Source organism: Actinomyces johnsonii (assembly GCF_006546835.1).
In the GTDB taxonomy this organism is placed as follows: Bacteria; Actinomycetota; Actinomycetes; order Actinomycetales; family Actinomycetaceae; genus Actinomyces; species Actinomyces johnsonii.
In genome coordinates this window covers 1-57671 of sequence record NZ_VICB01000023.1, presented here as the reverse complement: position 1 = coordinate 57671, position 57671 = coordinate 1, and the positions used below count along the sequence as shown (strand labels likewise).

The window sequence follows — 57671 nt, the reverse complement described above, 5'->3', positions numbered from 1 at the left end:
GAAGGTGACGATGCCGCCACGGACCTCGCGGGAGATGGTCGAACCGCGCTCGGAGATGTGGAAATAACGGTCCAGCCAGGACGCGCTGCCGGGAGAGGACGAAGACGACGATAAGGACTTCGTGGGATGACGTGTGCTCACGGCGGCATTCTTCCAGATCGTCAAGCGCTGAGCGAAACCAAACAGTTGCGTCACCGCAACGCGATGCGTTATTGAGGCCATCGGTAGAACTATTTACACCATCACAACAGCGGCGTCCCTAAAGTCTGGCCTCGTGCAGACAGCTGGCTCAATCGAACCGACGGGCCGTCCAACGACGTCGAACGCATCGCCGAGGACCGCGCCCGCCAGGTCGTCGGGCACCTCGTCGGCAGCGCCATCGACGACGCATTCCCGGCCCCGACGGCGCATCATCGGGCTAGACATCGCCAGGGCCCTGGCGCTGATCGGCATGGTGGTGGCCCATCTCATGGAGCCCGAGGGGTGGCCAGCCGAGATCGTTCGCGGGTTCCCCTCCGCCCTGTTCGCCGTGCTGGCCGGTATGTCGCTGTCCATCATGGGCTCGCGCGGGGTCCGTGAGGGAGGGCCGGCGCTGGCGGCATCACGTCACGGGCTCCTCGTGCGCGGCGTCATCCTCATTGTTCTGGGTGAGGCGATCACGCCTTTCGCCGGCACCATCAACGTGGTGCTCACGGCCTTCGGCATCTGCTACATCGCCCTGGCCTGCGCACCGCGCTGGCGCACCCGCACCCTCATGGTCGTCCTCGCGTGGACGATCATCCTCTCCGCCGTCTGCCACGTCCTCGACGCCACCGTCGGAGTGCCCTCACAGGCGCTGACGGGGGCGTACCCGGCCTTCGCCTGGGCCAGCTACATGATCATCGGGCTGCTTGCTCACCGTCTCGTTACGGGCAGCACCCGCGCCCAGGTCCTCACCGCGGTCATCGGCCTGCCCCTCGCCGTCGCCGGGGCCGTAGCGCGCAACACCATCGACGTCGTCGCCGCGGTCTCCTCCGACGAGCTGAGCACCATCATCCCCATGATGCTCATCGACCCGGTTACCCACTCCGGAGCGCTGATCGACATCGTTGCGACGGCGGGCGGGGCGCTGTCCGTCGTTTCCCTGTGCCTCCTGGTCTTCAGGGGGACTCGCACCGGCTGGGCGAGCCGACTGGCCTTCCCGCTCCAGGCCATGGGCTCGATGTCTCTGACCGTCTACGTGTGTCACGTCCTGAGCGCCGGGCGCTTCCTCTCCGACGACGCCCCGCTGCGCATGCCGGTCCTGGGAGCCGCCACGATCCTGTTCACCCTGGCACTGGCCACGATCATCCGTCTGAGGTTCGACCACGGTCCCCTGGAGTGGGCGCTGCGCCGGCTCATCCGAACCGCAACCGACCAGGGACGTCCCGGCCGGACCATTCCCGAACTCACCTGAACCACGACCGCCCCGCGCTCACCGGCATCTGCACGAGCGCCTTCATCTCCGCAACACCGCACCACTACCCAGGCCAGAGGAGAACACCATGTCACCCACCGCCACGCTCCCGGATTCCCCGTCGCTCCCCTACCGCCCCCGCCTTCCTCGTTCACTCGTGCGCGCCCACAGCCTTCTCGCCGTCACCGCCCTTGCGCTCCTTCCGGCTGGCGCAGCGCACGCGCTCATGAGCCCCGACGTGGCCGGAGACGACGCCGTCAGTACCGCCGTCGTCTCCGAGAAGATCGGTGAGGAGGGCGATCCCAGCGGCAACTGCACCGGCACCGCGATCGCCCCGCGATGGGTGGTGACCGCCCGGCACTGCGTCGAGGGCTCCCCCAACGTCTCCGGGTCCTCCGTGCGCATCGGCCAGGGCGACAAGCAGCGCGTCGTTGACGTCGACCGGTGGGAGAAGGCCCCCGCCGGCGACATCACGCTCATGCACACCACGGAGGACATGAAGCTCTCCAGCTACCCTAAGATCGCCGACACGGTGCCCTCCTCCGGCGAGGTGACGGTCTACGGCTGGTCCTCCGACGGCTCAGGCGGTACCAAGACACTGCCCAAGGCGACCGGCAGCATCACGGGCATCGCGGATTTCACCCTCTTCGACGGCAAGCAGTCCCTGAGCGTCGACCTCAGTAACGGCGCCAAGACCCAACCGGGGGACTCCGGCGGTCCTGTATTCGTCGGGGACAAGGTGGCGGCGGTTCTCACTGCGAGCATTGATGAGAACGATCCCGAGGCCACATCCTCCAGTCACTTCACATGCACTCCCCTGGCCGAGCAGTACGACTGGATCACGAAGACGATCTCCGCCGACGACGGCGACTCGGGCTCGCAGACCAAGGCCAAGGACTCGCACGACCTCAACCCGTTGTGGCTGGTTGGTGGAGGGGTCGTGCTACTGGCCGCCCTGGGCGTGTCCTTCGTCGTCATCAAGCGAGGCGGGAAGAACCAGGGGACGGATGAGGCCTCGACGCCCCTTGCGACCGGTGACGACGCTCCTCGAGACTCCGAGGCCCGGACCGGCGAGCCCGACTCCGACGGCTCCCCCGCCGGGGAGTCCTGACCCAGTCCCCTGCGGCGGCGGTGGGAGAGCAGAGACGGGGATGCTCTCCCGCCACCGTCGCAGGCTATATCGGCTCCGCGCAGGGAGCTGGTCTCTCAGCGCGTCGGCGCTGTCCGCTTCTCCCCCGGCCGGCCCGGGGAGAAGCAACACGGATAGCCGTCAGACCCTCGTGGAAAAATGGTCGCCGAGGCCATGAGGCGACATGGGGCGAGTAGGGGGTGCCGGGTATGACACCGGGTATGACGGAGACGGGTCATGACCGGGCCGATGCGGCCGGTGCCCGCGGGCCGGGGTGGGAGAGCCTCTCGCAGACCACCCGGACCTGGTTCCTCAACGCCTTTCCCGCCGGGCCCACCACCGTGCAGAAGCGGGCCTGGACGGCGATCGGTCGGGGAGAGAACGCACTGGTCATCGCCCCGACCGGCTCGGGCAAGACGCTGGCGGCGTTCCTGTCGGCCATCGATCACCTGGGCCGGCTCGACGAGGCGGAGACTGCGACCGGAGCGCCTGGCGAGGACGAGAATCCGGCCGACGGCGTGCGGGTCCTCTACATCTCACCGCTCAAGGCGCTGGGGGTCGACATCGAGCGCAACCTGCGCCGGCCGCTGGCGGGGATCAGCGCCGTCGGCCCCACCCGCCCCATCTCGGTGGGAGTGCGCTCGGGGGACACGCCCGCGCGGGAGCGTCGTCGGTTGCGCACGCATCCGCCGGAAATCCTCATCACAACGCCGGAGTCGCTGTACCTCATGCTCACTAGCGCCGCGCGCGAGACGCTGCGAACAGTGGAGAGCGTCATCGTCGATGAGATCCACTCCTTCGCGGGCTCCAAGCGCGGCACGCACCTGGCGCTCTCCCTGGAACGCCTCGACGACCTCCTGGGGCGCCCGGCGCAGCGCGTGGGCCTGTCCGCAACGGTCTCGCCCCACGGGGAGGTAGCGCGGTTCCTCGGCGGAACGCGCCCGGTGACGATCGTCGACGACGACGGCCGGGCGACACCGGAGGTGACGGTGAGCGTCCCGGTGGAGAACATGGCTCGCATCCCGGTGATCGCGGATCGGCACACCCGGATGGAGCGGGCGATGGGATCCCCCTCGCTCGGCACCGCGAGGCGGTTCTCGGGGCTCGGACGGGCTGGGACGGGGGATGCGTGGCGCTCGGATAGGGCGCTGCGCCGAGCCATGGTGGAGGGGCAGACGGAGCAGGCCGAACGAGCGGGGCGGGCCGGGGCGAACCATGGAACGGGGGCAGCGGGACCGGCCCGGGTGTCGGGCTCCATCTGGCCCCACCTGGAGAATGCGATCCTCGACCAGGTCCTCGCCCACCGCACGACCCTGGTGTTCGTCAACTCCCGTGGAGCCTGCGAGCGGCTGACCGCCCGTCTCAACGAGACCTATGCCGCGCGCAGCGGGACCGGTCTCGGGGCGCAGCCCGAGTCACAGCTCCTACCGCGGTCAGAGTCCCGGGAGCCGGTTCACCGCGAGTCCTGGGAGATGGGCACCGCCGCGCACACCGAGCCGATGCCGGAGGGCACGCCCGTCATCGCCCGGGCGCACCACGGGTCGGTCTCCAAGGAGCAGCGCTTGGAGGTGGAGCGCCGGCTGGCCTCGGGTGAGCTGCGGTGCGTGGTGGCCACGGCTTCACTCGAGCTCGGGATCGATATCGGTTCCGTCGACCTGGTGCTCCAGGTGGCGCCACCTCCGTCGGTCGCGGCGGGACTGCAGCGGGTGGGGCGGGCCGACCACCGGGTGGGCGGGCGGCCCCGCGGCGTCATCTACCCGGTAGAACGGACCCATCTGGTGGACGCCGTCGTCGCCTCCGAGGGGATGCGGGCCGGGGCGATCGAGCGCACGGCTCTGGTGCCCAATGCGCTGGACGTCCTGGCCCAGCAGACGGTTGCCGCGGTGAGCACGGAGGACATGACGGCGGACGCCTGGTTCGCCACCGTCACGCGGGCGGCGCCCTACGCCTCGCTGCCGCGTCGGGCCTTCGAGTCGGTTCTCACGCTGCTGTCCGGGGGTTTCTCCTCGGCCGACCTGGCCGACTTCTCGCCCCGGCTCGTGTGGGACCGCGCCACCGGCCGGCTCAGTGCCCGGCCGAACGCGCAGCGGTTGGCCGTGACGTCGTCGGGCACGATTCCGGACCGGGGCATGTTCCCGGTGGTCCTGCCCGAGGGTGCCGAGGAGGCCGGGCGGCGCAGGGTCGGCGAGCTCGATGAGGAGATGGTGCACGAGTCCAGTCCGGGTGACGTCATCACGCTGGGGACGTCGAGCTGGCGGATCCGGCAGATCACGGGTGACCGGGTCGTCGTCGACCCCGTCGAGGGACGCAGCGCCCGCCTGCCGTTCTGGAGGGGTGAGGGCCTGGGGCGGCCGATGGCCACCGGGCTTGCCAAGGGGGTTTTCCTGCGGGAGGCGCAGGCCGGTCTGCCGGAACAGGAGGGCACCGGGCCGGACACCGGGGCGCCGCGGGCCGAGCGGGCGCTACGGCGTCGGCTCGCAGATGCAGGGCTGGATGCCTACGCGCGTGACAACCTCGTGGGGCTCCTGCGCGAGCAGCGCTCCGCCACCGGAGTGCTCCCGACCGATGAAACTCTGGTCCTGGAACGCAACCGGGACGAGTCCGGCAGCTGGCGGCTCATCCTCCACAGCATGCTGGGGCGGCGAGTCCACGAGCCCTGGGCGATGGCGATCCGGGAGCGGGTGCACCGGGTACTGGGCATCAAACCGCAGGTGATGGCGGCCGACGACGGCATCGTCCTGCACATCCCGCCGCTCGAGGGGCGTCTCCCGGGGGCCGAGCTCGCCGTCTTCGACCCCGCTGAGATTTCTGCCCTGGTGCGCGGCCGGATCGATGAGACGGCGCTGTTCGCCGCCCGGTTCCGCGAATGCGCCGCGCGCGCCCTACTCATGCCCATCACACGTCCGGGGCACCGCACGCCACTGTGGCTGCAACGGGTCAAGGCGGGCCAGCTGCTCGAGGCCGCCCGCCAGTTCCAGGACTTCCCCATCAGCGTGGAAGCGGCGCGCGAATGCCTTCAGGAGTACTACGACCTGCCCGCGCTCACCGGTCTCATGGAACGCCTGGGCTCCGGTCGAGTGCGCATCGTCGAGGCCGTCACCGCCGAGCCCTCCCCCTTCGCCCATCCGCTCCTGTTCGGCTACGCCAGCACGCTGCTGTACCAGGAGGACCTGCCGCACGCCGAGCATCGGGCCCGGCTGCTGGCCCTGGATCCCAAGGCTCTCAACGCGCTACTGGGGGACGGGGGTATCGCCGAGCTGCTCGACGACGAGGTCATGGCCGAGGTCGAGGCCGAGCTCCAGCACCTGGCGCCCGACCGGCGGGTGCGCGCCGATACCGAGGGGATCGCCGACCTTCTGCGCGAGCTCGGGCCGCTGACCCTTACGGAGCTGGTCGAAAGGTGCACCGGCGTCGGCGATGGTGGGGTCAGTAATGCCGGCGGGACCGGCCGCGAGGGCTCCGGGGGCGTTGAGGACCTGTCCACAGCCGTCCGGGCGGCGGTGGACAAGCTCGCCGATGCCGGCCGGGCCCTGAGAGTGACTATCGGCGGGCGCGAGCACTGGGCTCGGATCGAGGACGCCAGCGACCTGCTCCTGGCGCTGGGGACGGAGCTGCCCGACTGGGCTGCGGAACTGATGGAGTCCACTGCGGCCGACGGCACGGCCGTGCGGACGGCGGCGGCCCGTTCTCCCTTGGGAAACCTCGTGCTGCGCTACGCCCGGGTGCATGCTCTCATCGCGCCCGAGCAGGTGGCGCAGCGTTTCGGGGTGGGTGCGTCGCCGGCCGGGGCCGCCCTGAGCGAGCTCGTCGAGGACGGTTCCCTCGTGGACCTCGGCGAGGCGGGTTGGGTGGAGGCCGGTGTCCTGTCCCGGGTGCGCAACCGTTCCCTGGCCCGGGCGCGAGCCGCCATTGCGCCGGTGGCACCCAGGGTCCTCCAGCGTCTGGTGCTGGAGCGGGCCGGGATGGGCGAAGCGGGCAGCGGCGTCGACACCCTGGCGGAGGCCCTGGCCGGGTTGGAGGGAGTGTGGCTGCCGGCCGGCCTGTGGGAGTCGGTGGTGCTGCCCGCCCGGGTGGCCGACTACCGTCCCGCCATGCTCGATGAGCTCATCGCCTCCGGGGAGGTCGTCTGGCAGGCGCGTCCCCATGAGGAATCGGCCTCGAGCCAGAAGGAATCGGGGCAGACGGGCGGGGGCGAGTGGGGCTCGACCGCCTCAGCCGGGGTCGACGACGTCGTCGCGCTCGGGGAGATCGCCTTCTTCCCCACGGACTCGGCTCTTGCCCCGGTGGTCGGGGAGGCACTGACGCGGGCCGAGTTTCAGATCCCGCGGAACAGCGGCGCGGAGGAGAACGGGGAAAGCGCCACCGGGGAAGACACCAAAGACGACGCCAAGGAACTCTGGCGACTGGTGTGCGAGGGGGCCGCCACGGGTCGCTCCTTCGAGCCGGTGCGCCGGTCGCTGGAGCCCGTGGCCGGGCCGCGCAGCGCTCCGGCGCGTCGGGTGCGCAGCCGTCGCAGCAGGCGCCTCATGGTCGGGATGCCGCGAGCCGGAGGGCGAACCGCGTCCGGGCGGTTGTCCTCCGTGCTGTCCTCGGCCTCGTGGCTGCGACTCTCGCAGGCCCCGGTCTCCGCAGAGGAGCGGGCGATCGCCGAGGTGGAGTCGCTGCTGGACCGGTACGGGGTCGTTTCCCGCGACGTCGCCCTGTCTTTCGGAGACAGCGGGGGGCTCGTGCCGCTGATGCCCGTACTGCGACGCATGGAGGACACCGGAGCCATCCTGCGCGGCGAATTCGTCGAGGGCCTGGGCCCCGCCCAGTTCGCCGAGCGGGAGACCGTTGACCGGCTGCGGTTCTTGAGCCAGAACCCGGTTGGTGCGAGTAGCGCCTGCGTCGTGCTCGATCTCAAGGACCCGGCCTGCCTGGTTGGCCGAGGGTTGGCGTGGCCCGAGCCCGTATTGCCCACCGGCATTGGCGAGGCCGGGCCGCAGCGCAAGGAGGCGGGCGGCGCACCACTGCGACGCCGCGGCGCGAGCGTCGTCCTCATGGAGGGGACACCGGTGCTCTACGCCCCGGAGAACCTCAAGGCGCTCATCTCCTACACGCCCGAGCCGGAGATACTGACATGCGCCTTACGCGCCCTGGTAGTCGCGCGGCAGCGTGCGCTGGCGCGCGAGGGGGCGTCGCTGGGGCGGCACCGTACGGTGGTGGAGTCGCTCAACGGCGTCAGCGCACTGGACCGCACCGTGAGTGACCTGCTGCGCCAGGCCGGTTTCGTCTCCGACCCCAAGGGCATGCGGCTCGCCGTCGGCCCGTATGGGGCCTCCTCCTCGCGCTGAACGGGCCGGCCCTTCACCGATGACAGAAGCCGGCACCGCATCGCTCTGCCCGTGTACACAATGAGGACATGGCCGATCCGCACCCCATCACCGGAGCGCTCTTCGATTCCCCGGTCCCTCCCGGGACCGGGTGGCCCGACGATCCCGCCACTACCGCCACACCCGTGGCCCGATCGGCCGCCGACGTGGCGCGCCTGGCCGGCGCATCATCGGATCTGCCTGCGCTCGATGCCCAGATCACGGTGTGTCGAGCCTGTGACCGTCTCGTGGCCTGGCGCGAGGAGGTGGCCAGGACCGGCCGTCGCGCATCCTTCACCCACGAGCCGTACTGGGGGCGACCGGTGGCGAGTGTCGGAACGACGAATGCCCGCATCTACGTCGTCGGGTTGGCCCCCGCGGCCAACGGGGCGAACCGCACCGGCCGCATGTTCACGGGGGACCGTTCCGGGGACTGGCTGTGGGCGGCCTTCTACCGGGCAGGCCTGGCAGCGTCACCCACCTCGACGGCGGCCGGTGACGGGCAGCGGCTCATCGGGGCGCGCATGGGCGCAGCCGTGCGTTGCGCCCCGCCCGCCAACAAGCCGACAACCGTTGAGCGCACCACCTGCGCCCCATGGCTCGCCCGCGAGATCGCCCTCATGCCCGAGGTCAAGGTTCTGCTGGCGCTGGGCGGGATCGGATGGAGCGCGGCGCTACGGGTCACTCGCGAGGCGGGGTGGACCCTCCCCCGCCCTCAACCGCGCTTCGGCCACGGGGTGACGGCGGAACTGACCAGGCCCGATGGCAGGCCGGTGACACTGCTCGGCAGCTATCACCCCAGTCAGCAGAACACGTTCACCGGGCGGCTCACCGAGGCGATGCTGGATAAGGTGCTGGCGACTGCCAAGCGCCTCGCTGCGACATGATCACCGACCGCGGCTGAGGGTGTGTCAGGAGCGGTCGGGCAGGATGGCCTCGAGCTCGGCGAGGGTACGCGGCGCGAGATGGTCGTCGCTGTCGGCGTCTATGCCCTCGGTCTCTTCGGCGGAGGCGCCATCCTGGGGCGTGTCGATCCCGAGCGCGAGGGACAGGCCAGCCACGGCAGCGCGGGCCGAGGCGGCGCGTTCACTGGGCGAGTCACCGGTTTCGACGCTGGCGGGGGTCGACGACGTCGGCTCCGCGGCTGCTGTGAGGACCTCGGCGGTGTCGGAGGCCGATGGGGCCGACGCCGCAGCGGCAGCCCTCTGCCCGAGGTCTGCGAGGTCGAGCTCCAGCAGGCGGCTGCGGCTATCCTCGTCGGCCTCGGCCACGGGGGCGGCGGCATCCGCGGCCGAGTCGGTGGCGGTCTCAACACCATTGCTCGCGACGTCGTCGGGCAGAGTGTCAACGTCCTGGTTCGAGGGATCAGGATCGGAGTTCAAACCAGGCGCGTCTGCCGCGCTCTGGGCTGTAGCGTCGTCGGTCCCGCCGTTGGCGCCGTCTTCATCGTTGTCGACGTCGTTGCCCGACTGCTGGGCCGCGAGTTCGGCGATGCTCTGCCCTTCGCGCAGGTCGAGCCCATTGGTGCTCAAAGGCACCATGAGGTGGTCGTCGACTCGTGAGGGGTTGATGGGCCACTCCGGGCCATGGTCGGGCAGGTCGGTCTCGGAGTGGGCACCGCAGCCGTGGTCCAGGGAGACGACGCTGCCGTCGTCGGTGGCCCACTCGTTGGCACAGACGCCGAAGATGGCGCGCAGGGCACCGGCCATGGGCACGAAGAAGCCGCAGGTGGAGCAGGTGGCGTGGGCTTTGCGCACACCCTCGGCGTCGGGGCCGTGGTCTCCGCCGTACCAGCGCTCGGCAGCGCTGGAGACGCCCTGGGCGCTCAGGACGCGGGGGCGGCCCAGGTCGAGCTGGTCCAGGGCGACGGCGTCGGCGTCCTCGCCGGTGGCCTCCCACCCGGGTTCGAGGCGCTCGTCGGTCTCCTTGCGGGGCAGGCGGTCGGAGCGGGTGATGTCACCGGGTTCGAGGCGCTCGGCCCACGGGACCCATGCGGGAGCGAGGAGGGCCTCCTCTCCGGGGAGGAGCTCCATCTCGCAGACAGTGGCGGTGCGGCTGCGCGGGACGCGGCTGAGGGTGACGGCCCAGCGCCAGCCGCGGTAGCCGCTCAGGGTGCAGTCGAACAGGTGGGTGACCAGGCGTTCGGCGTTGGGGGCTGCGGCGAGGTACTCGCCAATGGTGATGGGGTCGGTGATCTCCTCCAGGGCGCGGTGGGCGAGCTCGACGGCGGCCGGGGAGGTGAGGGTCTTGTCCTTGGCGGCCTGGGCCTGCTCGCCGGGGGTGGGCAAGGAGCCGGCGCGCGGCACGGGGGTCGGTTCCGGGTGAGTCGGGGCCGATGCTGGGCGCTCCAAGGTCGCCGTGGCGGTACGCGCCCCGGTGGCGACGCCCGAACCGGGCTCGGTCTCGATCGGGGGCGCGTCTGAGGCGTCGGTGTGAGAGTCGATCGTGTCGGTCACCCGGCCAGTGTAGGGGAGGCGTCTGAGACTGCCCTGACCCGGGTGGGTCGGCCGCGGCACACCTCTCTCCAGAAGCTCTCAGCCGATGCGACACGGCAGGGCAATTGGGCCGAACGCTCGAATGGCGCGGATCGTCCCAAGTCACGATCAGGGCGCACCGTGAAGCCGACGGGCAGGGAACCGGTCGGCGGGGTTCTGTTCCGGGGGTTTTCCACAGGGCCGTGTCAAAGTCTGGCGGTCGGGGCGTGTGTGCAGGTAATGTCAATACACCGCTCGGACGGGCACTGCCGCCCGTCCCGGTGGTGTGAGGAGTTGTTTCGGTGGCGAGGAGGCTATCGGTGATGAGTACGTCCCTACGATCCCCAAGGCCTGCGCACTCGAGGCGATCCACAACCGAGTACGGGCGGTCCGGTTCTCATCTGGGGCTCCGCCGGGCGGCCGCCGGTTTGGCGGTGGTATGCGTCCTGGCCCTGGGGGCGGCGGGCTGCGCGCTGAAGGACGCCCGGGCGGAGGCCAGTGCCAGCGCCAGTGCCAGCGCGTCTGCGGCCGTCGCCCGGGCCGAGAAAGGGATCGCCGACGCCAACGCCTCAGCGACCGCCTCCCGAGAGGCCGCCCTGACCCCCGAACTCAAGGCCCAGCGCGACACCGCCCTAGCCGAACCCGCACCCGTCAAACCTCTGCATATGGATGAGGAGTCCGCGCGAGGCGCCACGGGCAGCGTCCAGTACTTCCTTGAGCTCTACCGCTACGCCTTCATGACCGGCAACACCACCGAACTCGCAGCCATGAGCGAAAACGGATGCGTTTTCTGCAATTCAGTCATCGATCAGGCGACCGAGCTCCACAAGGAGGGAGGATGGGCCAATCGGTGGGAGCAGGACATCACGAATATCCGTTACTACGAAAAACTCGAAGGGTACAACTACAACCTTATTCATGTCCACATTAGCTACGGCCAAATGACTTGGTTCTATCCAGATAGCGGACCTTCTGTCTCCGAACCCGATGAAGATCGGGAACTTAAGCTCGGAGTTCGATACATCAATGGCCGCTGGATGATCGGCGAAGGAGAGGTGATTCCAAAATGAAACGCCTTCTTGCTGTGATGCTAATTACCTCTTTTGCATCATTTGCCGCCACCGCAGCCCGAAGCGACCATCGCTCACCTACTCCAACTATCGATGGAAAAAACTCTGGGAGCAGGTCGGAAGTTACTGGGGAATCGTCTCAAGAAATTCAGGTTCCCGATTCGAGTTCTGGTGATCCTGCGTCGCCGCCTCGTCCGAAGGTAACGGCCTCTGACCCGTCGATGTGGGAGGAGCAGCCCCATCAGGACTGCGTTAGCAACGGCGGTCAGATACCGGATATGGACTGCATGTACAACAGGATGTTCCAGCCCAGCGATCCCCAGAACGATGCGCCCGCCGGGAACGGTCCCCGCACGGTCACCGTCACCGTGCGCGAGGCCGCCACACTCATCGCACAGGGCTCGGGCATCACCCGCCAACCACCCGGCCCGAAAGTCATCATCTCCAAAGCCTTCATCGTCTACACCAACCCCACCCCCCGCTACCAGACCACCACCATCCTCGACACAGCAATCGACGTCGAATTCACCCCCATCTCCTACACCTGGAACTGGGGAGACGGAACCACCACAACCACCACCGACCCCGGAGCCCCCTACCCAAACCACACCGTCACCCACCACTACAAACACACCGACAAGAACATCACCACCACCCTGACCACCACCTGGACAACCAGATACCGCCCCACCGGCCACACCGACTGGCACACAGTCGAAGGCACCATCACCACCACCGAAACCTCCACCCCCTACGACCTCGTACGCATCATCACCTACCTCACTGACGACGCCGAAGAAGCCCAAGGACACTAACCCCCAACACCCCCACCTCCCCACACCGCGATGTCCTCTTCACCAACGACGCAAGACCCCGCCGTCGTCGGTGAAGAGAACATCATCAAGCGGGGCAGCACTCACTCCGCCTCGACCGAGACGATACGGTGGACGGCCACGGTCAGTTCGGTCTCGCGCACGACGTCGCGCAGGCGCACCCGCCCGGGTTCCACGGCCATGACCCGCACCTGCCGCTCCTGCACGGCGCCGTCGGGACCGGCCAGACTCAGCCGCAGCCGCGAGCGCGAGGACTGCGCCTGGCGCAGAATTGCCAGGGCGTGTACCGGGTCGGTGGCCACAGCCGTTTCTCCGGCGGCTTGCAGTGCCTCCTGCCCCACGCGGAGCCTGCCCACCAGGGTCGCCAGCTCGCGTCTGCCCGGCCGACGCCGCCTTACCGAGTGCTCGCTGCCGGGTCGTGACGGCTCAGGAGCCCGGCGCGCCTGCTGCGCGGTGGCCGGCCCGACCACCAGGTGACCGCTCGCGTCCTCGGTCACCGGCGCCAGCCCGTTAGCGCGCAGCTCGCGCAGCACCTGCCCGGCGCTCGCCGTGGCCACGAGAAACCCGGGGGCCACCTCAGCGAGGCCAAGATCCTTCAGGCGTGGCTCGGCCAGGAGCCCGGCGGCCGTCGCCTCGTCGCCAACTCTCAGCAGTGCGGCCACGGCCCGCACCCGCACTGTCCCGTGGTGGCGGGCCGCGTCCTGGATGAGCACGGTCAGCGAGTCCGGCAGGGGCGCGGGACTGTAGCGTCCGATGGCCTCGATGATCTCCTCGGCGCTGTAGCCGATGTCGAGCGCGCCGCGCACCGATTCGGGGGTGAACCTCACCGTGAGCGCCCCGCCGCGAGACTCAACCACGCTCGTACGCTCCAGCAGGGCCGCCAGTTCGGGGGCGGGCCGGCCCGGGACGATGGCGGTGAGGTCGGACTGAACGAGGATCATGTCGACGGCGGCCGGCAGGTCCGCGGCGAGCGCGGCCTCCAGCACTGCCAGGGTTTCGTCGTCCGACGGCGCCTCGGCGACCGCGCCTCCGTCGGTGCCCTCGGCGCTACCGGCGCTGCCACCACGGCCGGCTTCCGGCTGATCGAGGCTCGCCGCCGCCCGTCGGGCGAGGATTCTGCCGGCTTCGGTGAGCGCGCGGCCACCGGTGATCCCGAGGGTCTCGGCCTCGGCCAGGACCGCTGAGATCGCCCCGCCGGGGATGGCACGCCTGGGGCTTTCCCAGGTCAGGGCCGCCCGCACGAAGGCAGGGGTCGCGCTCGCCCCCTGCGGGAGGTCGCCCAGGAGCGCGAGTACACGGGCGCGCAGGCGCGCCGCCCACCCGGCCTCCAGGTCCGGGCCGAGGACGGCGCGCAGGGCCCCATCGTCGTCGCGGGTGCCCGTCAGCCAGGCGGTACGGGCGCTCCCCGCCCAGGCCAAGGCGAGCGGCGCCCAGCGCTGGGGGAGGCTGTCGGCGAGCCAGCCTGCGGCGAGGGTCGAGGGCACCCAGGTGGTGCCGTCGTCGTCGAGTCCCAGGAGTCCGGCGCCCGCGGTGATCTCGATGATGCGGGCGGCCGCGTCGGGTTCGAGGTCGAGGGCGTCTGCAGTGCGGGTCAGGGCGCGTACGCTCACTCCCCCGGTGCGGCGGATCGTCCCGCCCTCGCGGCCCCACTCCTCCAGAAGCGCGCCCACGAGCCGGACAGTCTCCTCAGCGTGGAAGGAGGACTCGGAGGCGACGACGTTGCCGCCCACCGTCTCCAGGTCGCCGGCCTCAGGGGCGGTCAGGGTCTCGCGCGTCAGGCGGCCGCCGCGCAGGGCGAGGGCGACCTGGCGCGGCAGGATGAAGCGGGTGCGTCCCTGGGCGTCGCTACTGCGTTCCAACCAGTGGCGCTCGATGAGTGGCGCCGCGCCCGGGACCTTGCCGCCCGAGCGCAGTGTGCCGGCTGGCGGCCCCCAGGTGAGGGCCTGGAGCATCTCCACAGAGGCCGTCGGGACGATCGGCTCGCCGGCACCGCGGGCGGCGTCCTCGCTCAGCTCCTCCAGGGTGGGCGGCAGCTGCTCGGCGCTCAGGGGCTCGGCGGCCCAGGGCCCCAGGCCGAAGGGGTGCGGCCCGAAGGCCGCCTCCAGCGCGGCCACGGGTCGGCCCTCAATGACGAGCGCCAGCCGGCTCAGGCGATCCAGCGCCTCAGTGACCTGCTCGGTCTCCAACGGCAGGCGGGCGGCGATCAGCCCGGCCAGGTCGGCGTTGTCCGGGTTGTCGGCGGGATCGCCGACAGGCCCGTCGTCGGCCGACTCACCACCGGTCCCGACGGCTCCACTGGCTCGTCCGTCCTCAGCTGCCTCGGTCGACCCAATTCCTTCGGCCTCCCCCGATTCGTCGAGCCGGCTGAGTGCCACCACCGCCTCGGCCACGGCCAGCGTCGACGCGTCCAGCCCGGCCAGCGCCTGCTCGACACTGCCCTGTGTCCCGGCCCGGGTCGCCAGAGCCAGGAAGGAGGAGGACGGCGGCGAGGCTAGGTCCGGGCGCGCCACCAGCAGGGCGGCGACTTCGCGGTCCGGCAGCGCCGTCAGGTGCACGGCGAGGTCCTGAGTGGAGGCGGAAGGGCTCATCCGCACCAAAATACGCCCCCACCCCGCTCACGGACAGCACAGAACAAGAGCGAGGAGGCGAGCACGAGCGAAGCCAGTGCCGGTTACTCGCTCACCGCCACCTCGGAGGGCTTTGAGGCCTCACTCGACCTAAGGGACGTGCCGATGGCAAATCCCATACCCCATCCCACGGACATCCACAGGTACCAGAGCTTCGGCATCATGACGGCCATCATCACGGCCATGACGATGCCCATCGAGGCCCCGAGTACCACCGGCAAGAACCAGCGGGAGGACATCACTCCGGGCTTCTTAAGGGTCTTCATCTTCTCGGCGCTTTCACTGGAACCCGGCGTCTCCAGCCCGTCGACGGGCACGCTGTTCTCGTTGTTCACGCCGTCACCCTAAACAGTCCGCCCGAGTGGATTCCTCCTCCTGCGGAAGGAGACCCGCCCCCGCCTCAGGCCATGAGGTCTCAGGCCACCTAGGGCCGCCGGTGTCCAAATCTGTCACAAAGGGGCCTGAGCACCCCTACCACCGACGACACGAACCGCAGAATTATGCGGTTTTCTTTCGCCGGTTGGAGTCCGTACCGGGCCTTTGTCACCGATTTGGACACGATCCGGCTGATTCCACTGTTCCTGGCGCCTCCCGAGGTTCGTCCGGGGCTCGCGTTCGTACCCTACGGCTCGCGCACCGCTGCGGGAGCTCAGAATCCGGCCCGTAAGGTGCGCTCTCGCGGACATGAAGCCGGCCGGGCCTCCCCTCCCGCTGGAAGAGGAACGTCTCGTCCGTCACGGCGCCCCGGCACCCCTCCTTGGGATACTCCCGCCCATGTCCGCTACGCCCAGCGATTCTGTGTCCCCGGCGTCGTCGGCACCCGACGGCCCGCTCATCGTCCAGTCCGACAAGTCCGTCCTCCTGGAGGTCGCCCGCCCCGGGGCCGGCGAGGCCCGCCGCGCCATCGCCGCCTTCGCCGAGCTGGAGCGCGCCCCCGAGCACATCCACACCTACCGGATCACTCCGCTGGCCCTGTGGAACGCGCGCGCCGCGGGCCTGGACGCCGAGACGGTCGTCCACACTCTCATCACCTACTCGCGCTTCCCGGTGCCGCACGCCCTGCTCACCGAGATTGCCGAGACGATGAGCCGTTACGGTCGACTCCAGCTCATCACCGACCCCGCCCATGGCCTGGTCCTGCACGCCACCGATGTGCCGGTCCTGGAGGAGGTCATGCGCTCCAAGCGCACCAAGGGCCTGCTGGGCGAGCGACTCGGGGAGGCCGACGTTATCGTCCATCCCTCCGAGCGAGGCCACCTCAAGCAGGTGCTCATCAAGCTGGGCTGGCCAGCCGAGGACCTGGCCGGCTACGTCGACGGCGAGGCCCACCCCATCACCCTGACAGACTCCCCCAGCACCTTCCAGCTGCGCCCCTACCAGTCCGAGGCGGTGGAGAGCTTCTGGGCAGGAGGCTCCGGCGTGGTCGTCCTGCCCTGCGGGGCCGGCAAGACCCTCGTGGGCGCCGCATCCATGGCCAGGAGCTCGACGACGACGCTCATCCTGGTTACCAACGCGGTCTCGGCGCGTCAGTGGAAGGAGGAACTCATCCGCTTCACCACCCTGACGGAGGACGAGATCGGCGAGTACTCCGGCTCGCGTAAGGAGGTCCGCCCCGTCACGATCGCCACCTACCAAGTCCTGACCACCCGCCGGAAGGGCATCTACCCGCACCTGGACCTGCTGGACTCCCACGACTGGGGGCTCATCGTCTACGACGAGGTCCATCTCCTACCCGCCCCGATCTTCCGGATGACCGCGGACCTGCAGGCGCGCCGACGTCTGGGCCTGACCGCGACCCTCGTGCGCGAGGACGGCCGCGAGGACGAGGTCTTCAGCCTCATCGGCCCCAAGCGCTACGACGCCCCCTGGAAGGACCTGGAGAACCAGGGCTGGATCGCCCCGGCGATCTGCACCGAGGTGCGCCTGACCCTCGACGCCGGCGAGCGCATGGCCTACGCGACCGCCGAGCCCGAGGAGCGCTACCGCCTGGCCGCCTGCTCACCGCGCAAGATGCCGATCATCGATGCCCTCCTGGCCCGCCACGAGGGCGAGTCGGCCCTCGTCATCGGCCAGTACGTGGATCAGCTCACCGAAATCGCCGAGCACCTGGACGCCCCGGTCATCACCGGCTCGACGACGGTGCGCGAGCGCCAGCGCCTCTACGACGCCTTCCGCTCTGGGGAGATCCGCACTCTCGTGGTCTCCAAGGTGGCGAACTTCTCCATCGACCTGCCCGGGGCGAGCGTGGCCGTCCAGGTCTCGGGCTCCTTCGGCTCACGCCAGGAGGAGGCCCAGAGGCTCGGCCGGATCGTGCGCCCCAAGGAGGACGGCCGCCAGGCCCACTTCTACACGGTCGTCGCCCGCGACACCGCCGACCAGGAGTACGCGGCCCACCGCCAGCGCTTCCTGGCCGAGCAGGGCTACGCCTACGCCATCATCGACGCCGAGGACCTCTGAGCCCGACGACGGGCTGGAAGGTCAGCGCGTTCAGCGCGCCAGGCGGCGGGCGCGCACGTTGCGCACGAGGACCCGCGCCAAGGTGCGCCCGAAGGCCTGGATCACGGGGTCGACGCCCTCTGCCGCCTCGCGGGCCGAGGCCCCGGCGCTGGCGGCTGCTTCGGGCAGGTCCGCGGCCGTCGCCCCGTGGGTTCCGGCGGCACCCGGTGCGGCGCTCCGGCCGGCGGCCACCTCCAGGGCGTTGCGGGCGGCCTTGAGCGAGGCCGCATCCATGGTGCCGGCCAGGTCGTTCAGGGCGTCGCGGGTGCGCCAGTAGGCCACGCGCGCCGGGTCCGACTCGGGGTGGTGCTGGAAGGCCAGGAGCCGGCCCGCCCGCCAGGTGTGGACCGGGGAGCGGTCGGAGGAGGCCAGAAGGGTGGCGGCCTCGGGCAGATGGGTGACGGCGTCGTGGTGGGAGACGATGACGGGGAAGCGGGTGCCACCGGCGGTGGAGATCCCGGCGCGGTGGGCGGCGCGGACGGCCTCGGCGGCCACCTGTCCGAAAACTGGGTCGCTCTCGCCGGCGGGCGTGATGGTCAGCTCGACGACGCCGACCTCGTCGTTACCCAGCGCCGGCACGGCCGTGGTGCCGCCCAGGGCCTCGGCGGCCACCTGGGCGCCCAGGCAGATGGCGATGGCGGGGACGTCGGCGGCGACGACGCCGCGCAGCAGCTCACGCAGGTCGGACAGCCAGGGATGGTCGGCCTCGTCGTGGGCACTCATGGAACCGCCCAGCACCACGAGGCCGTCACCGACCTCGTCCAGGCAGGGGATGGCCTCGCCCTGCCAGGGGCGCACCATGCGTAGAGCGGCCCCCTCAGCGAAGAGCCACTCCCCCAGGCGCCCCACGGGGGCGAGCTCCTCGGGCTCGATGACGGTGATCGTGAGCGTATCTGTCATGGGTGACATTCTGCCGGTGGTTCGAATGCTCGCAACCAGCGACAGGCGCAGACGTGCCGCCTGAGGCGAAACGACTTGCTCACACCCGCGCCCTGCGGGGAGCATGGCCCGGATGAAGCACCCACGATCCCCACACCTCCGTCCCTTACATCAGCTGTATCAGTTGGCCGCCTCCGGCGCCGCGACGGCGGCCGTCCTGGGACTGCTGGGAGCCTCCGCGAGCGCTGCGGCGGCGCCGACGACGACGGCCGCGGGCGTCACACCTCTGGCCCCCGGCGCTTCCGCTGGCGCAGTGTCGGCGGCCGCGCCCCGTGCCCTTCCCTCGGCGTCGACCACCCTGACCGAGCACGTCACCGATGAGCTCGGGATCCTGGACGCCGCCAAGGCCAAGCAGGCCGTGGACACGATGTCCTCCAAGCACGGCGTGGGCCTGTGGGTGCTGACCGTCTCCGACTCCAGCCGCAAGGCCTCGGCGATCGCCGAGCAGACCTTCAAGGACACGAAGCTGGGGCGCGACGACATGCTCCTGGTCATCAACATCCCCGCCGACGGATCGGCCTCGAGGAGCTACAAGCTGCAGGCGCACAGCAACTCCTCGAAGTTCTCCAAGTCCGACTACAAGCGGATCGATTCAGCTCTCAAGAAGCAGCTGAACGCCGGGGACTACGACGCCGCCGTGGCGGCGATTCCGGAGAACATCTCCGGCTCATCGGGCTCGAGCGGCTCGGGCTCCTCGGCGCTTCCGGTGCTGCTGGGCGGGGGCGCGGTCGCGGCGGGTGGGGCCGCCGCCTGGACGGTGTACAGGCGCAGGAAGAACAAGGACAAGGAGAACGACGACATGCTGTTCGGCAAGCGCAGGAAGCAGGCCGCCGCGGGCGACGCACCCGGGAACCAGGCCACAAGCCCCGCGACGATGACGACGGAGCAGCTGCGCACGCAGGCCGGCAGCGCCCTGGTCCAGGCCGATGACACGGTGCGCGCCGCCGCCGAGGAGCTGTCCTACGCCCAGGCGCAGTTCGGGCTATCCGCCACGGACGCCTTCACGGCCGCCCTGGACGGCGCCCGCAAGCACTTGTCGCGGTGCTTCGAGCTGCGCAAGATCCTCGACGACGACATCCCCGAGACCGAGCCGCAGCAGCGGCAGATGTACACCGAGATCCTCCAGCGCTGCTCGGAGGCGGTCGGTGAGATCCGCGCCCAGGAGGAGGCCTTCAACAAACGGCGCGGCATCGAGGCGAACCTGCCGACGTCGATCGCGGAGACCACCCAGAGGGCCGACGAAACCGAGCAGACCATCGTTATGGCCGAGACGATCCTGGTCACCCTCAGCGCAGCCTATCCCGCCTCCTCCCTGACCAGCGTGGCCCAGGCCCCCGAGCAGGCCCGACGGCTGCTGACGGCCGGGCGCACCGCCCTGGACCAGGCCCGCGACAGCGTCGAGGCCGCCCAAGGGGCGACGGCGGTGGAGCAGGTGCGCATCGCCCAGGGCTCGATCGCGCAGGCGGGCGAGCTGGCCGCCCAGGTCACCGGGGCCCGTGAGCGCCTCCAGAGCGCGGCGAGGGACCTGGAGACGGCTATCGCCTCGATCTCCTCGGATCTAGTGGACGCCAAGCGCCTGGAGGACTCGGTTCCCTCAGCGACCCTGGCCCCGCTCGTGGCCGACGCCGAGGCCGCGGTCGCCGAGGGCCGTCAGGCCAGCGGCAACTCGCCGAGCGGCGACCCCCTGGCCGCCCTGGACCACCTGGCCCGAGCTGAGGCCGCCATCGACGACGCTCTGGCCCCGGCCCGCGAGCGCGAGGAGAACGACTCGCGCGCCCGGGCCTCCCTGGGCTCGCGCCTGGCCCGTCTCAACTCCCAGGTGGAGTCGGTCACCTCCTACATCACCACCTACCGTGGGGCGGTGGGCCCCTCGGCGCGCACCGCACTGAGTGAGGCCGCCCGCCACGCCACGGCCGCCACGACGGTGCAGACCACCGACCCGGTGGCGGCCCTGGCGGAGGTCGCGGCGGCCGAGCCCCTCGTGGCCCAGGCCCAGGCCCTGGCGGAGGCCGACGTGCGCGGGTCGTCGTCGAGCTCATGGAGCCCGCGCTCGGGCGGCGGGCTCGACCTGGGCTCGCTCCTGCTGGGCGGGCTGCTGCTGGGCGGCGGCCACAGCTATGGCGGCTGGGGCTCCCACCACCACGACGATGACTGGGGCGGCGGCTTCTTCTCGGGAGGCGGAGACTTCCTCGACGGGGTCGGTGACTTCTTCGATGGGGGCGGCGACTTCTGAGCTCCGGTTCTCCGCCGTCGGGTCCCACTCATGAACCAGTCATGCCCTGAGCGATGAGATCCCCGCCCGCGTGACTCCGGTGGCCCGCACCTGAGATCATGACGCCTGATCCGCTGGCCAACCGGCCATCATCCGGCAACCGCCGTGCCCATACCTGCCCATACCGACGTCGCACCTCGACGGAAGGACGAAATCAACTATGGCTGAGAAGCAGTCGATCCTGGGGCGCATCGCCCAGCTGACCCGCGCCAACGTCAACGCACTCCTGGACCGCGCCGAGGACCCGGAGAAGATGCTCAACCAGCTGGTGCGGGACTACACGGCCTCCATCGCTGAGGCCCGCGACGCCGTCGCCCAGACGATCGGCAACCTCCGCCTGGCTGAGAAGGACCACGACGCCGACGTCGCCGAGGCCCGCGACTGGGGCAACAAGGCCCTGGCCGCTTCCCGCAAGGCCGACCAGCTGCGCGCCGGCGGCGACACGCCCGGTGCGGACAAGTGGGACTCGCTGGCCAAGATCGCGCTGACCAAGCAGATCACGGCGGAGAACGAGGCCAAGGCCGCCGAGCCGATGATCACCTCCCAGCGCCAGGTCGTCGAGCAGCTCAAGACCGGTCTGCAGCAGATGGAGGTCAAGCTCGGTGAGCTGCGCTCCAAGCGCGACCAGCTCATCGCCCGCCAGAAGACCGCCGAGGCCCAGGTCAAGGTGCAGGGCGCCATCCGCTCCATCAATGTCCTGGACCCCACCAGCGAGCTGTCCCGCTACGAGGACCAGGTGCGTCGGGTCGAGGCCCAGGCCGCCGGGCAGATGGAGCTGGCCGGTTCCTCCCTGGAGGCCCAGTTCGCCGAGCTCGAGTCCTCCGGTGCCGGCCTGGAGGCCGAGGCCCGCCTCGCCGCCCTCAAGTCCGGGCAGAACCCGGCGCTGCCGGGCGCCCAGCAGCAGGCCCCCGCCCAGATCACCGACGGGGACGACGCCGCCATCAACGCCGCCTTCGAGGCCCTCAAGACCCAGAGCCAGCCGGTCGGCGAGGAGAAGTCCTCCTACTGAGAGCCCTCTCGCGGGGCCGGGCACTGAACCGGCCGAACCGCGAGCACCCGCATTCTGCACCGCGGAGCCGCCCGGCACTCGTCACCGAGACGGGGCCGGGCGGCTCCGCGCCGCCTGGCATCAGCGAGCACCGGCGCATCCCCACCAGGGACCGGCCACCGCCTGCGATCACCCTCGGGGCACGCCCCGAGAGCTCCCCTAGCAGGCCGGAAAGGGCTGAAATCCGCGGCGCTTACCCGAGCGTCGCCTCCTGCTGGGAGACAACCGGACCGGTAACATGGGGCCCATGAGCGTACCGACTTATCTTCTCGTCGATGGCGAGAACATTGACGCCACCCTCGGCATGAGCGTGCTGGGTCGGCGTCCCGAACCTGAGGAGCGGCCCCGTTGGGACCGGGTCCTCGCGTATTGCGATGAGCTGTCCTCCGCCGACGCCGCCGAGGGCGAGGGCGATGAGGCCCGCGCGCTGTTCTTCCTCAACGCCACCAGCGGCCACATGCCCATGAGCTTCATCCAGGCCCTGCTGGCCATGGACTACCGTCCCGTTCCCCTGGCCGGGTCGGGCAGCAATGAGGAGAAGGTCGTCGACATCGGTATTCAGCGCACCCTGGAGGCGCTGGCCGAGCGGGTCGAGTCCGGCCAGGAGGCCCACATCCTGCTGGGCAGCCACGACGGCGACTACATCCCCCACATCGAGCGGCTCCTGCAGGCGGGCGCCAAGGTGGGGATTCTGTGCTTCCGCGAGTTCCTCAACGCCCAGCTGGCCGCGCTGGAGGGCGATGGTCTGACGGTCTACGACCTGGAGAGCGACGTCAAGGCCTTCACCATCCCCCTGCCGCGCGTGTGCATCATCCCGCTGGAGGACTTCGACCCACTCGCCTTCCTCTGATCCTTCGGCGGGGCGACGGCATCGGCCGTCGCCCCGCCCCATCTCACAACCCGACTCGCCCGGAGCGTTTCACCGGCCACCTCTGTGCGACGGCAACCACACAGACCCCACTTTCTCGTGGAAATCCCAGGGGATGCGACCATCGGGACGCGCCATACGTCGCACAAAGCATTTGACCCGTCAACAGCAACCATTCGGAACCCATTCAGGAAACGACCAGAAAGTGAAGGGATGGTGAGCAGCATGGAGCGTTCCCAGCAGTCCCGCACCGAAGCTCACCTCCTTGTCGTCGACGATGAGCCCAACATCCGCGACTTACTCGCCTCCTCCCTGCGCTTCGCGGGCTTCGAGGTCTCGATCGCGGGAGACGGCAATGGCGCTCTCAAGACGGTGGAGAAGACGTCCCCCGACCTGGTGGTCCTCGACGTCATGCTGCCCGATATGGACGGCTTCACCGTGGCCCGGCGCCTGCGCGAGCGCGACGTGACCACTCCCATCCTCTTCCTGACCGCCCGCGACGACATGGCGGACAAGGTTCAGGGCCTGACCGTCGGCGGCGACGACTACGTCACCAAGCCCTTCGGCCTGGAGGAGGTCATCGCTCGCATCCGCGCCATCCTGCGCCGCACCCACGCCATCGAGAATGAGGACGATGGCGTCGTGCGCGTGGCCGATCTGGTTCTGGATGAGGACGCCCACGAGGTGTACCGCGCCGAGGTGGAGGTGGACCTGTCCCCCACCGAGTTCAAGCTCCTGCGCTACCTCATGCTCAACGCCGGGCGCGTCGTGTCCAAGGCCCAGATCCTCGACCACGTCTGGGAGTACGACTGGAACGGCGACGCCGCGATCGTGGAGTCCTACATCTCCTACCTGCGCCGTAAGGTGGACCAGATTCAGGGAGCTGACGGCCAGCCCGTCACCCCGCTCATCCAGACCCGTCGTGGAGTGGGCTATATGCTGCGCGAGCCCAAGGCCGAGTGATGACCGCGGCGCGTGGGGGGAGCACGCGCCCGGCCAAGTCGTCCGGCAAGCAGCACCGGCCGATCAAGCGGGGCCGGTGGCACCCGATCACCGCGATCCAGCGGCCCTGGCAGGCGATGCCGCTGCGCACCCGCTTGACCCTCATGACGACGGGCCTCCTGGCCATCGGGCTCATCGTCGTCTCCTTCGTGGTGACCTCCCTGCTCTACAGCCACATGATGGGGCAGATCGACAGCCAACTGCGCACCACCTCGGTGGCCATCGGGAGCCAGGGATTGGCCCAGATCCGCGAGGGCGGAACCAGCAGCACCACCTTCCCCTCGAACTACTACGTCAAGGCCGAGTACCTCGACGCCACCCGCAACGGGGAGTGGATCTCGGCCGACACCGCCACCAAGTACGGCCGCCCCGAGATCAAGGGCCTGGACTACCGGCGCGCCCTGGCCCACGCGGATAAGGGCGACTACCCGATCACGACGGTCAACTCGGATCAGCCCGGCCACCAGTGGCGGATGATCACTCTGCTCATCCAGGACAAGGAAACCCAGGAGTACACAGGTGCCGTGGCCCTGGCCCTCCCGCTGAGCGACATCATGGAGACCGTTGAGCGGACCCGCCTGGTGGTGGCCCTGGCCGACGTCTCGATCATCTCGGTGGGCGCCGTCTTCGCCACCTACCTGGTCCACCGCTCCTTCCGATCCCTGCGCCAGATCGAGGGCGTGGCCGGGCGGATCGCCCATGGCGACCTGTCGGCCCGCATCCTGGTCACCGAGCCGCGCACCACAGAGGTCGGCTCCCTGCAGCGGGCGATCAACGCGATGCTCTCCCAGAACGAGAACGCCTTCGCCGCCCAGGTCGTGGCCCAGGAGCGGATGACCCGATTCGTCTCCGACGCCTCCCACGAGCTACGCACACCCCTGGCCGCGATTCGCGGCTACGGCGAGCTCTACCGGATGGGCGGGGTGCCCGCCAACAAGACCGGCGAGGTCATGGGGCGCATCGAGACAGAGTCCAATCGGATGGGGCGACTGGTCGATGACCTCCTCCAGCTGGCCCGGATCGACGAGGGCCGAGAGATGTCCATGGAGCCGGTCAACCTCACCGAGCTGGCTGCCGGAGCCCTGAGTGACATGATGGTCCTGGCCCCCGAGCGCGACTGCGGCCTCATCCCCTTGGATCCCCGCGATGAGGCCGCCGGCAAGGAGGCGCCGTCGATCCAAGTCATCGGCGATCGCGATCGCCTCTCCCAAATCCTCACCAACCTGCTGGGCAACGTCGTGCGCCACACGCCTACGGGCACGCCGGTGGAGATCGCCATCGGCATGGCGCCCCCGCACGCGAATCCGACGGCGCAGCCGGTCGTCGTGGTCGAGGTGCGCGACCACGGCCACGGCGTTCCGCCGGAGGCGGCCGAGAAGGTCTTCCAGCGCTTCTACCGCTCCGACACCTCCCGCAACCGGGAGACCGGCGGCTCCGGTCTGGGCCTGGCGATCGTTCTGGGGATCGTGGCCGCTCACAAGGGCACGGTCCAGATGCTTCAGACCCCCGGCGGCGGCGCCACCGTTCACATCGAGCTGCCGCCAGCACCGGCCTGGTAGGCACGATCAGCCCCGGTCATCCCCGGACCCGCCGTCCGAGACGCCGTAAGAGTGGCGCGCGAGACACTGTGTCACGTCGACGTTGCGGTAAAGACAGTCCTACGATGGCACGCGTTCCATTTCCAACACGGAGACTGACCCATGGGTGTCATCGACGCACCGCAATGGCTCCTGCCGGCCTTCACCCGCTCGGTGAAGGCGCTCGGCGCCACTCAGCCCCCAGAGGCGATCCACTCCGCCGGCGAGCTCCTCATTGAGCGCTGGTCCACGCCGGACCGCCGCTTCCACAATCTGCGCCATCTCATCGACATGCTCGCGCGCGTCGACGAGTTGGCAGAGGAGTCCCACAACCCGAACATCATGCGGATCGCCTGCTGGTACCACGGGTGCGTCTTCTCCTCCGACGCCGAGGAGGTCAGCCGCGGTAACGGCGGCGAGGACGAGACCGCCTCGGCGGCCTTCGCCGAGGCGGACCTCCACCACTTGGGCGTCCCGATGGAGACCGTCAAGCGGGTGTGCTGCCTCATCGTCAACCTCAAGCGGCACATGCTCGACGAGCATGATATCGATGCCCAGGCGCTTATCGACGCCGACCTGGGGACCCTGGCCGTGGACCCGCAGACCTATGCAGAGTACGTGCGCCTGCTGCGCGAGGAGTACTCCCATATTCCCCTGGGGGCGTATCTGCGCGGGCGCCTGACGATCGTCTCCCGACTGCTGGACCGCGATCATCTCTTCCACTCCCCCCTGGGCGAGCGTTGGGAGCACGCGGCCCGGGAGAACCTGTCGGCCGAGCAACGACGGTTGAGGGAGAAACTCGCCAAGCTCTCCGACGTACCCGGCGCAGAGACCGGACAAGACGATCATCAGGTGGCCGACGCCCTCCCCGACCGGGCCATGCCCCGTCCCGACCCCACGACTCCGGTTGCCGGAGACACTGCGACCACTGCTCGCCCCGAACCGGCCCCTGAGCGGCTCGACGACGGCACCGGCAGCGATCCCCGCACTCCTCCGCTGGGGCTGCGCGTCCTGACTCCGGCCGGACAGCCAGCCCCCGGCCCGTCTCGGGACGGGGACACCCTGCGTATCGACACCAACAGCCTGAGGGCTTTGAAGTCCGCGCCGTCGTCAACGACCCCGGCGGTAGCCGCGTCGCCGGCATCGTCCGCGCCGTCATCTCCGTCGAGTGCTCCCTCCCCGCGTACCCCCGCCAGAGGGATTCCGGCCGTTTCCCCGGCCTCCGTGCACAGACCCGGCGAGACGCCCGCCGACCGCAGCGACGCGCTCGAGGACGGGGACGGCGAGGAGGCGATGGCGCACACGGCCTCAATGGAGTCCTGCGTCGCCGACCTGGATCTGCTCATGTGCTCACGCAACCGCTCCGACGAGACCGAGGACCGCCGTGCCCGGGTTCAGGCCGAGCGGGACAAGCTCGCCGAGAAGCTGCGGGCCAAGACTCAGGAGGCCAAGGAGCTGCGCGAGGCCCGTACCGGTGAGATCACCCCCATCGCCGAGGAGATCATCGACGACGGCGCCGGCAGCCTCTAAGCGTCTGCGCGGGTCCTGCGTGGCCACAGGCCGTCGCCTGCGGGCCCAGTCCACAGGGCCGGCTGCGCGCCCGACGTGAACCGGATCCGGCCTCTAACGTGAGAGGCACAGCGTGCACCACTGAGCACCGCAGCGCACGGCCTTCGAGCCGCCTCTCACGAAAGGACCCAGCCATGCCCACCTACTCCGTCGACACCGCCGCGGTGGCAGACACCGCCGCACGGACACGAAGCCGTATCGCCACGATTCAGACCGAGGTCGACGCCATGCAGGGCGATATCGGCCTGCTGCAGTCCTGCTGGACCGGGACGGCGTCGGACTCCATGGCCACCTGCGCATCCGACTGGCACCTCACCCAGCTCCAGGTGCAGTCCAACCTCGACCAGATCAGCCTCGCCCTGGATAACGCCGCCGTCTGCTACGACGACGCCGAGACCACGAACAAGGGCCGTTTCGCAGCACCCGCCCCGGCTCCGGCCGCGAGCACCGGGCCCGTGGCCGGCCAGTAGGCCCGCCCACGGCGGCCAGGAGACCGTATCGGCTACCGTGCCACGCCGACCGCGCACGTTACGGCATACAGGTGCCGGCAGTGCACGCGAAGCGGCGGGCCGCCCCTCACGCGAGTGGGAGACGGCCCGCCGCCGAGTCCCGGGTCCGGCCGCGTATCGCGGGCCGGGACTACCGGGCAGTGACTGGCTCGTGATGAGTGACGTCGATCAGTACATGCCGCCCATGTCGCCGGCGCCGCCCTCGGCCGGGGCGGCCGGGGGCTCGGGCTTGTCGGCCACGACGGCCTCGGTGGTCAGGAACAGACCGGCGATGGAGCCGGCGTTCTGCAGGGCCGAGCGGGTTACCTTGACCGGGTCGGCGATGCCGGCGGCCAGCAGGTTGACGTACTCTCCGGTGGCGGCGTTGAGGCCCTCACCGGTGGGCAGGTTGCGCACGCGGTCCACGACGACGCCGCCCTCGAAACCGGCGTTGATCGCGATCTGCTTGAGCGGGGCCTCCACGGCGACCTTGACGATCGCAGCACCAGTGGCCTCGTCGCCCGCGAGCTCGAGGGAGTCGAGAACCTCTGCGGCCTGGAGCAGGGCGACGCCACCACCGGCGACGATGCCCTCCTCGACGGCGGCCTTGGCATTGCGCACGGCGTCCTCGATGCGGTGCTTGCGCTCCTTGAGCTCCACCTCGGTGGCGGCGCCAGACTTGAGGACGGCCACGCCACCGGCCAGCTTGGCCAGGCGCTCGGAGAGCTTCTCGCGGTCGTAGTCGGAGTCGGAGTTCTCGATCTCCAGGCGGATCTGGGAGGTACGGGCGTCGATGGCGTCCTTGTCGCCAGCGCCCTCGACCAGGGTGGTCTCGTCCTTGGTGACGACGACCTTGCGGACCTGGCCCAGGTCCTCCAGGGTGGCGTTCTCGAGCTTGAGGCCGACGGTCTCGGAGATGACCGTGCCGCCGGTGAGGATCGCCATGTCCTGGAGCATCGCCTTGCGGCGGTCGCCGAAGCCGGGGGCCTTGACCGCCACGGACTTGAAGGTGCCGCGGATGCGGTTGACGACGAGGGTGGCCAGGGCCTCGGCCTCGACGTCCTCGGCGATGATGGCCAGCGGCTTGCCGGTCTGCATGACCTTCTCCAGCAGCGGGAGCAGGTCCTTGACGTTGGAGATCTTGGACTCGACCAGCAGGACGTAGGAGTCCTCCAGGACGGCCTCCTGGCGGTCGGGGTCGGTGACGAAGTAGGGGGAGATGAAGCCCTTGTCGAAGCGCATGCCCTCGGTGACCTCGAGTTCGAGGCCGAAGGTGTTGGACTCCTCGACGGTCACGACGCCCTCGTGGCCGACCTTCTCCAGGGCCTCGGCGATGAAGGCGCCGATCTGCTCGTCGGCGGCGGAGATGGAGGCGGTGGCCGCGATCTCCTCCTGGGTCTCGACCTCCTTGGCGTCGGCGAGCAGGCGCTCGACGACGGCCGCAACGGCCTTCTCGATGCCGCGGCGCACGGCGATCGGGTTGGCGCCGGCGGCGACGTTGCGCAGGCCCTCGCGCACCAGGGCCTGGGCCAGGACGGTCGCGGTGGTGGTGCCGTCGCCCGCGACGTCGTCGGTCTTCTTGGCGACCTCCTTGACGAGCTCGGCGCCGATCTTCTCGTAGGGCTCCTCGAGCTCGATCTCCTTGGCGATGGTCACACCGTCGTTGGTGATCGTGGGAGCGCCCCACTTCTTGTCGAGCACGACGTTGCGGCCCTTGGGGCCCAGGGTGACCTTGACGGTGTCGGCGAGGGTGTTGAGGCCGCGCTCCATGCCGCGGCGGGCCTCCTCGTCGAAGGCGATGATCTTGGACATTGAGTTTCCTCCACTGCGTGGTAGGGGCGGCCGGTTCGTGCCCGCGACGGACGGATCGGTCCCCGGACGTTCACGTCACGCCCGACGCCGGTCCTCACGTTCCAGCCTGTGTGGATTGAGATTGCATTCGTGGATGCGTTGTCACTCGAGGACTCCGAGTGCTAACCGCAATGCTGGCACTCTCAGCCCTTGAGTGCAAGGCGCTCAGATCTGATCCGCGTTGAATCCTCCGACGGCGAATCGGGGAATCGCGGCAACACCCGCGGGGTCCCTCAGCAGCTACGGACTCGATTCACGACCGCTCGTCCGCTGCCCCTGGGGCGGTGGCCAGCAAGATGAGCGCACAGGTCCAGGCCAGGGGAGCGGGCCCCGCCGGGGCGCCGTCGGACAGGACCTTCTCCGGCAGGGCGCCAGCGCCGGTGCGGTGCTCCTCCAACCACGACAGCAGCCGCACGCCCTCATCCTCCATCCCCAACGACAGGGCCGACCAGGCCAACAGGGCGGTCTCCGGCGTCCAGGAGACGCCGTCGTCGCGCCAGCCGGACCCCGGGGCCAGACCGCCGGAGGGGCGTCGCATGCGAGCCGCGGCCGTCCGCCTGGCCTCGCGCGCTCCCGCCAGGGCCTCGGTGAAGGGCGGCAGGACCAAAGCGATCGCGGCATCGATGTCATCGCGTCGCACGTGCCGCCCCCAGGAGGGGGCGAAGTTCAGTTCCATGGCGCGGCGCACCACCTCCGCCCGGTCTGCCAAGACCTGGGACGGGACGGCCAGATCGACCCCGGCCCCGGCCAGCGCCGTCGCGGCCTCGAGTCCCAGGAGCACCGGCGCAGCGGTCCCCAGGGTGAGCACCGTCTCGGCCACCTCCCAGTAGTCGGGCGTGGTGGCGGGCAGGTGCGAGGGCGTGTCCGTCATCGTCAGGAGCCGGGCCGCGGCGCGCGCCAGGCGCGTTCCCACCGAGGCGCCCAGCTCTGCGGCGGAAACACCATCGTCCAGGAGTCGGGCCGCAGCCCACAGGAACCATCCGGAGCCGTCGGCCTGGGGAGGGCGGTTATCAGGGGCCTGGCCACTGCTGGTGTAGCGGGCCTCGAAGCCGCCGTCGGCCCGCTGCCAGGAGGCCAGGTTACCCAGTACCCCCAGGGCCTCCTGGGGAAGGTTCACCGCACTGAGGGCGGCCGCGGCGAACGCGGCGTCCCGGGGCCAGACGTAGCGCCAGATACCGACCGGCGCAGCCACTACCGCGCCCGCGGGGAAGGCCTCCGCATCCTGCGGGCGCCCGTCGCCGTCGTGCGCAACGCCGCTCGCGGAACCGGAGCGGACGGTGGGATTCCAAGTGGGCCTCTGATCGGGCTCCGTCGTCCGCCGGACTGCCGGCCCCGTCATCAGCACCGGCCCGGTCAGGGCCAGCAGGTCGGTCAGGCAGACTTCCGCCAGGTCCTTCCACCTGCCTGCGGGAAGACGCGCCGTCTCGCGGCGCGCAAGGGCCTGGCGGGCCAGTGCGTCCCGCTCCGAGAGCGTCAGCCCCCATGGCGCAGGGTCCTCGGGCAGGCGGGTCCCCGGCACACAGGTCACCGTGTCGCCCGGAGCGAGGGGGTACACCGCCCCTCCCCCGCCCACAACCAGGCCGTTGCTCAGCAGTGTCGGCTCGCGGTACGAGAGCCGTCCAAGACGAGGGCCCGCCCAGATGGCTGCGGCGGCGGTGAGCGGGGCCGCCACAGCAAGTGTCAGGATCCGACGGCGGCTGGGGCGCGCCGGCAGCCTCATGGGCTCGTACTACCCGTTACGGCTTGTAGTCATCGCGCAGGATGACGACGATCGGGTTGGACTGCGCGTTCTCCGCGCTCTCCACCACGTTGCTGATGCCCAGCTTCTTACCGACCTCCTCGGCCGCGGGACGGTTCTCCGGGGAGCTGAAGTAGACCGTCGACTTGGCAGGCTCCTCTCCCTCGTAGATCCCGGGGGTGACGTTCACCGCGGTGAAGCCGCCGTTGGTGAGCTTGTCGCTGGCGCCCTTGGCCAGGCCACTGGTCGATGTCCCGTTGGCCACAGTGACCCCGGTGTTGAAGTCGACGTTGCCGGAGGAACTGGCGGAAGCGGAGGCGGAGGCACTGGGCTTGGCCGAGGCGTCGGCCGACTTGTTATCAGCAGGTTGGGAGGCCTTACCGGACTTCTCGCCCGAGGCACGAGTGCTCGTGGCCTGCCCGCCTTGGGCGGGCCGAGAGGACGACGCCGTGCCCGACGAGCCGCCGGAGCCCCCCGTGCCGTTGAGGAACAACGTCACGGCCCCCCAGGCGAGCGCCGGGACAATGACGATGATCGCCAGCAGTGGCACCCAGCTGCGCCACCGGGGCACCTGAGCGCGGTGCACGCCGACGGGAACCGGGCCGTCGTCTTCGCCGACGTCGAACTCGTCCTCGGGGTAGTCGTAGTTGCTCACCCTCACAAGATACCGGTCCGAGCACCATTCGTCGGGTATTGATCGCCACGTCCGGCTCACATAACCGCGGTCCGGCCGGACAAGATCCTGCAAGCACCGGCAGCGGGCCATTAGGCTCGCAGTGTGACGACCGCCAAGCCCCTGTCAGAGCTCATCGACCCCTCCTGGGCGCGCGCCCTGGCGCCCGTGGAGCCCACGATCCATGAGATCGGGGAGCGGCTGCGCAAGGAGGTGGCCTCCGGCGCCGGGTATCTGCCGGCGGGAACGGACGTGCTGCGGGCCTTCACCTACCCGATGGATGACGTGCGCATCCTCATCGTCGGCCAGGACCCCTACCCCACCCCGGGACATCCCATGGGGCTGAGCTTCTCGGTGGCCCCTGGCGTACGGCCCCCGCGCAGCCTGGAGAACATCTTCCGCGAGCTGGTCAGCGACCTGGGCGTGCCCCGGCCGACGTCGGGGGACCTCACACCGTGGTGCGAGCAGGGCGTCATGCTGCTCAACCGGGTTCTCACCGTTCGGCCCGGGGCGCCGGCCTCGCACAAGGGCTGGGGCTGGGAGAAGGTAACGCAGTGCGCGATCGAGGCCCTGGTTCAGCGCGGCGGCCCGCTGGTGGCGATCCTGTGGGGACGGCCGGCGCAGTCCCTGACCCCCATGCTGGGGCAGACGCCGATCATCGCCTCGCCGCATCCTTCCCCGCTGTCCGCCTCGCGCGGGTTCTTCGGTTCGCGCCCCTTCAGCCGCGCCAACACGATCCTCACCGAGATGGGGGCCTCCCCCGTGGACTGGCGCCTACCCTGACACATCGCTTACTCCACGTGGTTCGGGGCGTGCTGGCCGGGAACCATCTGGTAGACACGGGCCCATGTCTGATCACCAGCCAGAACAGCTTCCGCACCGGGTCTCCCGGCACGCGGCCGCCGCCGACGACCCCGCCTCGTCGCCCGCCCCCCGCTCCCGGGCGCGCCATGCCGCCGGCCCGGCCACGATCGAGCTGGACAAGATCGCCCAGTACTTGCCCCGCACCGGCATCGGCACCGACGTCCACGCTTTCGCCGCCCCCGATTCGGACGGCTCGGCCGTCCCCATGCGCCTGGCCTGCCTGGAGTGGCCCGGGGAGGTGGGCCTGGTCGGCCACTCCGACGGCGACGTCGTCGCCCACGCCTGCTGCGACGCCCTGTTCTCCGCCGCCGGCCTGGGCGACATGGGCTCGAACTTCGGCACCGCCGAGCCGCAGTGGAAGGGCGCCTCCGGGGCCGCCCTCCTGGGCGAGGCCGCCCGCCGCGTGCGTGAGGCCGGCTTCGAGATCGGCAATATCGCCGTCCAGCTCGTGGGCGAGCGCCCGCGTGTGGCCGCCCGCGCCGCCGAGGCCTCCCAAGCTCTGTCGGAGGCCGCCTCAGCCCGGGTTTCCTTCACCGCGACCACCACCGACCATCTGGGTTTTCCAGGTCGTGGCGAGGGACTGCTCGCCATCGCCACTGCCCTGGTCTACCCGACGCCCTGGGACGCCGGCCGCGATTGATCCGTCGGGCACGAGGACGCAAAGATTCAATGGGCACCGCAGGCAGGCGGCCAGGTAGCCTGTCTCCGTGAGCACCACACCCACTGAGCCCTTGAAGTCCGCCGCCTCACAGTCCCCGACGTCGACCCCGGCGCCCTCGGCGCCCGTAAGCGCACCCGGTGAACCGGCTCTGCGCCTGTATGACTCCACCGCCCGGGCGGTCCTGCCGCTGGCCCCCACGGCCACACCCGGCCTGGTGACGATCTACCTGTGCGGTGCCACTGTCCAGGGCTCGCCCCACATCGGCCATATGCGCAGCGGCATCGCCTTCGACGTCCTGCGCCGCTGGCTGGAGCGCGGCGGTCAGGAGGTCCGCCTCATCCGCAATGTCACGGACATCGACGACAAGATCCTCATCAAGTCGGCCGCGGCCGAGCCGCCGGTGCCGTGGTGGGCCTGGGCTCAGCGCTTCGAGCGGGAGTTCGACGCCGCCTACCGGGCTCTGGGCGTGGCGGCCCCCACCTATGAGCCTCGCGCCACCGGCCACATCCCCGAGATGATCGACCTGGTCCAGCGCCTGCTGGACGCCGGCCACGCCTACATCGGCGAGTCCGGCAACGTCTACTACGACGTGCGCTCGCTGCCCGGCTACGGGTCCCTCACCAACCAGCGTCTGGAGGACCTGGCCACCACCGAGGACGAGTCCCAGCTGGACGACGACGTCGAGGCCGACAAGCACGACCCGCGCGACTTCGCCCTGTGGAAGGCAGCCAAGCCCTCCGAACCGGCCGACGCCGCCTGGGACGCCCCCTGGGGCCGGGGCCGGCCCGGCTGGCACCTGGAGTGCTCGGCTATGTCGCGCCGCTACCTGGGTGAGACCTTCGACATCCACGGCGGCGGCATCGACCTGCGCTTCCCGCACCACGAGAACGAGCAGGCCCAGTCCCACGGCGCCGGCTGGGGCTTCGCACGCCATTGGGTCCACAACGCCTGGGTGACCATCAAGGGCGAGAAGATGAGCAAGTCGCTGGGCAACTCCCTGGTGGTGGCCGAGCTGCTTAAGCGCTATGACGCCGCCGTGCTGCGCCTTGCCCTGGGCACCGTCCACCACCGCTCCACCGTGGAGTTCTCCGAGGAGACCCTGGCCGACGCCGAGGCCCTGTGGGAGCGCCTGTCCGGTGCGATCCTGCGGGCCTACGAGCTCTCCGGCGCCCCGTCCGACGACGGAGGACTGAACCCCGTCGACGCCCCCGCTGAGCAGGTGCGCACCCGACCGCTGCCGGCCGAGTTCACGGCCGCCATGGACGAGGACCTCAACCTGGCCGGCGCCATGGCGGTCGTCCACGCCACCCTCAAGGCACTCAACGTGGCCCTCGCTAATGCGGAGGCCAGCCCGGACAGAGGTGAGGACGTCGGCTCCGACCCGCACGGGGCTGTGATCGGCTTGGCCCTGGACCTGCGCGCCCAGCTCGACGTCCTGGGCCTGGACCCGCTGGCCGAGCCCTGGCGCACCCACGTGCTCGACGGCGTCGGCTCCTCCCAGGGCGGCGCCGCCATGGAGACCCTCGACCGGCTCATCCAGGACGACCTCGACGAGCGGGCCCGGGCCCGCTCCGCCAAGGACTGGTCTCGTGCCGACGCCCTGCGGGACAAGCTCACCCGGGCCGGCGTCGTCGTCGAGGACTCCCCCTCGGGGGCCCGCTGGCACCTGGCCTGAGCGCCAGCCCGCACGCCGACGGCTACACCGTCCGCCGGCTCACGGCATACTTCTCTTCTCCGCACGCATATCAACACCATCACGAACAGGAGGCCCGGATGCCCGGCAACGAGCAGTACCCCGGCGCCAAGCGCCGCCCCGGCTCGAAGAAGGGCCCCACGAAGGGCTCCGGCGGCCAGCGTCGCAAGGGGCTGGAGGGCAGGGGACCCACCCCGCGCGCGGAGAACCGTGTCGGCCATCCCAAGGCGCGGGCCAAGGCCCGGGCCGAGGCCCGCGCCGCCCAGCCCACACGGGCCAAGCAGCTCGAGAAGCTCAAGCGCCGCTTCGAGGTGCCCGAGGGCCACGAGATCCTGTGCGGGCGTAACGCGGTGGCCGAGGCCGCCCGCGCCTCGGTGCCCATCACGAGGGTCTTCATGGCGGTCTCCGCCCAGTCCGATGAGCGCCTGGGCGCCGTCGTGCGCCGCGCCGCCCTGCTGGGCGCACCGGTGCTGGAGACCACCAAGCTGGACCTGGACGCCCTGACCGACTCCGCCGCCCACCAGGGCGTGGCCATTGAGGTGCCGGCCTACGAGTACACCACCGCCCGCGATCTGCTGGAGCGCGCCCGCTCGCTGGGCCGCACGCCGCTGCTCGTAGCCCTGGACCAGGTGACCGACCCCCACAACCTCGGCGCGGTCCTGCGCAGCGCCGGCGCCTTCGGTGCCGACGGCGTCATCATCCCCGAGCGTCGCTCGGTCGGCGTCAACGCCACCGTCTGGAAGGTCTCCGCCGGCGCCGCCGCCCGGGTGCGCGTGGCCCGCGAGACGAACCTCGTGCGCATCCTGGGGCAATTGAAGAAAGAGGGCTGCTTCGTCGTCGGCTTGGACGGGGCGGGCAGTACCGACATCGAGGATCTCACCTTGGCCGATTCCCCCCTGGTGCTGGTCACCGGCGCGGAGGGCGCGGGCCTGTCCCGCCTGGTGCGCGAAACCTGTGACGTGCTGGCATCGGTGCCGATCAGCCGCAGCGTGGAATCCCTCAACGCCGCCGTGGCCACGGGCATTAGTCTCTACGAGGTCGACCGTCTGCGGCGCCGGGCCGCCGCCGGAAGCGCCTCCTGAGCCGGCCGATTCGGCTGTTAGCACCCGGCTTCACTGAAACACTCCCCCATGATGGCCCCGTTGCTGACACAATGGGCCCCATCCGATCCACAGGAGGTCCCCATGGCTCAGGACGCTTCGCAGCGCTGGAACCGCACCGACGGCGTACTCATCGCGCCGGGCACGACGCCGGAGGCCGTCGCCGACGCCTTCGCCGCGCGCGGGGTGGTCGTGCGCCTGGAGTGGTTCCCGGCCACCACCCACCTGCTCAGCCTCACCCTCATGACCGACGTCGAGGGCCGGGTCGCGGTGACACCGCCCTCGCGCGGGGGCGTCGTGCCCGGGCCGCGCGTCAGTGAACTCGTGGAGTCCCTGGCCCGGGAGTTCACCGCCGATGTCGCCGTGGGCCCGGCCACCTTCAACGCCCTGCCCGACGACGTCGAGCTGCCCGTGGTCTCCCACCACGGCTCGGCCAGCGCCCACACCGTGGTGGTCTCCCCGATGAGCGCCTACATGGTGCCCCTGCAGGCCACGCTGCTGGAGCGTCCGCTGGCGGTGGCCTCGGCGCCGAGCCTGGACCGCCGCATCGTCATGTACTCCGGTGAGGGCACGGACCTGGGTACCTTCGGCTGGGACGAGGAGTCCCTGCCGGCGCTGGTGCTGACCTCTGACGCCGAGGACATGTCGATCCGCGCCATCCCCACCGGAGACCCCGAGGACGACGCCGTCTTCTCCTGGGGGATGACGTCGCGCTACGTGTGGGGCGGGGTCGAGGAGCCCGGACCTGCCCTGAAGTCCCTGGTCGACGAGCTCCTGGCGGACCTGACCGACGCCTCGGGGATCGTTGACGCCGTGCCGGGTGCGGACCTGGAGGCCGCGACCGCCGCCATCGTCCAGCCCGGCGTCGATGGTTTCGCCGCCATGCTTCAGGCTCTGGGCCTGCCCGATTGGGTGCTGGAGGTCCTCACCGGCCGTCTGGCCCCGGTGGAGGTTCCCGGCGTCGTCGTGCATGAGCCGCGCGGGCTGTCCAACGCCGTGGGCCGCAGCGTGGGCCTGCTGCTGGCCGATCCCTCCACCCCAGGTTCGGCCTTCTGGCAGGGCTATGTGCGCACCGTGACGGACAAACCCTGGGCGGTGCGAGGCGCCGCGCTCGTGGAGGCGGGTCTGGGTGGCGCACTGCTGGGGGCCGCTGTGCGCCGTCGCCGCTCGACCGGGAGCCTTCCGGGCGGGATAGCGGCAGTGGGCGCCTTCCTGCTGGTGGACGCCATCACCGAGGTGTCGCTGGCCTCCTGGACGCGTCACCGCGAGCTGCGCCGCCGCGCCGATGAGGAGATGGCCCTGGTCGCCGAGGAGCTCGGCGCCTGAGGACCACGCGAGGGCGACCCGCCGAGAAGCACCCGGAGTCAACCGGTTCCCACATTCCCAGACGGTTCAGGACCAGAGCGACAAAGCGAACGAGATCGCCAGCGCCGCCACCACCATGCCAAGAGCAACGACGACTATGTACTTCATTTCGTCGATAGTTCTCTGCTCGGAGGGCGAGCGTCCCTCGAGCTTCTGGAAAGTCAGCGATCCCGGGTTGCGCCTGAAAGTGGAGTACCGATAGAACACCGGCACCGTCTGGCCGGTATGCACCACGAAGTCGAGTCGTGGCATCGAATCGTAGAATAGCCGGCCGAAGTTCGGCGCAAGGACAACCTGCGCCAGCCCCGGCGGGACGGCTATCTTGGTGGATTGGCCCGGAGACAGGCGGAACTGCCGGCCGTTGATCGTGAAGGGCACCGTCATGTTCAGCAGGGGCGATACGGAGGGGTCGAAGTGCAGGTCGATGAAGGCGCTGTTCTCCGGTGTCGCCCCCGGCAGGGCGTGAAAATCGGGACTGTCCCCGGTCATGTCTCTCAAGCAGCCCTTCTTATCGCCCCAGTTTCCCGAGAGCCAGGCTATCAACCGCACGGGCACCATCATGGCCCCGGACGCGCGTTCGTAGCCCGAGGCTCGAACTCCGAACCTGCACTGCCGTAGGCGGGCCGGAAGGTAGAAGGCGAGGGCTCGCACGGTTGTGGACAACGCCCGCACCAACCCGGCGCCCTACCGGCGTCCCCTTTACTCCCCCTTGAACTTCATGCCGGCGGTGAATCCGTAGGGGTTGGCCTCGTAGTCGGCCAGCGTCTGCTCGTCGCGGGCCGCGAATTCGGCGTCGTCGTCGGGCAGCGGCTCCTCAACGTCGTCGAAGGAGACCGCCTCCATCTCTTGGGTGTCCCCTACCCCGAGGTAGGCCCGCTCGTCGCGGTGCTGGGGCAGCACCGTGGCCACGTAGTCATCCACCGCTTCCTGGGTGGTGACGTAGCGGTTCTGCGCCTCGGACATGTACCAGCGGTGCTCGAGGATCTCGTGGAAGATCTCCGCCGGTTCGAGCTTGCGGCGCATCTCGATGGGGACCGAGTGGATGGTGGGCTCGAAGACCTCCGCCAGCCAGGCGTGGGCCACGATTTCGATGGGGTCGTCGCTGCGCCCGGACATGGCCCGGTAGGCCTCCAGGTCGTTGAGCATGCGCTGGCCCTGGCGCTCCTGAACGTCCAGTCCGGTCAGCCGCATGATCTGCCGGTGGTAGTGGCCGGCGTCGACGACTTTGGGCTGGATGGTGATGTGCCGGCCCTGGGAGTCGGTGTTCATGGTCAGCTCGGCGACGTCGTAGCCCATCTCGTTGAGCCTCTGGACCCGGCGGCGCAGGCGCCAGCGCTCGTCCATGGAGAAGGACTCCTCGGCGGTGAGGACCTCCCACAGCTCGGTGTAGCGGCTGACGATCCGGTCCCCGACCTCGATGGTGTCCACGCTCGGTTCCAGTAGGGCACCGGCCTGCAGGTCCATGAGTTCGCCGATGATATTGGTGCGGGCGATATCGATGTCGTAGAGGCGCTTGCCCTCGGTGAGCCCCTCAGTGTGGAGCTCACCGGTCTCGGCGTCCACGAGATAGGCGGCGAAGGCACCGGCATCGCGGCGGAAGAGGGTATTGGACAGGGACACGTCCCCCCAGTAGAAACCCAGCAGGTGCAGGCGCACCAGGAGGACGGCGAGGGCGTCGATGAGGCGAGTCGCGGTCTCGGGACGCATGTACTGGCTGAACAGGGCCCTGTAGGGCAGGGAGTAGGACAGGTGCTCGGTGATGAGCACCGAGTTGAGTTCCTCACCGCTCAAGCTGCGCCGGCCGGTGATAACCGCCGTCGGCTGCACGCAGGGCGCCCCCAGCCGCACCAGGTCGCGCAGGAGCTCGTACTCGCGATGCGCCACGGACTCGCCGATCTCCTTGACCGCGATCACGCGCTCGGAGAGGTTGACGAAGCGCACGATGTGGCGGGATAGACCGCGGGGCAGCGCGGCGAGGACCTCGGCGGGCCACTCCTCCAACGCCGTCTCCCAAGGGAGGTCAAGCAGCGCCGGGTCGATCGTCGCTGCCGTGATCTTCATGGACTGGGGCATATCTTCATTCTTCCAGGACAGAGGCCTCTTCGCCGTTCAAGGCGTGAGCTGCGGCCCACACCCTTCAGGGGCCTCGAGGAGGATCCGGATCTTACCGCACGGTAGTCGCATCCGGGCCGTCCGACGACGACGCGGTCCCACTCCCCGGCCGCACACTGCACTCAATCCGATCCCCCCAACGGGTCCGACCCCCGCCTCGATGAGAACGACGGCGGCGCCGCCCCGCAGAGGGGAACGGCGCCGTCATCGTCAGCATTCTCAGGAAGGCAGGCGCTTGCCTGTGGAGGCGGAGAAGATGTGCTCCTGACCGGGGCGGATCCGCACGTAGACGGTCTCACCCGGCTCGGGGGCGGTACGCGGGGGCACGCGCACAATGATCTGGCTGGAGTCCTCACCGGAGCCGAGCTTGGCCTCGGATTCCTCAGCACCCACGAGCTCGCCGTAGATGTAGGCGTCGGAGCCCAGCTCCTCGACGAAGGACAGGCGCACCGGGATGGAGTGCTCGTCCTGGGCGGAGACGACGTCGAGCGACTCGGGCCGGAACCCGATGGTCACCTTGCCGCCGTCCTCAGAGGTGATGGCGTCCAGAGTCGCCTTGGACAGCTGGATCTTGGCAGCGCCGACGGTGGCGACGTCGCCCTTGACCGTGAACTGCCCCAGGTTCATGGCCGGCGATCCGATGAAGCCGGCGACGAACTCGTTGGCGGGGTGGTCGTACATCTCACGCGGAGTCCCGACCTGCTGGAGCACGCCGTCCTTGAGGACCGCGATGCGGTCGCCCATGGTGAGGGCCTCGGTCTGGTCGTGGGTGACGTAGACCGTAGTAACGCCCAGCGAGCGCTGGAGCGAGGCGATCTGGGTGCGGGTCTGGACACGGAGCTTGGCGTCCAGGTTGGACAGCGGCTCGTCCATGAGGAAGACCTTGGGCTTGCGCACGATGGCGCGGCCCATGGCCACACGCTGACGCTGACCTCCGGAGAGCGCCTTGGGCTTGCGGTCCAGGTACTCAGTCAGACCCAGGATCTTGGCTGCTTCGCGCACGCGCTTGTCGATCTCGGCCTTGGGGGTGCCCGCGATCTTCAGGGCGAAGCCCATGTTGTCGTGGACGGTCATGTGCGGGTAGAGCGCGTAGTTCTGGAAGACCATGGCGATGTCACGGTCCTTGGGCTGAACGTCGGTGACGTCGCGGTCACCAATGAGGATGCGACCGGCGTTGACGTCCTCCAGGCCCGCGAGCATGCGCAGAGAGGTGGACTTACCGCAGCCGGAGGGGCCAACGAGCACGAGAAACTCGCCATCGGCGATCTCGAGGTTGAGAGCGTCAACACTGGGGCGGTCATTGCCCGGGTAAATTCGCGTGGCGTTCTCGAAAGTAACAGTTGCCATGGGTGGTGCTTCCCTTCACCGGCAGGTACGTGCCGGACGATCCGTCGTGAAAGGTGCCGATGCGTGTCCGCATTGACACGTACCGCGGTCGGTCATTCGACCGTGGACGGGTTCATACTGACACACCCTTCACGGTTTGGCCAGCGATTCATAGCAATCTTTCAGGGTGATCTTTTCCGGAAATGGCGACGAAAGGACGCCACCTGGTCGACGAAACCCCGACAGAACCTCGGCCGGCCGGCCGGGGAGGTGCCGGCGTCGACCGACGCGCCCACCCATCGCCCCCGATGCCGCTCGCCCGCCCGTATCGACACTCCGGTCGGTGTAGACCTCCCCATCCCCTCCACCGACAGCGGGCCGCCCGACCGCCGGGAATAGGCGCCAGCGCTGGCTTTTCCCCGCGATATGGCCCACAGTCGGGCGAACAGCCCCACAGGTGAGGGGCACCCACGAGCTGAAACAGCCCGGTACTGTGGGGACCATGACGCAGAACATCGACGCGCACCCGGGCGAACCGGTCACCCTGAGCAAATTGCGCGCTGGAACCCTGGTGGGGGGTTACCGGCTTCTGCGTCGTCTGGGCGCCGGAGGAATGGGCGTGGTGTGGGAGGCCGCCGACGAGGGCGGCCGCCACGTGGCCATGAAGATCCTCCATCCCCAGATCGCCGCGGACCCCACGGCCCGGCGCCGCCTGGACCGCGAGGCCAGCGTCCTAGCCCGGGTGAGGGACACGCGCGTGGCCCGCATCCTGGACATCGAGACCGGGGACGGCTCCCTGGGCATCACCTTCGTCATCACCGAGCTCGTCGAGGGCCCCACCCTCCAGCACGAGGTGGAGCACGAGGGCGTCTACGACCTGACCACCGACGCCCGAGACCTGGCCGATCTGGCTCACGGACTGGTCGACTCGCTGCGCGCGGTCCACTCCGCCGGCGTCATCCACCGCGACCTCAAGCCCTCCAACGTCATGCTCAGCGCCCAGGGCCCGGTTCTTATCGACTTCGGCATCGCCCAGGTGGCCGACGACGTCCGGCTCACTCAGACCGGTCAGGTCACCGGTACGCCCGGTTTCATTCCCCCGGAGATGCTCGACGGCGGGGAACCGACCCCCGACGTCGACTGGTACGCCTGCGCGGGCGTGCTCCTGTTCACCGTCACCGGACTGGCGCCCTTCGGTTCAGGGGCGTGGCAGGTGGTCTTCCGCCGCGTCTACGCGGGCACCCCGGAACTGGGTGACCTGGAACAGGAGAACCCGGCCCTGGCGCGGGCCTTCACAGCGGCGCTCGCCCCGGAGGTCGAGAACCGACTGGGCCCGGATGGCCTGCTGGAGGTGCTCGATGAGATCGCCGAGGGCGGCACCGGTCAGGAGGCCGTCGACCGGCTCCTGGGCGCGGAGGGGGAAGAGGCGGAGGCCGATGACGAATCGGCCGAGTCGGAGACGAATACGAGCACCTACATCCCGGGCTACGGCATCGCTCCGACCGGCTACGGCATTCAGCAGAGCGCCGGCAGTGCGTCCTCGGCCTCTCCGGCCGCCTACGGCAGCCCCGTCTCGGCGGGCTCCGCCGCTGACGGCGGATACGGCTACATGACGGCGCCGTCGGCGTCCTCGGCCGCTTCGGTTCAGCCCCCGCCCGCCATTCCACCGCGGTCGTGGTACCGGAACGGCTCCCCGATGCCGACGGGCCCGGCGCAGTCGATGCAGTACGGAGTCGGAAGCCCCGCTCCCATGGCGTCGTCGGGGGCCTATCCACGGCCCGCGCCATCCGGGCAGGTACCGATGTTCCCCTACTCGGGGTACCACCCGACGACGGCTCAACCCGGCTACTCCCAGGTCGCCGCCCGCCCAGCGGCAGGGGCGATGACGGGGCCGATGATGACCGGCGCCCAACCGGTTCGGGCTCAGCGTTCGGCTGTCCCCGCCCGCGCCGGAGAGCTGCCCGAGTGGGCGCAGGAGCCGCAGCGGCGCCCGCTGATGCTCCTGATCCTCGGGTTCACGCTGTCCACCGTGGGGATCATAAGACCGGGGTGGACCGCCATCCTCGCCTCAATTCTGACCCTGGTGGCCGGCACCGTCGGCCGGGCCCAGGACGCCCGGCGCTGGAACCGGCTTCAGCGCGGCTCCACCTCGCCGGCCGACACCTCTCTCATGTGGGCGGCGACGCCGTGGTACCTGCTGCGCTCGCTGTTCTCAACTGGTTTCGCCGCTCTCCTCGCCTTTAGCGTGAGCATGCTCTACTTCTATCTCGTGGGCCGGAACTTCGTCGATATCACCACGGATACCACCTACTCCGTAACCGTCACCAGCACGCTCTCCTTGCTCTTCATGTCGACCGAAGCCCTTTATCTCCTGACCCTGTGGCTGATCCCCTGGGGGGCTCCCACGCGTCGCGGAGGGGCGCACATCGCCAACATGATCGCGACCAATCCCCTGCGCCGAAACAGCATCTGCACGAGCCTCATGCTCATCGGCCTCTTCACCTTCGTCCTGTGCGCCATGGGATTGGCTCCTTCCCCCTCTCTCAGCCCCTTCTAAGCCCCTCAGGCCGACGCGGCAGCGGGGCGCTCAGGGCCGGACCGGCCCCGCAACGACCGATGCGTCACAATCCGCTGGCGGCAGACGTCAGGCGTGGTTTCCAACAGGTTCGTCGGGCAGAATGACACTGATATGGCTATGACTCGTTGATGATTCATCTTCTTCGTCGTCCGCTTGCCCACGCACCACAAGGAGCACCGAGTTGTCCACTAACCAGCCCCGCCCGTCCAAGGCCCAGCGCCGTGAGGCCGCACGTCTCAAGGCCAAGGAGCTGCGAGAGGCAGAGGCCCGCCGTGCGCGCCGCAACACGATCGCCCGCCGCAGCTTCATCGGAGGCGCGGGAGTGGCCGCGGCCGGCGGCCTGGGCTACCTGGGTTATCTGGCGGTCAACCGGAACAAGAAGGAGTTCCCGGCCGCGGGCAAGGGCCTGGCCACCAAGAAGGCGGACCAGAGCGGTGTCCCCAAGCAGGTCCTGGCAGACGCCTCCTGGACCTACGGGGAGGGCAACAAACTCGACACCATTACCGCCTCCGCGCCCGTTCTGGACATCTACTTCGACTACTCCTGCTCGCACTGCGCCCAGTTCGAGGGCACTCACACCCAGGAGATCAACCAGCTCCTGAGCGATAAGAAGATCACCCTGGCCCTTCACCCCTGCAAGCTCCTCGACCAGGAGTGGACCAGCGTGGTCATGAACGCCATGGGCGTGGTGCTCGACGAGGCCCCGGCGCAATCGCTGAGCTTCCACGGCGCCGCCTTCGAGATCTTCTCCCAGTTCATACAGACCAAGAACCAGAGCAACATGAGCGTCGAGGGTCTGGTCGCCGCCGCCAACAAGGTGAATGTTCCCGCCGAGGTATCCGCCAAATTCAAGGCCGCCATCGACTCCAACAAGTACAAGAACTGGGTCGCACTCGGAGACAAGGCCTTCGCCGACAGGGGCCTCCAGGCCACCCCGTCCGTCTTCTTCAAGGGTGAGAAAGTCGACCTGAACAAGCTGCAGTCGTCGACGGCCCTGACCGAGCTCGTCACCGGCACCACGCCGACGGCGCAACCTTCCCAGCAGCCCTCCCAGCAGCCGGCCGAACAACCGGCCGAGCAGCCCGCTGAGCAGCAAGGGGCCGAGGAGGGCACGGCGGAGCAGGGCTGAGCCGAACGCACGTCTCGCACGGGTCCCGTACGATTCCTCCCGACACCGGAGCAGGCTCGCACTCGTCGGTTTCCCGCCCCGGGTCGGTCTGTGCCAGACTATCCCCCGCACCTGCGGCCGCCTCGCCGGCCGTACGCCGCTTTAGCTCAGTTGGTAGAGCAGCTGTCTTGTAAACAGCAGGTCGTCGGTTCGAGTCCGACAAGCGGCTCCACTCATCGGCCGCAGCCGTCCAGGTCCTGACGCCGCCATCGTCTCGCGGACCGGCATCGAGCTCACCACCGGGAGGGGACATGTCGGTGATCGCGCCGCAGGCGCCGCCGTGCGCGCTCCACGACTCCGGTACCTGCCGCTCCTGCCCTCACCTGTCCCTGCCGCCGCTAAGCCAGCTGGCCGCCAAGCAGTCGCGCGTCTCCTCCCTGCTGGCCGAGCACGTCCCCGCCGACCGATGGGAACCGCCGGTCGGAAGTGCTCCGGAGCACTTCCGCAACAAGGCGAAGATGGCGGTGGCCGGGACCGCCGCCCGCCCCACTTTGGGAATCCTCGACGGCACCGGCCACGGTGTCGACCTGCGCACCTGCCCGCTGCACGTGCCGGCGATCGGGGCGGCCCTGCCGGTCCTGGCAGATCTCATCACCGACCTGGACCTGCGCCCCTACGACGTGCCCGCGCGCCGCGGCGAGCTCAAGCACGTCCTGGTGACCGCCTCGCCCGACGACGACCTCATGGTGCGTTTCGTTCTACGTTCCCGGCGCCACCTGGACCAGCTGCGCGCTGCGATGACCGACTTGCGCCGCCGCCTGCCTCAACTGGCGGTGGTCGGAGTCAATATCCAGGGCATCCATCAGGCGGTCATCGAGGGCCCCGAGGAGATCGTCCTGACCGCTGAGGACCGGCTCCTCATGCGACTGAGTCTGCCGTCGTCGGAATCGGGCGCCCCGTCCGGGCAGCGGCACCCCGACGACGTCGAGCTGCCGCTCTACCTGCCCACCCGTTCCTTCTTCCAGACGAATACGGCGGTGGCCGAGGCGCTCTACGCCACCGCCCGAGCCTGGGCCCGGGAGTCCGAGCCGGCCCGGGTATGGGACCTGTTCTGCGGCGTCGGAGGATTCGCCCTGGCCCTGGCCGCGCCCGGCCGCCGGATCCTGGGGGTGGAGGTCTCGGCCCCGGCCATCACCGGGGCGCGCGATGCCGCCGCCCTCATGGGGCTGGATCCTGCGCTCGTGCGCTTCGAGGCCGGTGACGCCCGCGTCCTGGACCCGGCCGCACCGGGCGGCAGCGCCTCGGGGGTGTCCGGGGTGGAGCGGCCGGACCTGCTCGTAGTCAACCCGCCCCGACGCGGGATCGGGGAGCAGCTGGCCACTCGGATCGAGGCCTCAGGTGTGGAACGCGTGCTCTACTCCTCCTGCAACCCCCGCACATTGACGGCGGATCTGGCACACCTGCCCTCGATGCGCGTGGTGCGGGCCCGCCTGTTCGACATGTTCCCTCACACCGACCACGCCGAGGTGCTCGTCGAGCTGGTCCGCAGCTAGCTCGCGTCGACGCGCCCCGAGGGGGCTGTGGCAGCCGGCTACTCGAGCTCGTCCAGGGCGGCGCGCACGTCGGCCAGGCAGGTGTTGATGGCTTCGGCCTCGTAGGGGACCTCCAGATCGCGCACACGCACGGCCAGGTCGGCCAGATCCCGGGCCTCGGCGAAGCCCTGGTCGACCAGAGCGCGCGCGGCGGCCACGGAGTCGGCCCGCCCGGCGCCGGCGGCCGCGGCCGCCTCCATCAGTTCCAGGATTGGGCCCTGAATGACGCCGAGGTCCTCGGCCACGAGGTCCAGCTCGCCGCCCACTAGCTCGCGGCGCGCATCCAGGAGGGCCACGCGCTCGGTCAGGGCGTCGGCGCCGTCGCCCAGCGCCGTGCACAGCTCCTTGAGGCTGCCGACGGCGTCGTAGGCGTCAACCTCGTCCTCACCCTCGATGATCTGGAGGGCGAAGAGCCCGGCCGCCAGGTTGTGCAGGCGGGCCAGGGCGACGCGGAAGCTTGCCGAGTCCAGGTCTCCGCGCAGCTCCTCGATCTGACTGCGCAGCGGGTGAAGCTGCTCGCAGCACTCCAGAACCAGGGCGTCGACCTGCTGACAGCGCTCGGCGACGTCGTCGGCCCGCTGTCCCTGCCCGAGGACCGCGACATCCGCGCTGACGGCCCGCATGGCCTCGCGCAGGGCGCCCAGGCGGACCGAGAGGGCCCCGATCTCACCGGCCCGCTTCCCCAGGAGGTCGACGAGCCGCTGCCCCTCCTTGAGGATGCTGACGAGCCCGGCGGTCTCGGACTCGATACGGCTCATGGCGGCCAGGATCCGGGCAACGGGGCCGCTGGCCTGCGGACTGTCGGGGATGCCGACACCGTGGGCCAGGAGCTCGCCGACCTCGGCGACCAGCACCCGGCGGGTGAAGTCGATGGTGTCGGCGTAGCCCAGGGCCCGCAGTTCGGCCAGGAGGGCGGCCTGCCCCGCCGCGGCCGCCTCCCGGCGCGTCGAGCCGGCCGCGGCCGAGGCCTCCTCGACCTCGCGGACCCGGGCGTAGGCGGCCTCGACGTCGTCGCGCAGGTCGGTGAGCATCGGCAGCGTGCGCACGGACAGGTAGCCGGATCCGGAGGGAACGATCGTGGCGAAAACGCGGTAGCGGCCGTCGTCGGAGGAGCGGTTGGTGATGTAGGCGCTGGCGGCCCATCCCTCCTCGATGGCTTCCCAGATGCTGCGGAACAGGCCCGCGGGCATGTCCGCGTGCCGGACGACGTTGTGGGCACGTCCCACCAGGGCGCCGCGTGGATAGCCGGACAGGCGCATGAAGGTGGAGTTGGCGCGGCGGATGCGACCGTGGGAGTCCGTGGTGGAGAAGAAGAGCTCGTCGGCGGCGAAGACGTGCTCGACGGGAGCGGCGGACTCGACCATGAGTAACCTTCCTGGGGGCGGAGGCAGGACGCGGGAAGATGTGTCAGCACCTGCGGGCCCATCGTAGGACCTTAGTCGGAAGCCTACTCGCGACCGACGTCCGGGGCGGCCGATTCAGGCGGGGCGACGCATCACAGTGGATCCGGCCGAGCCCTGTCGATCGCACGGTCGTGGATAACGGTAGGACGATGCTCGGAAGGCAGCTGGTCGGCAGTAAGCCGGCGCGCGATCGGGGATGTTTCCCCATGCCGTGTCGCCACCAATGCCCTGACAGCCCCCGGAGACATCCCTAGCCTGTCCCTATGGCCCCGTTCCCGCCCGCGAACCCGCCCGAGTTCGACCATCACGGTCCGTCCCGCCGTCACCTGCTGACGCTGGCCGCACTCGTCCCCGCGGTCGCGGCACTGCTGGGGTCGTGCTCGTCGGCATCCGGGAAGGCGCTGACCTCCAAGACCGCTCATGAGACGGTGGCACCCTCCGAGGTCGCCTCGCAGGTGACCACTGCGGCCTCCGCCTGCGACCAGCTCGGCGGTCGGCTCCTGGCCCACTACCTCAAGGAGGCTGCGGATACCACGGCGATGGCCTCCCCGCTCAGCCTCGCCTTCGTCATGGCGATCCTGGCCGATGGTGCCACGGACGCCGCCGCCCAGGGCTATGACGCGCTTCTGGGACTCTCGGACGAGGAGAGGGACCGCGCCTGGTCGGCCATCCAGAACTCCCTGAACCGCTACGACCGCGACCTCAAGGGCTTCGACCCCGACAAGATCCCGGACAAGCCGCTCGTCCACCTGGCCAACCACGTCCTCATCGCCGAGAGGAAGGACCTCCAAGTCAAGCAGTCCTACCTCGATACGGTCCTGCGCTGGTTCTCCGCCGAAATCGAGCAGATCAACGTGAACTCGATGCAGAAGAACCTCGACGCCTGGGCCTCGCGCAACACGGCCGGCCTCATCCCGAAAAGCGGCATCAATGTCACGAGCGACACCCGTCTGGTGGTGCAGAACGCCCTGCTCTTCGCAGCCCAATGGGCCTCTCCCTTCAAGGCCGAGGACACGTCACCGAAGAACTTCGCGCTCGCCGACGGCAAGACCATCAAGGCCGATCTGATGCACGACACCCGTTCCATCCCCTACACCACCGGGCAGGGCTGGGCGGCCGTGCGCCTGAACTACTCCGGCGGGGGGAGTAACGCCGACGGTTCCCCCGAGGACTCCCAGCTCGCCCTCGACGTCGTCCTGCCCGACTCCGGGAACCTGCCCTCTTCCATGGACGCCGGGACCTGGGCGGCAGCATCGGACGCGCTCGACTCCGCCACAACCCGAGAGGTCAAACTGGCCCTGCCCAAGCTGGACCTCACCTCCCAGCCCAAAGAGCTCCTCGAATTCCTGAAGGAGCAGGGGCTCAAGCCCGAGGGCCTGGACAAGATCGCGCCCGGGCTCACGCTGGCGCACGTGGTCCAGCAGGTGCGCCTCATCCTGGACGAGGAGGGCACGGTTGCGGCAGCCCTGAGCGAGGGCGAGGTGGCGGTCATGGCGGCGCCAGAGCCGGACAAGCCGATCGAGTTCACGGTAGATCACCCCTACGTGCTGCGATTGCGGGATCTGACCAGCGGCACCGCGCTGGTGGAGGCCGCCGTCATGGATCCCACAGTCAAGACCATCGGCGCCTCGACCTGACCGCGACGCAGGGCGTCCGATACGAATCTTCCGGCCGGTGGGGCCGCTTCACCACCCAGAGCTCCTCAAGGCGGTAGGCTCCTAGGCTGACAGGAAGCCGTTGCGGGGGTGCCCCGTCTCGGTCCGCCGCCTCTTTTCAACCAGCAGGAGAACTCCTCATGACCGTCGAGCTCGTCACCGCCTCCAGCCCGGAGATCGTCGAGGCCATGGAGCGCCTCATCCCGCAGCTCTCCCGCAGCGCCCCGGCGCTGAGCGCCGAGCAGTGCGAGGCCTTCATCGCCCAGGAGGGGGTCTTCCTCTTCGTCTTCCGCCCCGAGGCCGACGCCGGCCGGAACGCCCCGATCCTAGGCATGCTCACGCTGGCGACCTTCACGATCCCCACGGGCCTGCGCGCCTGGGTGGAGGACGTCGTCGTCGACAGCGAGGCCCGCGGCCAGGGCGCCGGCCAGGCCCTCGTGGAGGCCGCCGTCGAGTACGCCGGGAAGATGGGGGCACGTACCGTGGACCTCACCTCGCGTCCTTCACGCGAGGCCGCCAACCGCCTCTACCGCCGCGCCGGCTTCGAGCTGCGGGAGACCAACGTCTACCGCTATGCCCAGGCCTGAGCGGCCCCCACGGCCCCTTCCCACCACCACACTTCGACAAAATCTTCACAGACGACACGGCTCCGCGTCATTTGTGAAGATTTTGTCGATGTGCGGGGCCTAGGCGGTCGGTCGTCCCATGAGGGAGTCGATGAGGTCGGCCAGGCTGGAGACCGTGCCATCGCACTGCTCCACCACCTCCGGCGGCGACCACGGTAGGGCGTAGGCGTGGTCGGCGGCCTGGTGCATGGTGATGTCGTTCCAGGAGTCCCCGATGGACCAGGTCTCAATGGGCTCGGCCGGTTCTGAAACGCCGGCGGAGTCACTGGCAACGTCACCGGCAGGGTCCTGGGCAGGCGGTTCGCTGAGGCTCGCCACCAGCTGCCTGAGGCCCGCACCCTTGGAGGCGGAGGCGGAAACGACGTCGATGAAGTCCTGGTTGCGGAATCCCACCGCCTGCCCGTCCCAGCGCCGGCGCAGGTAGGTCTCGGTGCGGGAGGCCATCTCCGGGTCGGTGAAGCGCATCGGCACGCCGATGACCTCGCGCCCGTCCAGGTCGCGCCGGGTCGCCGGGCGGAACAGGGTGAGCAGATCGGATCCGGAGCCGATCGTGTCGTAGATGAGCAGATCCTCGTCCAACCCGGTTGTGAACACGGCGACGCCCGGAGCCCCTTCGACGAAATCGAGGATGTCCTCGACGACGCCGGGCGGCAGGGCCGTCGAACGGCGCACCCTGATGTCCTCGTCCACAATGACGGCGCCCGTGTAGAGGATGGCATTGTCGAACTCCAGGCCCATAGGCACCACGACGTGCTCCAGCGCCGAGACCGACCTGCCCGTATTGATGACCAGAAGGTTGCCCGCAGCCCGCCACCGGGCCATGGCCTCGCGGTCGCGCAGCGGAATCGTCCCGTTGAAGACGATGGTGCCATCCAGGTCGGTGGAGATGAGCCTGCGTGGCATAGGGAGTCCTTTCAGTTGGGGTGCTGCCGGGTTTCGGCGGTCTCGGAGGCGTCGGGGAGCCACCTAGGAGGCATCGGCAGACTCATTCTCCTCATCCGTGGCGGCCACGTCAGCAGACTCAGTCTCCTGGTCTGCGGACTTGCGGCGAGCCTTCTTCTCCGCCTTGCGGGCCTTCTTGGCCTGCTTCTTGTCCTCACGTTGCTGGCGCTCGCGGGCCCACTGCGCATAGTTCTCCAGGAGCGAGCGGGAGTCGGGGGTGAGGATCTTGTTGTCCTCGAGCAGGCCCTCGGCGCGCAGGATCATGAATTGCAGGTACTCGGGGTTGCGGGTGAGTCCGTACTGCTTCTTGGCCTCCTCCAGGTCGGAGACATCGCGGCGCACCTGGCGCTCGATCATGACCCGTCCGCCCATGAGGAAGATGGCCACGATGAGGGCCAAGATCGAACCGATCCCCCGGGTGAAGGGGTAGAGGACGCAGGCGATGACCATGAGCCAGGTGACGTACTTGCCCATGGAGTGGGTGTAGCCGCGCCAGCGCCCGTCATCCCCGGTGGCCCAGGTGCGGATCTTGGCGGGCCCGTCGGGGTCTCCGCCACTGAACCAGTCGCGTACCCGGGTGCCGAGCGGCTTCTTGCCCTCGACCTTACCGTTCTCACTCATGCGTGGTCGCCTTCCAGGATCGTGTCGATGAGCTCGGCCATGGAGCCCACGGTCGTCTCGCAGGTGGCCGTGACCTCCGGCGGGGACCAGGGCAGGGCGACGGCGTGGTCGGCGACGGCGTGCATGTCCAGGTCGTTCCAGGAGTCGCCGATGGTCCACACCTCGACCTCCCGCCCCGACAGGGGCCCGCCCAGGAGGGCTCGCAGGCCCGCGCCCTTGGTGGCGCCGGCGGGCACGAAGTCGAGGAACTCCTGGTTGCGGTGGCAGTCCAGGACACCCTCCCAGCACCGGGAGATCTCCTCCTGGAGACGCGTGCGCAGGGCATCGTCCGTGACGCGCAGGGGTACGCCAATGAAACGGTGGGAGTCCATCTCCTCCAGGGTCATGTTCTCGAAGACCGCCAGGATCGGAGAGATCTCGTCGTTGTTGTCAGCCAGGATGTAATCGGTCTCGATGGTGGTGACGTAGGTGGTCACCCCCGGCAGGTCGACGGTGCGTATGGCCACGTCGCGGGCGACGCCGTCGGGCAGGTAGCGGGCCGAGAGGACCTGATAGTCGCCGTCGATGAGGACCGCTCCGGTGAAGACAACGCCGTAGTCGAAATCGACGCCCAGGGGCGCAAGGACGTCGCGGGTGGCGAAGGAGGACTTGCCGGTGTCGATGGCCAGGAGGTTGCCGGCGCTCCGCCAGCGGGCCATGGCCTCGCGGTCGGCCGGGGAGACGGAGCGATCGAAGACAATGGTGGCGTCCAGGTCGGTGACGAGGAGTCGGGTCACGCTGGTTCCTTGCTGCTGGAGGGGGCGGAGGGCGCTAGCGGTCGGGGAGAGTGGCAGAGAGCTGGGAGACGGCGTCGGACGGTCACAATGGGGCACTAATGGCGTGCTGGGAAATCCGGCAGGAGCCCCGCGCATTCTACCGAGCGCGCGGAGCGGGGAGGGGACCGGAAGCAAGTCCTCCGGAACCCTCCCCGCTCCGAGGCGGATTGGGGCCAGCTCGCGGCTAGTCCTCTACGGCGTCAGAGTCCCAGGAAGCCGGTGGCGGCTCCTGCGATGCCGACGGCGAACATGCCCATGATGATCCACAGGGCGTTGATCTTCTTGTTGAGCAGCCACATGCACAGGAAGGTGAGTCCCAGCGCCGCCAGGCCTGGCAACAGTTGGTCGAGAATGGACTGAACGGTGGTGTCGGTGACGATCCCGTCGTCGTTCTTCACCGTGGAGACCACCGCCGGGAACTTGATGGTGGTCCACTTGGAGACCAGGGCGCCCATGACGAATAGACCCATGATGGCGGCCATCTGGGTGATCTTCTTGAGCTGGCCGCCGCCGACCTCGGTGACCATCTCGGTGCCGCGCTCGTAGCCGAACTTCAGGCCGTACCAGCGGGTAAGAACGCGCAGGATGTTGATGCCGACGAAGAACAGCAGCGGGCCGACGATCGATCCGTTGAGGGCCAGGGAGGCACCCAAGGCCGCCAGGACGGGGCGGGCGGTCCCCCAGAAGATGGGGTCGCCGACACCGGCCAGCGGCCCCATGAGGCCGACCTTGACCGAAGTGATCGTCTCCTCGGAGATATCCTCGCCCTTGGCCTTCTGCTCCTCCATGGCGGCGGTGACGCCGAAGACGACCGAGGAGACCCAGGGCTGGGTGTTGTAGAACTCCAGGTGCCGCTTGAGGGCGGCGGCCTCAGCGGCCTTGTCACCGCGGTAGACCTTCCGGATAGCCGGCATGAGCGTGTAGCAGAAGCCCATAGCCTGCATGCGCTCGAAGTTGAAGGAGCCGAGCAGGAAGGTGGAGCGCCAGTACATCCGACGCAGGTCGCGGGTGGTGAGCATCTTCTCCGACGTCGCCGGAGCGGTTTCAGTAGTCATCAGAGTCTTCCTTCCGGCTCAGTCGAGCTCGTCGTCGAGGTCGTCGTCCAGGTCGCTGCTGGAGCCGCCACCGGCTGCGGGCGAGGCGGCGGCGGGCAGGCGCACGGAGTCATGGAACTCGGGGTTGAGCTGGACGTAGATGACAGCCAGGCAGGCCCCCAGAATGCCCAGGGCCACGAGGGTGGCGCCGTTGGGGGCGAGGTCGATGACCCACTTGGCGATGCCCTTGCTGTGGTCTCCGATCGTGGCCTTGCCGCCGTAGGTGGTGGCGAAGGTGGCGAAGATGAAGCCCAGGAAAAAGAAGGGCATGAGCTTGCGCGCCTTCATCATGTTGATGACCATGGCGTAACCGACCACGACGATGAAGCCACCGGCGATGTTGAGCCCGTTGGTGATGACCTTCGGGATCATCTCGAGAGCATGCTTCACCGTGTCACCAGAGGCCAAAGCCGCCACAACGGCAGTCGGGATGGCCACACGCAGACCCTGAAGGCCCAGAGCCGTGAAGTGCATGACGGCGATGCCGCGGTAGTTGGCCTGCTCGGCATATCGATCCGCCTGGTGGGCGAAGAAGATGGCAATCGTTCGCACGAAGATGGTCAGGGCCTGTCCGGCGACGGCCAGCGGGACGGCAACGCCAATGGCGGCAGCGATGGCGCCCTTGGTGGAGGAGGCGTCACCCACCGAGGCGACGGCGATGACGGTGGAGACCGTGGAGGCCAGGGCGGAGTCGGGAGCCATGGCGGCGCCGACGTTCATCCAGCCCAGGGCGAGGAGCTCCAGGGACCCACCGACCATGATGCCGACGGTGGGGTTGCCCATGGCGATACCGGTCAGGGTGCAGGCGACGAGCGGGCGGTGGAACTGCCGCTCGTCCAGGACACTGGCCATACCCGCGACGAATGCCACGAGCGTGACCAGAATGATCTGGATCAGGTTGATGTCTTGCACGGTATGTCTCTCTCACGTGAGGTTTGACAGGACACCCCTCCTACTCCCGCCACCGAAGGGGCGGGATGGGAAGTGTCAGAGGGATACTCGGGGAGGGGACGCAGGCGCGTCAGAGAACGCGGGCCCTCAGAGCAGCCCCTTGTCCTTGAGAGCCCCCATGAGGTCGGAGCTCGCGGTGGAGGGCACCTGCTGGATGTACTGCTTGATGCCGCGCGAGTCGATCTCCTTGAAGGCCGCGACATCCTCGGGGCCGGCGTAGACAGCCTGGGAGACCTGGCTGGTGCCCTGCTTGAAGGTCATTCCGCCGACATTGACCTCCTTGGCCTCCACGCCCAGGTCGAGCAGACGCACGATGTCGGCCGGGGTCTCGACGACGATGACGGCCTTGAGTGCCTCGTACTTGGGGTTCTTGTAGACGCGGGCGGCCTTCTCCACGCCCAACACGTGGACCTTCACCTTGCCGCCTCCGGTCTGCAGCATGAGGGTCTTGCGCAGCTCGTCGTTAGCGGCGCCGTCGGAGACGGCGAGGATGGCCTCGGCTCCAAGGGATCCGGCCCAGTTGTTGGCGACCTGTCCGTGGACCAGGCGGGAATCGATACGCAGGAGCTTGACATCCATCAGAGCTCGTCTCCTTCATCGTCAGAAGTGGTGGTGGGTGCTGGGGTGAAGACCTCGGAGAGGACTTTGACGCCGTCGGTGGCGGACGTCCGGGCGGCCTCTACGAGCTCGGCGAGCCCGGCGCCAGCGAGGCGACGGGACAGGACCTCGATGACCATGGGCAGGTTGACACCGGTGACGACATCGGCGTCATCGCGGCCCGCGGCGAAACGGGCGGCAGCGTTATATGGGCTGCCGCCGAAGAGGTCGACGAGGATGAGGTGCTCCTGACTGGGGGACGCCTCGACCGCGGCGGTGTACTTCGCCAGCAGGTCGTCGGGCCCCTCGGAGGGGTCAAAGGTGACGGCGACGACGTCGTCACTGGGGCCGACGATCATCGCGGAGGAGGCAACGAGGCCTTCAGCCAGGTGTCCGTGAGCGGCTATGACCAGGGAAGCCATGGGCGGGAACCTTTTCCATCCGGGCTGCCGCCGAGGATTCCGTGAGGCCCGGGCAACAGCGACGTGTGTGACATGGCGACGATAGGGACGATCGACGTGATCACCACCACGTAGACGCCCACCAGTTTCACACAGAAACCCACAAAACCGACATTGCTAACACGCGTTAGCATATGCAAACCTCGATTGTGCGGCGTAAATACGCGTTTTTATTTAATCAAGGTCGAACACGGAATGCGGAAACCGGTTGATTGTGTTTTATATCACATCATAGGACGATAGTCCCCGTTCCGTCAGCGGCGTCACGTACGCGGCACGTTGCGCTCGAGCTCTGCGAGCCAGGCAGTCGCCGCGGCATCGGAGGGCATGCGCCAGTCCCCGCGAGGCGACAACGAGCCGCCGGCCACCACCTTGGGGCCATTAGGCAGGGTCGAGCGCTTGAACTGGTTGGTGAAGAAACGTCGGTGGAACAGCTCGAGCCAGTGGCGGATCTCGGAAAGATCGTAGGCGACCCGCTCCGCCTGGGGCAGGCCCTCGGGCCAATCCCCGGCAGTAGCGTCCGACCAGGCCTGGTGCGCCAGGAAGGCGATGCGACTGGGACGCGCCCCTCGGCGCAGCACGTGCCACAGGGTGAAGTCCTGCAGGGCGTAGGGCCCGATCTTGGCCTGGGTGGACTGGATGGCACCACCGGCTCCGGCCGGGACCAGCTCGGGGCTGATCTCGGTGTCCAGGATGGACAGCAGCGTGCGCCCGACGACGTCGTCGAACAGGCGCTCGGCGACCACCCAACGGATGAGGTGCTGGATGAGGGTCTTGGGAATACCGGCGTTGACGCCGTAGTGGGCCATCTGGTCGCCCACCCCGAAGGTGCACCAGCCCAGGGCCAGCTCGGAGAGGTCGCCCGTGCCCAGGACGATGCCGCCGCGGTGGTTGGCGATGCGGAAGAGGAAGTCGGTGCGCAGGCCCGCCTGAACGTTCTCGAAGGTGACGTCGTAGAGGTCCCGCTCACTGATGCCGTCGGGGAGGTCGCCGGTGCGGGCGTACTCGCCGTAGGGGTGGCCCATCTCGGTGAGCATCTGGGTGGCCGTCGCCCGGATGTCGAGCTCCTCGAAGGTGCAGCCCAGGCCGACGGCGAGGTCCTCGGCGTTGCGGCGCGTGCCGGCGCTCGTGGCGAAGCCGGGCATGGTGATGGCATGGATGTCCGAGCGCGGTCGGCCCAAGCGGTCCATGGCGCGGGCGGCGACGATGAGGGCGTGGGTCGAGTCCAGGCCGCCGCTGACGCCGATGACGATCTTGGGGTTGCCGATGGCCCCCAGGCGCTGGACCAGGGCGGCCACCTGGATGTTGTAGGCCTCGTAGCAGTCCTGAGCGAGGCGGGCCGGGTCGTCGGGCACGAACGGGAAGCGGTCCACGCGGCGGCGCAGGCCGATGTCCGTGCGCGGGGCCGTCAGCTCGGCGCCGCCGATCCTGATCCGCCGGAAGGCCGCCGGGTCGGTGAAGGTGGTGGCCGCGGCTGGGGAGCCTGCGACCGAGGAGCTCAGGGTGCGGGCGTTATCGGCGAAGGTCCCCTGGCGCAGGCGCTCGGCGCGCATGCCCTCGACGTCGACGTCGACGACCGTGGCGCGCGGCCCGTCCGGGAAGCGCTCGGTGGATCCGAGCAGCTCGCCGTTCTCGTAGACGAGGGTCTGGCCGTCCCAGGCCAGGTCCGTGGAGGATTCGCCCTGCCCGGCGGCGGCGTAGACATAGGCGGCCAGGCCCCGGGCCGACGACGATCGGGCCAACAGCTCGCGGTCCTCGGCCCGCCCCACGGTGATGGGAGAGCCGGAGATGTTGACCAGGACCGTCGCCCCGGCCAGAGCCGCAAGCGACGAGGGCGGGACGGGCACCCACATGTCCTCGCAGACCTCGACGTGGAAGGTCAGGCCGGGGACATCGTCGACCTCGAACAGGAGATTGGGCCCGAAGGGGACCCGGGATGCCGGCCTGCCGGGTACAGCAGCGGCATCGGAACCAGAGTCGTTGGAGCCGTTGCACACGCCGGGCAGCTCAATGGTCTCCACCCCGGCGGGCAGGGCGTCGCCGGGGGCGAAGTGCCGTTTCTCGTAGAACTCCCGGTAGGTGGGCAGGTAGGACTTGGGGGCGACGCCGCGCACGCGCCCGCCCTGGATGACCAGGGCGCAGTTGTAGAGACGATCGCCCAGGCGCACGGGCGCACCGACGACGAGGGCAGGCAGGAGGTCGGTGCTGGCGGCGCGCAGGGTCTCAATGGCGGCGAGGACGTCGGACAGAAGCACATCGGACAGGAGGAGGTCGTCGATGGCGTAGCCGGTCAGACACAGCTCGGGGAAGGCGGCCAGGCAAACGCCGTCGTCGCCCAGAGACCGGGCCTGCTCGATGATGGCAGCGGCGTTGGCGGCCGGGTCGACGGGCACCACGGGCAGGGTGACGGCGGCGACGCGGGCGAAGCCCTGGTCGTAGGCAGAGTGAAACTCGATGTCGGTCATAGCGTCGGTCACAGCGTCAGTCGCAGTGTCATTCACGGCTTTGGTCACGGGCCGATCCTCCCATCGACGGCGCCTTCCTGCGAGACCGCCGCTCCTCAGGACGACCCGCGAGTCGGCCCGCTGCATCGTGTCCACAACTCGTCCTTGTCGGCACGGGCGGAGACATCCTGCGCGTACGGACACGGTGGGGTCAGGTGGTGTT

At 69.5% G+C, this 57671-nt stretch carries 44 protein-coding genes and 1 tRNA gene (1 of these 45 running past the window's edge); 25 read left to right on the top strand and 20 right to left on the bottom strand.

What is annotated here, in order from left to right:
* Window positions 1-222: the start of an NCS2 family permease gene (locus FK256_RS12690; protein WP_244936439.1), read on the bottom strand. The gene continues 1335 nt to the left of window position 1, outside the view; only the first 222 of its 1557 coding nucleotides appear in the window; its start codon is at window positions 220-222; the stop codon falls past the left edge of the window.
* Between the two features lie 52 nt (window positions 223-274).
* On the opposite strand from FK256_RS12690, the gene FK256_RS12685 reads away from it, so the two are divergent.
* The 4 genes from FK256_RS12685 (at window position 275) to FK256_RS12670 (ending at window position 8802) form a co-directional block, all read left to right on the top strand.
* Window positions 275-1435, top strand: a complete 1161-nt coding sequence (locus FK256_RS12685; RefSeq protein ID WP_141424993.1) for a DUF418 domain-containing protein — start codon at window positions 275-277, stop codon at window positions 1433-1435.
* Between the two features lie 88 nt (window positions 1436-1523).
* Window positions 1524-2546 carry a trypsin-like serine protease gene (locus FK256_RS12680; protein WP_141424992.1) on the top strand — a complete coding sequence of 341 codons (1023 nt, stop codon included), beginning with the start codon at window positions 1524-1526 and terminating at the stop codon, window positions 2544-2546.
* Window positions 2547-2773: 227 nt separating this feature from the next.
* Window positions 2774-7897 carry a DEAD/DEAH box helicase gene (locus FK256_RS12675; protein WP_141424991.1) on the top strand — a complete coding sequence of 1708 codons (5124 nt, stop codon included), beginning with the start codon at window positions 2774-2776 and terminating at the stop codon, window positions 7895-7897.
* Window positions 7898-7965: 68 nt separating this feature from the next.
* On the top strand, window positions 7966-8802 hold the full coding sequence (locus FK256_RS12670; RefSeq protein WP_141424990.1) for a uracil-DNA glycosylase: 837 nt from the start codon (window positions 7966-7968) through the stop codon (window positions 8800-8802).
* A gap of 24 nt (window positions 8803-8826) precedes the next feature.
* On the opposite strand, the gene FK256_RS12665 is transcribed toward FK256_RS12670, so the two are convergent.
* Window positions 8827-10371 carry a DUF3027 domain-containing protein gene (locus FK256_RS12665; RefSeq protein WP_244936435.1) on the bottom strand — a complete coding sequence of 515 codons (1545 nt, stop codon included), beginning with the start codon at window positions 10369-10371 and terminating at the stop codon, window positions 8827-8829.
* Window positions 10372-10823: 452 nt separating this feature from the next.
* Between FK256_RS12665 and FK256_RS12660 the strand changes: the two genes are divergently transcribed.
* Window positions 10824-11459, top strand: a complete 636-nt coding sequence (locus FK256_RS12660) for a DUF6318 family protein (protein WP_141424988.1) — start codon at window positions 10824-10826, stop codon at window positions 11457-11459.
* Window positions 11456-12274 carry a zinc transporter gene (locus FK256_RS14915; protein ID WP_425321596.1) on the top strand — a complete coding sequence of 273 codons (819 nt, stop codon included), beginning with the start codon at window positions 11456-11458 and terminating at the stop codon, window positions 12272-12274. The genes FK256_RS12660 and FK256_RS14915 overlap by 4 nt, the downstream gene beginning before the upstream one ends.
* A 101-nt stretch (window positions 12275-12375) precedes the next feature.
* On the opposite strand, the gene FK256_RS12650 is transcribed toward FK256_RS14915, so the two are convergent.
* The gene (locus FK256_RS12650) at window positions 12376-14880 is read right to left on the bottom strand and encodes a helicase-associated domain-containing protein (RefSeq protein WP_244936431.1); all 2505 of its coding nucleotides are present in this window, start codon (window positions 14878-14880) and stop codon (window positions 12376-12378) included.
* 83 nt (window positions 14881-14963) lie between these two features.
* Window positions 14964-15254: a hypothetical protein gene (locus tag FK256_RS12645; RefSeq protein WP_141424985.1), complete on the bottom strand. Its 291-nt coding sequence runs from the start codon at window positions 15252-15254 to the stop codon at window positions 14964-14966.
* A 439-nt stretch (window positions 15255-15693) separates the two neighbouring features.
* On the opposite strand from FK256_RS12645, the gene FK256_RS12640 reads away from it, so the two are divergent.
* Entirely contained in the window at window positions 15694-17376 is a 1683-nt protein-coding gene (locus tag FK256_RS12640) for a DNA repair helicase XPB (protein WP_141424984.1), read from the top strand.
* Between the two features lie 30 nt (window positions 17377-17406).
* Here FK256_RS12640 and FK256_RS12635 read toward each other — a convergent pair whose 3' ends face one another.
* On the bottom strand, window positions 17407-18315 hold the full coding sequence (locus FK256_RS12635) for a type 1 glutamine amidotransferase (protein WP_141424983.1): 909 nt from the start codon (window positions 18313-18315) through the stop codon (window positions 17407-17409).
* Window positions 18316-18478: 163 nt separating this feature from the next.
* Between FK256_RS12635 and FK256_RS12630 the strand changes: the two genes are divergently transcribed.
* From FK256_RS12630 to FK256_RS12600, 7 genes are all read left to right on the top strand, one after another.
* Window positions 18479-20587, top strand: a complete 2109-nt coding sequence (locus FK256_RS12630; RefSeq protein WP_244936429.1) for a TPM domain-containing protein — start codon at window positions 18479-18481, stop codon at window positions 20585-20587.
* Between the two features lie 199 nt (window positions 20588-20786).
* On the top strand, window positions 20787-21635 hold the full coding sequence (locus tag FK256_RS12625) for a PspA/IM30 family protein (protein ID WP_009232474.1): 849 nt from the start codon (window positions 20787-20789) through the stop codon (window positions 21633-21635).
* Window positions 21636-21921: 286 nt separating this feature from the next.
* On the top strand, window positions 21922-22524 hold the full coding sequence (locus tag FK256_RS12620) for an NYN domain-containing protein (RefSeq protein WP_034472811.1): 603 nt from the start codon (window positions 21922-21924) through the stop codon (window positions 22522-22524).
* Between the two features lie 231 nt (window positions 22525-22755).
* Window positions 22756-23505 (top strand): response regulator transcription factor, encoded by a 750-nt coding sequence (locus FK256_RS12615; RefSeq protein WP_021608513.1) that lies wholly within the window; start codon window positions 22756-22758, stop codon window positions 23503-23505.
* Window positions 23505-25103 (top strand): sensor histidine kinase, encoded by a 1599-nt coding sequence (locus FK256_RS12610; protein ID WP_141424981.1) that lies wholly within the window; start codon window positions 23505-23507, stop codon window positions 25101-25103. Before FK256_RS12615 ends, FK256_RS12610 begins: the two co-directional genes overlap by 1 nt.
* Window positions 25104-25244: 141 nt before the next feature.
* A complete protein-coding gene (locus tag FK256_RS12605; RefSeq protein WP_141424980.1) occupies window positions 25245-26651 on the top strand; it encodes an HD domain-containing protein in 1407 nt (468 codons plus the stop codon).
* A gap of 173 nt (window positions 26652-26824) precedes the next feature.
* Window positions 26825-27160: a WXG100 family type VII secretion target gene (locus FK256_RS12600; protein ID WP_009232478.1), complete on the top strand. Its 336-nt coding sequence runs from the start codon at window positions 26825-26827 to the stop codon at window positions 27158-27160.
* Window positions 27161-27367: 207 nt separating this feature from the next.
* Here FK256_RS12600 and groL read toward each other — a convergent pair whose 3' ends face one another.
* The 3 genes from groL to FK256_RS12585 form a co-directional block, all read right to left on the bottom strand.
* Window positions 27368-28990, bottom strand: a complete 1623-nt coding sequence (groL, locus tag FK256_RS12595; protein WP_021606674.1) for a chaperonin GroEL — start codon at window positions 28988-28990, stop codon at window positions 27368-27370.
* 292 nt (window positions 28991-29282) lie between these two features.
* A complete protein-coding gene (locus FK256_RS12590) occupies window positions 29283-30749 on the bottom strand; it encodes a glycoside hydrolase family 15 (protein ID WP_141424979.1) in 1467 nt (488 codons plus the stop codon).
* A gap of 16 nt (window positions 30750-30765) precedes the next feature.
* The gene (locus tag FK256_RS12585) at window positions 30766-31428 is read right to left on the bottom strand and encodes a LytR C-terminal domain-containing protein (protein WP_009232481.1); all 663 of its coding nucleotides are present in this window, start codon (window positions 31426-31428) and stop codon (window positions 30766-30768) included.
* Window positions 31429-31545: 117 nt separating this feature from the next.
* On the opposite strand from FK256_RS12585, the gene FK256_RS12580 reads away from it, so the two are divergent.
* From FK256_RS12580 to FK256_RS12560, 5 genes are all read left to right on the top strand, one after another.
* Window positions 31546-32223 carry a uracil-DNA glycosylase gene (locus FK256_RS12580; protein ID WP_009232482.1) on the top strand — a complete coding sequence of 226 codons (678 nt, stop codon included), beginning with the start codon at window positions 31546-31548 and terminating at the stop codon, window positions 32221-32223.
* A gap of 64 nt (window positions 32224-32287) precedes the next feature.
* Complete coding sequence (ispF, locus tag FK256_RS12575; RefSeq protein WP_244936427.1) at window positions 32288-32944, top strand: 2-C-methyl-D-erythritol 2,4-cyclodiphosphate synthase; 657 nt, start codon at window positions 32288-32290, stop codon at window positions 32942-32944.
* A 67-nt stretch (window positions 32945-33011) separates the two neighbouring features.
* A complete protein-coding gene (cysS, locus tag FK256_RS12570) occupies window positions 33012-34640 on the top strand; it encodes a cysteine--tRNA ligase (RefSeq protein WP_141424978.1) in 1629 nt (542 codons plus the stop codon).
* A 98-nt stretch (window positions 34641-34738) separates the two neighbouring features.
* Complete coding sequence (gene rlmB / locus FK256_RS12565; RefSeq protein WP_009232485.1) at window positions 34739-35740, top strand: 23S rRNA (guanosine(2251)-2'-O)-methyltransferase RlmB; 1002 nt, start codon at window positions 34739-34741, stop codon at window positions 35738-35740.
* 102 nt (window positions 35741-35842) lie between these two features.
* Complete coding sequence (locus FK256_RS12560; RefSeq protein WP_009232486.1) at window positions 35843-37084, top strand: hypothetical protein; 1242 nt, start codon at window positions 35843-35845, stop codon at window positions 37082-37084.
* A 66-nt stretch (window positions 37085-37150) separates the two neighbouring features.
* Here the strand turns inward: FK256_RS12560 and FK256_RS12555 are convergent, their stop codons facing one another.
* The 3 genes from FK256_RS12555 to FK256_RS12545 form a co-directional block, all read right to left on the bottom strand.
* A complete protein-coding gene (locus FK256_RS12555; protein ID WP_244936425.1) occupies window positions 37151-37672 on the bottom strand; it encodes a hypothetical protein in 522 nt (173 codons plus the stop codon).
* A 150-nt stretch (window positions 37673-37822) separates the two neighbouring features.
* On the bottom strand, window positions 37823-39196 hold the full coding sequence (locus FK256_RS12550; protein ID WP_141424977.1) for a DUF4032 domain-containing protein: 1374 nt from the start codon (window positions 39194-39196) through the stop codon (window positions 37823-37825).
* 258 nt (window positions 39197-39454) lie between these two features.
* A complete protein-coding gene (locus tag FK256_RS12545; protein WP_009232489.1) occupies window positions 39455-40582 on the bottom strand; it encodes an ABC transporter ATP-binding protein in 1128 nt (375 codons plus the stop codon).
* A gap of 481 nt (window positions 40583-41063) precedes the next feature.
* On the opposite strand from FK256_RS12545, the gene FK256_RS12540 reads away from it, so the two are divergent.
* From FK256_RS12540 to FK256_RS12525, 4 genes are all read left to right on the top strand, one after another.
* Window positions 41064-43118, top strand: a complete 2055-nt coding sequence (locus tag FK256_RS12540) for a serine/threonine protein kinase (protein WP_039893289.1) — start codon at window positions 41064-41066, stop codon at window positions 43116-43118.
* Window positions 43119-43320: 202 nt separating this feature from the next.
* The gene (locus FK256_RS12535) at window positions 43321-44268 is read left to right on the top strand and encodes a DsbA family protein (protein ID WP_141424976.1); all 948 of its coding nucleotides are present in this window, start codon (window positions 43321-43323) and stop codon (window positions 44266-44268) included.
* A gap of 135 nt (window positions 44269-44403) precedes the next feature.
* A tRNA-Thr gene (locus FK256_RS12530) sits at window positions 44404-44479 on the top strand.
* A gap of 79 nt (window positions 44480-44558) precedes the next feature.
* Complete coding sequence (locus FK256_RS12525) at window positions 44559-45800, top strand: methyltransferase domain-containing protein (RefSeq protein WP_009232492.1); 1242 nt, start codon at window positions 44559-44561, stop codon at window positions 45798-45800.
* A gap of 38 nt (window positions 45801-45838) precedes the next feature.
* On the opposite strand, the gene FK256_RS12520 is transcribed toward FK256_RS12525, so the two are convergent.
* The gene (locus FK256_RS12520) at window positions 45839-47203 is read right to left on the bottom strand and encodes a PAS domain-containing protein (RefSeq protein ID WP_141424975.1); all 1365 of its coding nucleotides are present in this window, start codon (window positions 47201-47203) and stop codon (window positions 45839-45841) included.
* Window positions 47204-47505: 302 nt separating this feature from the next.
* On the opposite strand from FK256_RS12520, the gene FK256_RS12515 reads away from it, so the two are divergent.
* Window positions 47506-48879, top strand: coding sequence for a serpin family protein (locus FK256_RS12515; RefSeq protein ID WP_141424974.1), 1374 nt, complete (start codon window positions 47506-47508; stop codon window positions 48877-48879).
* A gap of 158 nt (window positions 48880-49037) precedes the next feature.
* Window positions 49038-49484 carry a GNAT family N-acetyltransferase gene (locus FK256_RS12510; protein ID WP_021605900.1) on the top strand — a complete coding sequence of 149 codons (447 nt, stop codon included), beginning with the start codon at window positions 49038-49040 and terminating at the stop codon, window positions 49482-49484.
* Window positions 49485-49583: 99 nt separating this feature from the next.
* Here the strand turns inward: FK256_RS12510 and FK256_RS12505 are convergent, their stop codons facing one another.
* From FK256_RS12505 to FK256_RS12470, 8 genes are all read right to left on the bottom strand, one after another.
* Complete coding sequence (locus tag FK256_RS12505; protein ID WP_141424973.1) at window positions 49584-50426, bottom strand: HAD-IIB family hydrolase; 843 nt, start codon at window positions 50424-50426, stop codon at window positions 49584-49586.
* 63 nt (window positions 50427-50489) lie between these two features.
* Entirely contained in the window at window positions 50490-51086 is a 597-nt protein-coding gene (locus FK256_RS12500; protein WP_141424972.1) for a hypothetical protein, read from the bottom strand.
* Window positions 51083-51862 carry an HAD-IIB family hydrolase gene (locus FK256_RS12495; RefSeq protein WP_141424971.1) on the bottom strand — a complete coding sequence of 260 codons (780 nt, stop codon included), beginning with the start codon at window positions 51860-51862 and terminating at the stop codon, window positions 51083-51085. Before FK256_RS12495 ends, FK256_RS12500 begins: the two co-directional genes overlap by 4 nt.
* 239 nt (window positions 51863-52101) lie before the next feature.
* The gene (locus FK256_RS12490) at window positions 52102-52956 is read right to left on the bottom strand and encodes a PTS system mannose/fructose/sorbose family transporter subunit IID (protein ID WP_021605904.1); all 855 of its coding nucleotides are present in this window, start codon (window positions 52954-52956) and stop codon (window positions 52102-52104) included.
* 18 nt (window positions 52957-52974) lie between these two features.
* Window positions 52975-53907 (bottom strand): PTS mannose/fructose/sorbose transporter subunit IIC, encoded by a 933-nt coding sequence (locus tag FK256_RS12485; RefSeq protein ID WP_021605905.1) that lies wholly within the window; start codon window positions 53905-53907, stop codon window positions 52975-52977.
* Between the two features lie 126 nt (window positions 53908-54033).
* Window positions 54034-54525 carry a PTS sugar transporter subunit IIB gene (locus FK256_RS12480; RefSeq protein ID WP_021605906.1) on the bottom strand — a complete coding sequence of 164 codons (492 nt, stop codon included), beginning with the start codon at window positions 54523-54525 and terminating at the stop codon, window positions 54034-54036.
* On the bottom strand, window positions 54525-54965 hold the full coding sequence (locus FK256_RS12475) for a PTS sugar transporter subunit IIA (protein ID WP_009232502.1): 441 nt from the start codon (window positions 54963-54965) through the stop codon (window positions 54525-54527). The genes FK256_RS12480 and FK256_RS12475 overlap by 1 nt, the downstream gene beginning before the upstream one ends.
* Before the next feature lie 302 nt (window positions 54966-55267).
* On the bottom strand, window positions 55268-57469 hold the full coding sequence (locus FK256_RS12470) for an NAD(+) synthase (protein WP_141425013.1): 2202 nt from the start codon (window positions 57467-57469) through the stop codon (window positions 55268-55270).
* Window positions 57470-57671 lie beyond the last annotated feature (202 nt).

Bases quoted from the DNA above. Each gene is read 5' to 3' on its own strand.
- FK256_RS12680 (WP_141424992.1), top strand. From the start codon at position 1,524: ATGTCACCCACCGCCACGCTCCCGGATTCCCCGTCGCTCCCCTACCGC.
- FK256_RS12675 (WP_141424991.1), top strand. From the start codon at position 2,774: ATGACACCGGGTATGACGGAGACGGGTCATGACCGGGCCGATGCGGCC.
- FK256_RS12670 (WP_141424990.1), top strand. From the start codon at position 7,966: ATGGCCGATCCGCACCCCATCACCGGAGCGCTCTTCGATTCCCCGGTC.
- FK256_RS14915 (WP_425321596.1), top strand. From the start codon at position 11,456: ATGAAACGCCTTCTTGCTGTGATGCTAATTACCTCTTTTGCATCATTT.
- FK256_RS12650 (WP_244936431.1), bottom strand. From the start codon at position 14,880: ATGAGCCCTTCCGCCTCCACTCAGGACCTCGCCGTGCACCTGACGGCG.
- FK256_RS12640 (WP_141424984.1), top strand. From the start codon at position 15,694: ATGTCCGCTACGCCCAGCGATTCTGTGTCCCCGGCGTCGTCGGCACCC.
- FK256_RS12635 (WP_141424983.1), bottom strand. From the start codon at position 18,315: ATGACAGATACGCTCACGATCACCGTCATCGAGCCCGAGGAGCTCGCC.
- FK256_RS12625 (WP_009232474.1), top strand. From the start codon at position 20,787: ATGGCTGAGAAGCAGTCGATCCTGGGGCGCATCGCCCAGCTGACCCGC.
- FK256_RS12620 (WP_034472811.1), top strand. From the start codon at position 21,922: ATGAGCGTACCGACTTATCTTCTCGTCGATGGCGAGAACATTGACGCC.
- FK256_RS12615 (WP_021608513.1), top strand. From the start codon at position 22,756: ATGGTGAGCAGCATGGAGCGTTCCCAGCAGTCCCGCACCGAAGCTCAC.
- FK256_RS12610 (WP_141424981.1), top strand. From the start codon at position 23,505: ATGACCGCGGCGCGTGGGGGGAGCACGCGCCCGGCCAAGTCGTCCGGC.
- FK256_RS12605 (WP_141424980.1), top strand. From the start codon at position 25,245: ATGGGTGTCATCGACGCACCGCAATGGCTCCTGCCGGCCTTCACCCGC.
- FK256_RS12600 (WP_009232478.1), top strand. From the start codon at position 26,825: ATGCCCACCTACTCCGTCGACACCGCCGCGGTGGCAGACACCGCCGCA.
- groL (WP_021606674.1), bottom strand. From the start codon at position 28,990: ATGTCCAAGATCATCGCCTTCGACGAGGAGGCCCGCCGCGGCATGGAG.
- FK256_RS12590 (WP_141424979.1), bottom strand. From the start codon at position 30,749: ATGAGGCTGCCGGCGCGCCCCAGCCGCCGTCGGATCCTGACACTTGCT.
- ispF (WP_244936427.1), top strand. From the start codon at position 32,288: ATGTCTGATCACCAGCCAGAACAGCTTCCGCACCGGGTCTCCCGGCAC.
- rlmB (WP_009232485.1), top strand. From the start codon at position 34,739: ATGCCCGGCAACGAGCAGTACCCCGGCGCCAAGCGCCGCCCCGGCTCG.
- FK256_RS12560 (WP_009232486.1), top strand. From the start codon at position 35,843: ATGGCTCAGGACGCTTCGCAGCGCTGGAACCGCACCGACGGCGTACTC.
- FK256_RS12550 (WP_141424977.1), bottom strand. From the start codon at position 39,196: ATGCCCCAGTCCATGAAGATCACGGCAGCGACGATCGACCCGGCGCTG.
- FK256_RS12545 (WP_009232489.1), bottom strand. From the start codon at position 40,582: ATGGCAACTGTTACTTTCGAGAACGCCACGCGAATTTACCCGGGCAAT.
- FK256_RS12540 (WP_039893289.1), top strand. From the start codon at position 41,064: ATGACGCAGAACATCGACGCGCACCCGGGCGAACCGGTCACCCTGAGC.
- FK256_RS12525 (WP_009232492.1), top strand. From the start codon at position 44,559: ATGTCGGTGATCGCGCCGCAGGCGCCGCCGTGCGCGCTCCACGACTCC.
- FK256_RS12520 (WP_141424975.1), bottom strand. From the start codon at position 47,203: ATGGTCGAGTCCGCCGCTCCCGTCGAGCACGTCTTCGCCGCCGACGAG.
- FK256_RS12515 (WP_141424974.1), top strand. From the start codon at position 47,506: ATGGCCCCGTTCCCGCCCGCGAACCCGCCCGAGTTCGACCATCACGGT.
- FK256_RS12510 (WP_021605900.1), top strand. From the start codon at position 49,038: ATGACCGTCGAGCTCGTCACCGCCTCCAGCCCGGAGATCGTCGAGGCC.
- FK256_RS12505 (WP_141424973.1), bottom strand. From the start codon at position 50,426: ATGCCACGCAGGCTCATCTCCACCGACCTGGATGGCACCATCGTCTTC.
- FK256_RS12500 (WP_141424972.1), bottom strand. From the start codon at position 51,086: ATGAGTGAGAACGGTAAGGTCGAGGGCAAGAAGCCGCTCGGCACCCGG.
- FK256_RS12490 (WP_021605904.1), bottom strand. From the start codon at position 52,956: ATGACTACTGAAACCGCTCCGGCGACGTCGGAGAAGATGCTCACCACC.
- FK256_RS12480 (WP_021605906.1), bottom strand. From the start codon at position 54,525: ATGGATGTCAAGCTCCTGCGTATCGATTCCCGCCTGGTCCACGGACAG.
- FK256_RS12475 (WP_009232502.1), bottom strand. From the start codon at position 54,965: ATGGCTTCCCTGGTCATAGCCGCTCACGGACACCTGGCTGAAGGCCTC.
- FK256_RS12470 (WP_141425013.1), bottom strand. From the start codon at position 57,469: ATGACCGACATCGAGTTTCACTCTGCCTACGACCAGGGCTTCGCCCGC.